General features: G+C 58.1%; 57 protein-coding genes (2 of these 57 running past the window's edge). 29 read left to right on the forward strand and 28 right to left on the reverse strand.

Annotation, left to right across the window (positions count from 1 at the left end):
• Positions 1–401 carry the 3' portion of a tetratricopeptide repeat protein gene (locus G482_RS0113645; RefSeq protein WP_028450492.1) on the forward strand. 1,015 nt of this gene lie to the left of the window's left edge, so 401 of the gene's 1,416 nt are visible here — the last part of the coding sequence; its start codon lies off the left edge, out of view; the stop codon is at positions 399–401.
• Between the two features lie 27 nt (positions 402–428).
• Here the strand turns inward: G482_RS0113645 and G482_RS18780 are convergent, their stop codons facing one another.
• Both G482_RS18780 and G482_RS0113655 read right to left on the reverse strand, forming a co-directional pair.
• Positions 429–863, reverse strand: coding sequence for a CNP1-like family protein (locus G482_RS18780; RefSeq protein ID WP_084414703.1), 435 nt, complete (start codon positions 861–863; stop codon positions 429–431).
• Between the two features lie 184 nt (positions 864–1,047).
• Positions 1,048–2,064, reverse strand: coding sequence for a cation diffusion facilitator family transporter (locus tag G482_RS0113655; protein ID WP_081986712.1), 1,017 nt, complete (start codon positions 2,062–2,064; stop codon positions 1,048–1,050).
• 76 nt (positions 2,065–2,140) lie between these two features.
• Between G482_RS0113655 and G482_RS20860 the strand changes: the two genes are divergently transcribed.
• Positions 2,141–2,263, forward strand: coding sequence for a hypothetical protein (locus G482_RS20860; protein WP_276324780.1), 123 nt, complete (start codon positions 2,141–2,143; stop codon positions 2,261–2,263).
• A 15-nt stretch (positions 2,264–2,278) separates the two neighbouring features.
• Here G482_RS20860 and G482_RS0113665 read toward each other — a convergent pair whose 3' ends face one another.
• The gene (locus G482_RS0113665; RefSeq protein WP_028450494.1) at positions 2,279–2,977 is read right to left on the reverse strand and encodes a DsbA family protein; all 699 of its coding nucleotides are present in this window, start codon (positions 2,975–2,977) and stop codon (positions 2,279–2,281) included.
• A complete protein-coding gene (locus G482_RS0113670; protein ID WP_028450495.1) occupies positions 2,971–3,837 on the reverse strand; it encodes an MBL fold metallo-hydrolase in 867 nt (288 codons plus the stop codon). Before G482_RS0113670 ends, G482_RS0113665 begins: the two co-directional genes overlap by 7 nt.
• Positions 3,838–3,960: 123 nt before the next feature.
• On the opposite strand from G482_RS0113670, the gene G482_RS0113675 reads away from it, so the two are divergent.
• Positions 3,961–4,851 (forward strand): LysR family transcriptional regulator, encoded by an 891-nt coding sequence (locus G482_RS0113675; protein ID WP_028450496.1) that lies wholly within the window; start codon positions 3,961–3,963, stop codon positions 4,849–4,851.
• 177 nt (positions 4,852–5,028) lie between these two features.
• Entirely contained in the window at positions 5,029–7,350 is a 2,322-nt protein-coding gene (locus tag G482_RS19775; protein ID WP_051259034.1) for an extracellular solute-binding protein, read from the forward strand.
• Positions 7,351–7,410: 60 nt separating this feature from the next.
• Here G482_RS19775 and G482_RS0113685 read toward each other — a convergent pair whose 3' ends face one another.
• Positions 7,411–7,764, reverse strand: coding sequence for a hypothetical protein (locus tag G482_RS0113685; RefSeq protein WP_028450498.1), 354 nt, complete (start codon positions 7,762–7,764; stop codon positions 7,411–7,413).
• A gap of 159 nt (positions 7,765–7,923) precedes the next feature.
• Here G482_RS0113685 and G482_RS18785 point away from each other — a divergent pair, with 159 nt between their 5' ends.
• Both G482_RS18785 and G482_RS19780 read left to right on the forward strand, forming a co-directional pair.
• Positions 7,924–8,790, forward strand: a complete 867-nt coding sequence (locus tag G482_RS18785) for a transporter substrate-binding domain-containing protein (RefSeq protein ID WP_051259035.1) — start codon at positions 7,924–7,926, stop codon at positions 8,788–8,790.
• On the forward strand, positions 8,777–10,552 hold the full coding sequence (locus tag G482_RS19780) for a sensor domain-containing diguanylate cyclase (RefSeq protein WP_051259036.1): 1,776 nt from the start codon (positions 8,777–8,779) through the stop codon (positions 10,550–10,552). Before G482_RS18785 ends, G482_RS19780 begins: the two co-directional genes overlap by 14 nt.
• 3 nt (positions 10,553–10,555) lie before the next feature.
• On the opposite strand, the gene G482_RS0113700 is transcribed toward G482_RS19780, so the two are convergent.
• The 5 genes from G482_RS0113700 to G482_RS0113720 all read right to left on the reverse strand — a co-directional run bounded on the left by G482_RS0113700 (position 10,556) and on the right by G482_RS0113720 (position 15,023).
• Positions 10,556–11,797 carry a TIGR03862 family flavoprotein gene (locus G482_RS0113700; protein ID WP_028450499.1) on the reverse strand — a complete coding sequence of 414 codons (1,242 nt, stop codon included), beginning with the start codon at positions 11,795–11,797 and terminating at the stop codon, positions 10,556–10,558.
• A 51-nt stretch (positions 11,798–11,848) separates the two neighbouring features.
• On the reverse strand, positions 11,849–12,292 hold the full coding sequence (locus G482_RS0113705; RefSeq protein WP_034619747.1) for a L,D-transpeptidase Cds6 family protein: 444 nt from the start codon (positions 12,290–12,292) through the stop codon (positions 11,849–11,851).
• A gap of 138 nt (positions 12,293–12,430) precedes the next feature.
• On the reverse strand, positions 12,431–12,631 hold the full coding sequence (locus G482_RS0113710; RefSeq protein WP_028450501.1) for a SlyX family protein: 201 nt from the start codon (positions 12,629–12,631) through the stop codon (positions 12,431–12,433).
• Positions 12,632–12,847: 216 nt separating this feature from the next.
• Positions 12,848–14,560 (reverse strand): bifunctional metallophosphatase/5'-nucleotidase, encoded by a 1,713-nt coding sequence (locus G482_RS0113715; protein WP_028450502.1) that lies wholly within the window; start codon positions 14,558–14,560, stop codon positions 12,848–12,850.
• A 166-nt stretch (positions 14,561–14,726) separates the two neighbouring features.
• Positions 14,727–15,023, reverse strand: coding sequence for a PQ-loop domain-containing transporter (locus tag G482_RS0113720; RefSeq protein ID WP_028450503.1), 297 nt, complete (start codon positions 15,021–15,023; stop codon positions 14,727–14,729).
• A gap of 210 nt (positions 15,024–15,233) precedes the next feature.
• On the opposite strand from G482_RS0113720, the gene G482_RS0113725 reads away from it, so the two are divergent.
• Complete coding sequence (locus G482_RS0113725) at positions 15,234–16,115, forward strand: HDOD domain-containing protein (RefSeq protein ID WP_028450504.1); 882 nt, start codon at positions 15,234–15,236, stop codon at positions 16,113–16,115.
• A gap of 81 nt (positions 16,116–16,196) precedes the next feature.
• Here the strand turns inward: G482_RS0113725 and G482_RS0113730 are convergent, their stop codons facing one another.
• A complete protein-coding gene (locus G482_RS0113730; RefSeq protein ID WP_028450505.1) occupies positions 16,197–16,403 on the reverse strand; it encodes a hypothetical protein in 207 nt (68 codons plus the stop codon).
• Positions 16,404–16,831: 428 nt separating this feature from the next.
• On the opposite strand from G482_RS0113730, the gene G482_RS18795 reads away from it, so the two are divergent.
• Together G482_RS18795 and G482_RS18800 are read left to right on the forward strand one after the other, a co-directional pair.
• A complete protein-coding gene (locus G482_RS18795; RefSeq protein WP_034619748.1) occupies positions 16,832–17,692 on the forward strand; it encodes an NAD(P)H-hydrate dehydratase in 861 nt (286 codons plus the stop codon).
• Between the two features lie 74 nt (positions 17,693–17,766).
• Positions 17,767–18,270: a hypothetical protein gene (locus G482_RS18800; RefSeq protein ID WP_051259037.1), complete on the forward strand. Its 504-nt coding sequence runs from the start codon at positions 17,767–17,769 to the stop codon at positions 18,268–18,270.
• An 88-nt stretch (positions 18,271–18,358) separates the two neighbouring features.
• Here G482_RS18800 and G482_RS0113745 read toward each other — a convergent pair whose 3' ends face one another.
• The 3 genes from G482_RS0113745 to G482_RS0113755 are packed head-to-tail and all read right to left on the reverse strand — an operon-like array spanning position 18,359 to position 20,212.
• Positions 18,359–19,342 carry a TerC family protein gene (locus G482_RS0113745; RefSeq protein ID WP_028450506.1) on the reverse strand — a complete coding sequence of 328 codons (984 nt, stop codon included), beginning with the start codon at positions 19,340–19,342 and terminating at the stop codon, positions 18,359–18,361.
• 39 nt (positions 19,343–19,381) lie between these two features.
• Positions 19,382–19,828, reverse strand: coding sequence for a tellurite resistance TerB family protein (locus tag G482_RS18805; RefSeq protein WP_051259038.1), 447 nt, complete (start codon positions 19,826–19,828; stop codon positions 19,382–19,384).
• Positions 19,829–19,870: 42 nt separating this feature from the next.
• Positions 19,871–20,212 carry an HPF/RaiA family ribosome-associated protein gene (locus G482_RS0113755; RefSeq protein WP_028450507.1) on the reverse strand — a complete coding sequence of 114 codons (342 nt, stop codon included), beginning with the start codon at positions 20,210–20,212 and terminating at the stop codon, positions 19,871–19,873.
• 121 nt (positions 20,213–20,333) lie between these two features.
• Between G482_RS0113755 and nhaR the strand changes: the two genes are divergently transcribed.
• The gene (gene nhaR / locus G482_RS0113760) at positions 20,334–21,233 is read left to right on the forward strand and encodes a transcriptional activator NhaR (RefSeq protein ID WP_028450508.1); all 900 of its coding nucleotides are present in this window, start codon (positions 20,334–20,336) and stop codon (positions 21,231–21,233) included.
• A gap of 50 nt (positions 21,234–21,283) precedes the next feature.
• Here nhaR and G482_RS0113765 read toward each other — a convergent pair whose 3' ends face one another.
• Entirely contained in the window at positions 21,284–22,762 is a 1,479-nt protein-coding gene (locus G482_RS0113765; protein ID WP_028450509.1) for a B12-binding domain-containing radical SAM protein, read from the reverse strand.
• 222 nt (positions 22,763–22,984) lie between these two features.
• On the opposite strand from G482_RS0113765, the gene G482_RS0113770 reads away from it, so the two are divergent.
• Positions 22,985–23,434, forward strand: coding sequence for a GNAT family N-acetyltransferase (locus tag G482_RS0113770; RefSeq protein ID WP_211227633.1), 450 nt, complete (start codon positions 22,985–22,987; stop codon positions 23,432–23,434).
• Positions 23,435–23,871: 437 nt separating this feature from the next.
• Here G482_RS0113770 and grxD read toward each other — a convergent pair whose 3' ends face one another.
• From grxD to G482_RS18815, 7 genes are all read right to left on the reverse strand, one after another.
• The gene (gene grxD / locus G482_RS0113780; RefSeq protein WP_028450512.1) at positions 23,872–24,198 is read right to left on the reverse strand and encodes a Grx4 family monothiol glutaredoxin; all 327 of its coding nucleotides are present in this window, start codon (positions 24,196–24,198) and stop codon (positions 23,872–23,874) included.
• A 50-nt stretch (positions 24,199–24,248) separates the two neighbouring features.
• Complete coding sequence (gene prmC, locus G482_RS18810) at positions 24,249–25,097, reverse strand: peptide chain release factor N(5)-glutamine methyltransferase (RefSeq protein ID WP_051259039.1); 849 nt, start codon at positions 25,095–25,097, stop codon at positions 24,249–24,251.
• Positions 25,098–25,439: an FKBP-type peptidyl-prolyl cis-trans isomerase gene (locus G482_RS0113790; RefSeq protein ID WP_028450513.1), complete on the reverse strand. Its 342-nt coding sequence runs from the start codon at positions 25,437–25,439 to the stop codon at positions 25,098–25,100.
• 49 nt (positions 25,440–25,488) lie between these two features.
• Positions 25,489–26,820 (reverse strand): ATP-binding protein, encoded by a 1,332-nt coding sequence (locus G482_RS0113795; protein ID WP_028450514.1) that lies wholly within the window; start codon positions 26,818–26,820, stop codon positions 25,489–25,491.
• Positions 26,817–27,494, reverse strand: coding sequence for a response regulator transcription factor (locus tag G482_RS0113800; RefSeq protein ID WP_028450515.1), 678 nt, complete (start codon positions 27,492–27,494; stop codon positions 26,817–26,819). The genes G482_RS0113795 and G482_RS0113800 overlap by 4 nt, the downstream gene beginning before the upstream one ends.
• Before the next feature lie 24 nt (positions 27,495–27,518).
• On the reverse strand, positions 27,519–27,761 hold the full coding sequence (locus G482_RS0113805) for a PepSY domain-containing protein (protein WP_051259040.1): 243 nt from the start codon (positions 27,759–27,761) through the stop codon (positions 27,519–27,521).
• A gap of 85 nt (positions 27,762–27,846) precedes the next feature.
• Positions 27,847–28,416 (reverse strand): glycine zipper 2TM domain-containing protein, encoded by a 570-nt coding sequence (locus tag G482_RS18815; RefSeq protein WP_051259041.1) that lies wholly within the window; start codon positions 28,414–28,416, stop codon positions 27,847–27,849.
• A 150-nt stretch (positions 28,417–28,566) separates the two neighbouring features.
• Between G482_RS18815 and G482_RS0113815 the strand changes: the two genes are divergently transcribed.
• Positions 28,567–29,214, forward strand: a complete 648-nt coding sequence (locus G482_RS0113815) for an Ivy family c-type lysozyme inhibitor (RefSeq protein ID WP_028450517.1) — start codon at positions 28,567–28,569, stop codon at positions 29,212–29,214.
• Positions 29,215–29,269: 55 nt separating this feature from the next.
• Here G482_RS0113815 and G482_RS0113820 read toward each other — a convergent pair whose 3' ends face one another.
• Positions 29,270–29,989: an EAL domain-containing protein gene (locus G482_RS0113820; protein WP_028450518.1), complete on the reverse strand. Its 720-nt coding sequence runs from the start codon at positions 29,987–29,989 to the stop codon at positions 29,270–29,272.
• 126 nt (positions 29,990–30,115) lie between these two features.
• The gene (locus G482_RS0113825) at positions 30,116–31,279 is read right to left on the reverse strand and encodes an AAA family ATPase (protein WP_028450519.1); all 1,164 of its coding nucleotides are present in this window, start codon (positions 31,277–31,279) and stop codon (positions 30,116–30,118) included.
• A gap of 213 nt (positions 31,280–31,492) precedes the next feature.
• Here G482_RS0113825 and G482_RS19785 point away from each other — a divergent pair, with 213 nt between their 5' ends.
• Entirely contained in the window at positions 31,493–34,006 is a 2,514-nt protein-coding gene (locus G482_RS19785; RefSeq protein ID WP_051259042.1) for a carbohydrate-binding protein, read from the forward strand.
• 11 nt (positions 34,007–34,017) lie between these two features.
• Complete coding sequence (locus G482_RS0113835) at positions 34,018–34,608, forward strand: hypothetical protein (protein ID WP_028450520.1); 591 nt, start codon at positions 34,018–34,020, stop codon at positions 34,606–34,608.
• Between the two features lie 70 nt (positions 34,609–34,678).
• Here G482_RS0113835 and mgtE read toward each other — a convergent pair whose 3' ends face one another.
• Positions 34,679–36,115: a magnesium transporter gene (gene mgtE, locus G482_RS0113840; protein ID WP_028450521.1), complete on the reverse strand. Its 1,437-nt coding sequence runs from the start codon at positions 36,113–36,115 to the stop codon at positions 34,679–34,681.
• Positions 36,116–36,290: 175 nt separating this feature from the next.
• Between mgtE and corA the strand changes: the two genes are divergently transcribed.
• The 13 genes from corA to G482_RS0113905 all read left to right on the forward strand — a co-directional run bounded on the left by corA (position 36,291) and on the right by G482_RS0113905 (position 52,236).
• Positions 36,291–37,253 carry a magnesium/cobalt transporter CorA gene (gene corA / locus G482_RS0113845; protein ID WP_028450522.1) on the forward strand — a complete coding sequence of 321 codons (963 nt, stop codon included), beginning with the start codon at positions 36,291–36,293 and terminating at the stop codon, positions 37,251–37,253.
• Between the two features lie 130 nt (positions 37,254–37,383).
• Positions 37,384–38,415, forward strand: coding sequence for a tetratricopeptide repeat protein (locus tag G482_RS0113850; RefSeq protein WP_028450523.1), 1,032 nt, complete (start codon positions 37,384–37,386; stop codon positions 38,413–38,415).
• A 140-nt stretch (positions 38,416–38,555) separates the two neighbouring features.
• Positions 38,556–39,830, forward strand: coding sequence for a glutamate--cysteine ligase (gene gshA / locus G482_RS0113855; protein WP_028450524.1), 1,275 nt, complete (start codon positions 38,556–38,558; stop codon positions 39,828–39,830).
• A gap of 21 nt (positions 39,831–39,851) precedes the next feature.
• Positions 39,852–40,799 (forward strand): glutathione synthase, encoded by a 948-nt coding sequence (gshB, locus tag G482_RS0113860; protein ID WP_028450525.1) that lies wholly within the window; start codon positions 39,852–39,854, stop codon positions 40,797–40,799.
• A complete protein-coding gene (locus tag G482_RS0113865; protein ID WP_245575293.1) occupies positions 40,790–41,848 on the forward strand; it encodes an FAD:protein FMN transferase in 1,059 nt (352 codons plus the stop codon). The genes gshB and G482_RS0113865 overlap by 10 nt, the downstream gene beginning before the upstream one ends.
• A 195-nt stretch (positions 41,849–42,043) precedes the next feature.
• Positions 42,044–42,442 (forward strand): PTS sugar transporter subunit IIA, encoded by a 399-nt coding sequence (locus G482_RS0113870; protein ID WP_028450527.1) that lies wholly within the window; start codon positions 42,044–42,046, stop codon positions 42,440–42,442.
• A gap of 13 nt (positions 42,443–42,455) precedes the next feature.
• Positions 42,456–42,725 carry an HPr family phosphocarrier protein gene (locus G482_RS0113875; RefSeq protein ID WP_028450528.1) on the forward strand — a complete coding sequence of 90 codons (270 nt, stop codon included), beginning with the start codon at positions 42,456–42,458 and terminating at the stop codon, positions 42,723–42,725.
• A gap of 98 nt (positions 42,726–42,823) precedes the next feature.
• Positions 42,824–44,551, forward strand: coding sequence for a phosphoenolpyruvate--protein phosphotransferase (ptsP, locus tag G482_RS0113880; RefSeq protein WP_028450529.1), 1,728 nt, complete (start codon positions 42,824–42,826; stop codon positions 44,549–44,551).
• 14 nt (positions 44,552–44,565) lie between these two features.
• Complete coding sequence (locus tag G482_RS19790) at positions 44,566–46,197, forward strand: tetratricopeptide repeat-containing diguanylate cyclase (RefSeq protein WP_156905410.1); 1,632 nt, start codon at positions 44,566–44,568, stop codon at positions 46,195–46,197.
• The gene (locus tag G482_RS0113890) at positions 46,194–47,282 is read left to right on the forward strand and encodes a tetratricopeptide repeat protein (protein WP_028450531.1); all 1,089 of its coding nucleotides are present in this window, start codon (positions 46,194–46,196) and stop codon (positions 47,280–47,282) included. Before G482_RS19790 ends, G482_RS0113890 begins: the two co-directional genes overlap by 4 nt.
• Positions 47,283–47,348: 66 nt before the next feature.
• Positions 47,349–48,014, forward strand: a complete 666-nt coding sequence (locus G482_RS0113895) for an O-methyltransferase (protein WP_028450532.1) — start codon at positions 47,349–47,351, stop codon at positions 48,012–48,014.
• Positions 48,015–48,196: 182 nt separating this feature from the next.
• On the forward strand, positions 48,197–49,708 hold the full coding sequence (locus G482_RS0113900; protein ID WP_028450533.1) for a GAF domain-containing protein: 1,512 nt from the start codon (positions 48,197–48,199) through the stop codon (positions 49,706–49,708).
• A gap of 176 nt (positions 49,709–49,884) precedes the next feature.
• Positions 49,885–52,236 carry a YgiQ family radical SAM protein gene (locus G482_RS0113905; RefSeq protein ID WP_028450534.1) on the forward strand — a complete coding sequence of 784 codons (2,352 nt, stop codon included), beginning with the start codon at positions 49,885–49,887 and terminating at the stop codon, positions 52,234–52,236.
• A gap of 94 nt (positions 52,237–52,330) precedes the next feature.
• Here G482_RS0113905 and G482_RS0113910 read toward each other — a convergent pair whose 3' ends face one another.
• From G482_RS0113910 to G482_RS0113920, 3 genes are all read right to left on the reverse strand, one after another.
• On the reverse strand, positions 52,331–53,140 hold the full coding sequence (locus G482_RS0113910; protein WP_028450535.1) for a transporter substrate-binding domain-containing protein: 810 nt from the start codon (positions 53,138–53,140) through the stop codon (positions 52,331–52,333).
• A gap of 174 nt (positions 53,141–53,314) precedes the next feature.
• Positions 53,315–53,905, reverse strand: a complete 591-nt coding sequence (locus tag G482_RS0113915) for an NAD(P)H-dependent oxidoreductase (protein WP_028450536.1) — start codon at positions 53,903–53,905, stop codon at positions 53,315–53,317.
• Positions 53,906–54,110: 205 nt separating this feature from the next.
• Positions 54,111–54,926, reverse strand: coding sequence for an AraC family transcriptional regulator (locus G482_RS0113920; RefSeq protein WP_051259043.1), 816 nt, complete (start codon positions 54,924–54,926; stop codon positions 54,111–54,113).
• A gap of 73 nt (positions 54,927–54,999) precedes the next feature.
• On the opposite strand from G482_RS0113920, the gene G482_RS0113925 reads away from it, so the two are divergent.
• Entirely contained in the window at positions 55,000–56,196 is a 1,197-nt protein-coding gene (locus tag G482_RS0113925) for an MFS transporter (RefSeq protein WP_034619749.1), read from the forward strand.
• 180 nt (positions 56,197–56,376) lie between these two features.
• Positions 56,377–56,494: the beginning of a hypothetical protein gene (locus G482_RS0113930; RefSeq protein WP_028450539.1), read on the forward strand. 926 nt of this gene lie beyond the right edge of the window; the window shows 118 of its 1,044 coding nt (coding positions 1–118); its start codon is at positions 56,377–56,379; its stop codon lies off the right edge, out of view.

The following is a 56,494-nucleotide window of genomic DNA, read 5'->3' on the forward strand; positions in this document are numbered from 1 at the left end:
ACCCCCAGCAAGTGGATAACGGCTGGCGCAGCATTGCGCTGAGCCAGCTCGCCCCCTTGCTGGCCCAGCCCGGTATTCAGTGGTGCAGCCTGCAACATGGCCAAGCGGCACCAGCGCCACTGCGGAACGACGTGCAACACTGCCCCGATTTCGCCGCCACCGCGGCCTATCTGCAGCAGCTGGATCTGGTGATTACCGTCTGCACCTCGGTTGCCCACCTCGCCGGCGCCCTTGGCCGCCCTACGCTGCTGCTCTCGCGTTTTGACGCCGACTGGCGCTGGCAAGTACAGCGCAGCGATAGCCCCTGGTATCGCTCGATGCAGATTATCCGCCAGCCGCAATTGGGGGACTGGGCGGCGGTGGTCGAACAAGTGAGGCAAGGGCTAGCAGCAAAGGCATAAAAAACGCCGCTGAGTGCGGCGTGGTATTTAATCTAGGGTCTCTAGAGTGCGCTCAGGCACCGGGAAATCAAAGCGGCGTTTGATCAGATCTGGGTTGTACGACTCTAGGAAAAAGCAAAAACGATCCGTCAGCGCATACTGCCACTGATTAAATCCACGCGTAATCTGCTTCCAGTTCACGGTTTTACCTACCGTCCAGGTTTGGTCAGGTTTGCCCCAAGCATAGGCACGGTACTGCCCAGAATTGCAGTGCATCCCCTCGTAAATAACGCTTTTACTAGCGCCACTACCCGGCACAACCGCCACCACATACCGCACCACCTCATCGGCGCCGGGGGTCACTGAATCGAGCGCCAGATAGTATTTGCTGGATTTATTGCGCTCAGGAAAGCTAAATTCCTGCCATTTCTTCAGCTCGTTTAACTTAGGCGGCTGAATCAGGGCATTATCTTCTGCGGGAATTTCGGGTGGTTGATCAGAAAACCAATCCCAGAAATCGGCTTTACCACCTGTCCGTGGATCACGATTCGCGCCATTGGGGCTATTGGGCCCAGCTCAGCTGAGCGACGAGATACTAAAAATAATCGCCAGAGTGAATACTGAACGCATCAAGATGATCCTTGTGTGGGCGACCGCTAGCCGCCGATTAATGCTCGATCCGCACAATGCGCACCGCTTCTCCTTCGTGTTCGCTATACCAAGCCGGCTGTAGCGTCACGTGGTCGATATGATATTGGCTCTCCAGCATCTCGTTCAACTGTAAAATCATCCGCGGCCAGTCGGCGGGCTCGGCGATGATCAGATGGGCTGAGAGTGCATTGCGCTTACCGCCAATATTCCAGACATGCAAATCATGGACTTCGCTGATGCCCGGCGTAGCTAGGATGGTGCGGGCCACAGCTTCTAAATCAACGCCATCCGGTACGCCATCCATCAACAAATGCGTCGATTTACTGAGCAAGGCCCAGGTCGAGCGCAGAATGAGCAACGACACCGCAATCGAGAGGATCGGGTCGATCGGCTGCCAGTTGGTAAAATAAATCACCGCCCCGGCCGCAATCGCCGCTACCGAGCCCAGCAAATCACCCAAAACGTGTATCAGCGCGGCGCGGCTATTGAGATTGTCGTGGTCATGCGAAAGCTGCCAGGCGGAAATCACATTCACCAGCAAGCCGATCACCGCGATCACCATGACCCCCATGCCATTCACCGGCGCCGGATGCAGTAAGCGCTGCACCGCCTCGACCATAATCCACACCACCAGCGCAATCATGGTCAGGCTATTGATCAGTGCGCCAATCAGCTCGGCGCGCGCATAACCATATGATTTGGCCTGATTGGCCGGGCGCTGGCCAATCAGATTGGCGATCAGCGCCAACAGCAGCGCGGCGCTGTCGGTCATCATATGGCCGGCGTCGGAAATCAGCGCCAATGAATGCGCCCACCAGCCGCCAATCAGCTCGACAAAGGCAAAGCCGAACGTCACCACCAGCGCAATCAGTAGGCGTTTTTGCGAGCTGGGCACGCCATGATCATGATGATGATGGCTGTGATCGTGATGATGATCGTGGCAGGCATTGTGACCACCGGGGCGATCGTGTGGATGCTGATGCAAAACACCATCGGGATATTTCTTCGCCGTATGAGGGGTATAGTTCGCCATGCGCTGTTCCATAAATCATTTAACGACATACCCATGCAGGTATATCTAAACAGGCCACCCGCAATGGTGCGAGGGTTTGGCTACAGTAGCACAGCTGGGTGTGCACCGGGCTGCGCCAGCGCAATGCGCCACCAATTACTGGCTGGCGCCCAAGAAAAACGGCATCAAGCTGCGCTTGATGCCGCTGGTGTATCGCTAGGTCAATCAGCCTGACTTAGCAGGTTTCTGGCGTACAAAATGCTGCGCTCGGTGCAACCGCCGCAGGCGTCAGCATGGCAAAAGCGCTCAAGGCCTGAGCAAAGGCCGCCGGCTGCCCCAAGAACGGCCCGATATCGAGGACTTGGAATCGCCCTTCCCGCTCCAGCAATAGCGAAGGAAAACCGCGCAAGCCATGCTGCTTCATCAGCTGTTGCGTAGCGCGATAATGCGCCTCCACATCGCCAGCCAGCTCAGTCATGGCCGCGCTAAAGCCCACACTATCCAGGCCCAGCGCCGTTGCGTGTTGCAACAAGACCGTGCCTTCGGCGATCCGCTCGCCTGCGGCATAGTGGGCACTTTGCAAGCGGGCCAGCATCGCTCGCCCCAAGCCGGCCAGCTGCTCGGCCGCCAATATCGCCAAGGTCGGCGGAGTGGAATCAAACACCGCACTGCTATCGCACAGCAAGCCATCAAAATACGCCGCGCCAAAGGGCTGACCGGTCAGCTCGGCAATCCGCTGATCATGCGGAATCACATAATCGCGCAAGGCCGGGCTCACGCTTTGCCGATTTGCACCAGCCATCATGCCGCCCGGGTGCAGCACGAGCTGCACTGTAGGCAAAGCGGCCGCGGCTTCGATCAGCGGGGCGGCGGCATAACACCAGCCACACAGCGGATCAAACACATAATGCAGCGTGAGTTGCGGGCTTACCATTGCATTTCACCTTTGTTTACTTTGGCGCCGATCTCCAGCGCGATCCCCAAGCCGGCATCTGGATAAGCTTTTTTCATTGCCTCAATCAGTGCGGCGCCGTTGGCAGCTTGCGGCAATTGTTGCTCGAATGTTTGCAGGTAAGCCTTGGTGTAATCGATGGCGCTGATATCCATTTTCGCACCCGCCTGCATATGCCCAGGCACGACCACGGCCGGTTTCAGTGCGGCCATTTCATCCAATTGGGCAACCCAAGCTTTGCGCTCGGCAGCCGATTGAGTGTCGGCAGTCCATACGTGCAGGCCATTGAGCACACCCACATTGCCAGCAATGGCTTTAATCGCCGGAATCCACACATACGGCCGATGCGCCAGCGCGCCAGTAGTACCGCGAATCTCGACCGCTTGGCCATCTACGCGCAAAGTGGTGGTGTTTAGCGCTTCAGGCACCACCGGTTGTACCGGGGCATTGGCCCCCATTTTCGGTCCCCAGAAAGCCACTTTGGCGGGCAATTTGGCCTTGATCTTGGCCAACACGGCTGGCGTCGCCACCACTTTGGCCTGTGGGAAGAATTGTTTTAGCGTTTCCACGCCGAAGTAGTAATCCGGGTCAGCCTGGCTAACCAGAATGGTGGTCAGGGTTTTGCCGCTATCGAGCACATTGGCGGCGATTCGCAGTGCATCGGCCTTGGTAAAACCGGCATCGATCACCAGCGCTTCTTTCTGGCCGTAGACGAGAGTGGAATTCACATGAAAGCTCGCGCCATCAGCGTTATACACTTTCAATTGCAACGGCGCCGTTTCGGCTTGGGCCGCGCCAAAGGCCAAGAGAAAAGAAGCGGCGAGTAAAGTTTGACGTACCATGGTGCAATCTCCTTGCATGTCGTTCGTGATTGAATGGACGCCAGTTTAGTTGCATGAGCTGCGCAGATAAATCGGCTAAACTGCGCAATATTGTTGCAAAAATCGAGCAGATAGCGAGCCAAGATGGACCGACTCACCGCAATGAAAGTGTTCTGCGAAGTAGCCGCCAGCGGCAGCTTTAGCGCCACGGCCGACAAGCTGGATATGTCGCGCGCCATGGTGACCCGCTATATCGCCGAGCTGGAAGACTGGCTCGATGCGCGCTTATTGCAACGCACGACCCGCAAAGTCACCCTCACCGATGCGGGCGAGAGCTGCCTGCGCCGCAGCCAGCAAATGCTGGCACTGATGGGGGATATCGAAGAAGAAACCACCCGCCATGACGGCGAATTGCGCGGCCAGCTGCGACTAACCAGCAGTATGTCGTTTGGCTTTGCGCACCTAGCCGCCGCCCTCAGTGATTTTCTGCAGCAACACCCGCAACTGAAAATCGATTTGAATGTCAGCGACCGCACCGTCAATCTGGTTGAAGAGCGCATCGATCTGGCGATCCGCATTAGCAGCGAGCCCGATCCATTGCTGATCGCCAAACCCCTCGCTAGCTGTCCATCTGTCTTGGTCGCCGCACCGGGGTATCTGCTTGCACACGGCACTCCTACTGAGCCTGCAGCCCTTACCCACCACCGGTGTCTGAGCTACGCCAATTTTGGCAAAAGCCGCTGGCAGTTCCAGCGCGGCGAGGAGCAGCAAAGCGTGAACGTCAGTAGCCGCCTCAGCGCCAACGAAGCCACAGTGCTGCTGCATGCGGCCCTGGCCGGTGGCGGTATTGCCTTGCAGCCCACGTATCTGGCGCAGCCCTATCTGGCCGCGGGCCAACTGCAAGCGGTGTTACCCGATTGGGGCGTGCCGGCAATGACGATTTACGCGCTCTACCCTTCCCGCCGACATTTATCGCCCGCAGTACGGGCTTTACTGGATTTTTTGCATGCGCGTTTTCAGGCGCAACCGTGGTAAATGACAAATGGGTCAATTAGCTTGCCCATACAGCGAATCCGCAATCGCCGCCCGCGCAAAATTGCCACAAGCTAGCAATCAGACCCGCCGACCAGCCTAATCCTGGTCTATGCTGTGAGGTAGATTCTCTGCACCTGCCGCGCTCAAAAATGCGGCCTACTCGGGAGTGTGTCAGCAATGCCGATCAAGTCCAAACTTCTCCTCGCCTCGCTGTCTGTCAGTGTTCTGGGCATTATCCTGGCCTGCTGGGCCGTTGCCGGCTGGAGCTGGTCAGGCTGGAGCGCGGTGGCAGTCTTTGGCTTGGCGGTCGTGGTGCTGCAAGGGGCGCTGGCCCATTGGGTGCTCAAACCGATGCAAGTGCTGCTCGATTCGATGGCTCATCTCTCGGAGGGCGGTGGCGATCTGAATAAACGCATTCCGGTACACAGCGAAGATGAGCTCGGCGAAGCCGCCCGCGGCTTTAATGAATTTGCTACTGCTTTGCAAAACACCTTCCGCGAAGTGCAGCGCGATATGGAAGGCTTGTCACTGGGCTTAAAAGAGATTACTGCGGTCACCGGCCAACTGGTGAAAGACAGCCACACGCAGGCTGATTTTGTCGCCGCTTCGGCTGCCGCGGTAGAAGAAATCACCGTTAGCATTACCCATATTGCCGATAGCGCGAACGAAGTGGATGAAGTAGTCGCCGAAACCCAGATGATTTCGGTCGATGGCGCACACACCGTACACAGTGTCTCAGATGAAGTCGCCAAAATGCAGTCGTCAATCAGCTCGCTGAGCACCGCCATGGCCGATCTGGGGCAGCGCTCAAAAGAAATCGGCGGCATCGTGAGCGTGATTAAAGACATCGCGGAGCAAACCAATCTGCTCGCGCTGAACGCCGCCATCGAAGCGGCCCGCGCCGGCGAACAAGGCCGCGGTTTTGCCGTTGTGGCTGACGAAGTCCGCAAACTGGCCGAGCGCAGCGCCAAAGCCACCGTAGAGATCACCGAACGAATCAGCTCGGTGGCCAAGGATACCGATGCTGCACTGAAAAACATGGATCAGGCCGCCAGCGGTGTACGAAATAGCGTTGATCGCGCACAGGAAGCCAGTAATCTGATGCACGACATTGGCAACCGGATGCAAAACGTTGTGGAAGTCGTGCGCAGTATTGCCGACGCCACCCGCGAGCAAACGGCCGCCAGCACCACCATGGCGCAGTCATCCGAACAAATCAACGCCATGACCCAGTCTTCCGACTCGGCGCTGCAGCAAACCAAACGTGCGCTGGAAACCTTGGATAATCGCGCCCGCGAATTAATGGCGTCGGTGGGCAAATTCAAACTGGAAGACATCTCGGTACTACACGGCTGGTTTGCTGCCAGCGGCTTTCGGGCGGTCGCCGATATCAAAGCGCGGCTGAATAAAATTGGCCATCACTGGAGTGACAACCACAGCGGGAAAGATGTCCCCGGCATGCTGAAAAAAGCCGTCGAGGAGGGAAAACTCCCTACCGCGGCCGCGATTGGCGGGGTAAAAATCCAAGCGTGGGCAGGTAAAGGCATTCTGGCCAATCTGGACGAACTGGCCGCGCGTCAGCGCTGGAATCAAATTTTACCGCGGGTGCTGGATGATCAGATGCACGGCGATGGCCATTATTGTGCCGTGCCACTGGGGGTCGCCCGGGTCAACGTGATTTGGGCCAATGTCGGCTTGCTGCGGCGGGTGGGCGTAAGCCAACCACCACGCAGCTGGGAAGAATTCATCAGCCTGTGTGAAAAACTACAGGCGGCCGGCATCACTCCGATCGCGCACAGTGAGGTGAAATGGCAAGTTGCGACGCTGTTTGAAGCCGTAGCACTGGGGATGGGCGGAGCTAAATACTATAACGATGCCTTTAGCCGGCTCGACCCGGCCACCTTGAGTGGCCAGCAAACGATTCAGGCGCTGGAATTATTCCGGCGGATCAAACCCTTCTGTAGCGAAGACCCGGTGGGTCGCGACTGGAATCTGGTTTCTGCCGACATCATCAATGCTCGCGCCGCAATGCAGCTGATGGGGGATTGGGTCAAAGGTGAATTCGACACCGCCGGCAAGCAGGCGGGCACCGATTATTATTTCTGGCCCGCGCCCAACCAGGCTGGTGAGTACAGCTTTGCCGCGGATACCCTGACCATGTTCCGGCAAGATGATCCGGCCCGCGCAATTGCCCAGCGTGACTTTGCCGAGCTGTTGATGAGCCCGGAATGCCAGATCGCATACAACCATCACAAAGGCTCTATCCCCGCCCGTACCGACATCGATCGCAATCAGCTCGATGCCTACGGCAAAGCCTCGGCGAACGACTTTGCCGATGCGGCACAGAAAAATACGCTAGTGCCATCATGGGCCCACAATATGGCAGTACAAGATGATCTGAAAAAGGCCTGGATCGAAGTGGTGTACGAATTCTGGAATTCGCCCACCATGACCGCCGCGGCCGCGGCCAGCAAACTGGTGGCTGTTGTACGCCGCTAAACGCTGATTGCAGAAATTAGCCACCCAACCAAGCCACAGCTACTGCTGTGGCTTGGTTATTTAGGGCTTTTTGGGTAGCCACTGGATAACGCTGATGGCGTCTTCCAGCTGGCGCAGCCGACTCTGGCGGCGCGTCAATTCGGCTTGCAGCGCAGCCAACAGCGCAACTGCGCGAAAAGGTTTACCTGCCTGGCTCGCCAACGCCCGTGCCACCATCTGGGCATCTACTTCCAGTAGGCGAGTAGCCTCGGGCAAGCTCACCGCCTTGGCCGAGGTGGGGCGGCGACTCACAAAGCTAATCGCGTAGGCCTGCTCATTCAGCAATACGACAAATTGCTCGTTGTGCGGGCCTAACTCCCTACGCAGGGTTTCTAGCTCGGTAATCTCGGTACGGATCTGGGCGGCCAATGGCATGGGGCACTCCTATGTTGCCGCGATTAAAGTCAATTCGCCCCGCTGGGTCAAGACGGCGGTACGGCTTTGGGGGGCAACCGCGGCGAGCAACGCTGCCCTTTATCTCACGCCAGCATAATTTTACTTTTTGCATCAGCAGCTTGTAACTATAAACAAGGCATGCCAAATCCATATTCACGCCTACTGCTCAGTTGCTTGCTGTGCGGCCTCTGCTGGGGTTCGTCGGTCTATGCCGAACAACCGCTCGTGGTGCGCTTTGCGCCCGAAAAAGACTACGGGCCATTTATCTATGCGGATCAACATGGCGCCATTCGGGGTTTATCCGCCGAAATGCTCAATGCCCTGCTCCCGTATGCCGGCCTGGAGATTCAGTATTTACCGGCCCAACCGCTGGCCAGTATTTTGCAGCAAGTACAGCAGCAACAAGCTGACCTGGTTTCATCATTACGCCCCACCCCCGAACGCGGCCGTTATCTTGGCTTTACCAGCCCGTATGTGGCAGTTCCCGCTGTACTCGTAACGCCCTCCAGCCATAGCGACGCCAATTTGCAGGCATTAGCTGGCCAGATTGTGGCCGTGGGTCAAGGCTATGCAGTGGAAGAATATGTCCGTCGCCTCTATCCACAGGTAATCTGGCATAGCGTAGAAAATGACCAACAGGCGCTGCAGCTCCTCAACGAAAGGAAAGTCAGTGGCGTGGTTGCAGATCTGGCCAGTGTGCTGTTTATCCAGCGCCAATTTGGTCAAACGGCGTGGCATATCGGTGGCTCGATTGGTTTTCAATATGAGTTAGCTTTTGCCTATCGGAAAGACCGACCTGAAATCGGCGAGCGCCTTAATCACGCGCTGCGGCAATTACCCAACACCGAGCGCGAGGTCATCTTGCAGCGCTGGCTCACCGCCCATGATTTAAGCGCCCCCACCCCTTTGCAAGAGCGTCTGTTATTGCTGGGGGTCATGCTCCTTGCGGCGGCGGGCCTGATCATCACCATTTTGCTGCTCAGGCCGCGCCATGCCCAACTCTAAACGCACCCCAGCGCAGTTGTGGTCAGCACAAGCCAAGCTGATGCTCGGCTATTTTTTACTGGCCTATCTGTCCATCCAGCTATTTCGGCATGGCACTAGTATTGCGGTGATCTGGTTTGCCAATGGATGGGCAATTATCAGTCTGGCTGACCTGCCCTATCGCAATTGGCCACGCATGCTGGCCGCCATCTTAATCAGCCTCTTGGCCGCCAATCTCGCCTCGGGCGATCAGCTCGCCACCGCCATTCAGTATGTGCCCGGCAATCTGGCCGAGATTTTGCTTGGGGCGTGGCTTGTGCGGCGGCAACGGCTGCGAACCGGGTTTTATTACTCGGTAACGGGTGTGCTGCGCTTAATGTATCAGGCGGTATTTCTACCGGTGCTGTGCGGTGCCTTGGTGTCTGCGCTGGTGTTCTGGCTGCAAGGTCAATCGGTCGGGCATCTGCTGCTGCATTGGGTGGAGGGTAGCATCATTGGCGGCGTAGCCATGGTGCCGCTCTGGTACTGGATCAGCCAGCATGGCCTGCTCGCCCTGATTGCCCGCGTGTGGCGCCTTGAGTATTTTGCCCATCTGCTGCTAACGATCGGCATCGCGATACTCGCGCCGTTGAGCATTCCGTTTCCATTTATTTATGTCAGCTTACCGCTGTTTCTGATTGCCTATCGGCACGGGCTGGCTGGCAGTGTGTTGGCCAATGCACTGGTAGCGCTAACGATCAGCACCGAAATCAGTTTTGGCCTGCTACTACCGCCGGCAACTGTCTACAACTGGGGCTTATCGCTGCTCTACATCCCGGTATTGGCCACGCTGATTCCGCCGCTGCTACTGGCCATTGCCCTGGATATGCACAAGGCTGCGGGTGATGCCCTGCAGCTGAGCGAACAGCGCTATCGCTCGCTGTACCAAAACACCCCGGCCATGCTGTTTTCGTGCAGCGCAGAAGGCGAGATCAGCAGCGTGAATCAGCTCTGGCTGGAGCGTATGCATTACACCGCGGAAGAAACCATCGGCCGCCCGGCCACCGATTTTCTTACCCCGCTCGCGCTCAGTATCTGGCGCCAAAATCTGTGGCCGCGCTTGCTGGAAACCGGCCAGTGCCAGAATGAACATCTGCAACTATTGAGCCGGCAAGGCGAAGTCATCGAAGTGCTGATGTCCGCCGCACTAGAGCGCAATCGCCGGCATGAAATCACCCGGGTGTTAGTGGTGCAGCTCGACATCACCGCCAAGCTCAAAGCCGAACACCTGGCTTATCACGACACCCTCACCAATCTGCCCAATCGGCAATTGTTTAATGATCGCCTCAGCCAAGCTTGCCAGCAGGGCTTGCGCCATCACACCCCATTTGCGGTGGCCTTTGTTGATCTGGATCGCTTTAAAGCCGTGAATGATCAACATGGCCATAAAGTCGGTGACTTGCTGCTGATCGAAGTGGCCAAACGTCTGCAGCTGGCCACTCGCAGCACCGACACGGTGAGCCGGCTGGGTGGCGATGAATTTGTACTGCTGCTCAGCGGGGTAACGCAAGGTGAAGAAGCCCAGCAACTGGCCGAGAAAATCGTCACCTCGCTGGCCGAGCCCTATCATTTGGCCGGCCACACCTTAGCAATCTCGGCAAGCTTGGGGCTGAGCTTTTTTCCGCATCATGGGCAAGACCCAGCAACCCTATTGCGCCTTGCTGATGAGGCGATGTATATCGCCAAAGGCAACGGTAAAAATGGCTTTCACTGCCATACCCAGCATGGGTATGGCCCGAGCTAGCTTTTAGGCCTGCGCCGCGGTGGCCAACCAGGCCAAGATCCCTTTGGCGGCCTGTCGCCCAGTGGCGAAACACGCAGTGAGCAAATACCCCCCGGTCGGGGCTTCCCAATCGATCATTTCCCCAGCCACAAACACCCCAGGGCAGGCTTGCAGCATCAGCCCGGCATCCAGCGCCGCCCAGCGTACGCCACCGGCGGAGCTAATCGCCTCATCCAATGGCCGTGGCGTGCGAATCGGAATCGGCAACGATTTAATCGCAGCGGCCAGTGCGGGCCAGTCTTGTAGCTGGGGCTTACTCAACAGCTCATGCAAGAGCGCGGTTTTTACGCCTTCCAGTTTCAATTTGCGTCGCAAATGATTGGCCAGCGAATCGGCACCGCGTGGCTGCTGCAAGGCCGCCAAAATCTGCGCCTCGCTGCGCTGCGGCAACAAATCCACATACAAATGCACCGGCTGGCTAGGCTCCGCCACGAGCTGCTCGCGCAACTCGCGCGATAGCGCATACACCAGACTGCCCTCAACGCCACCAGCAGTCAGTACAAATTCGCCGGCTTTTTTTACCGCGCTGGGGCTTGCGGCCGCCGCCACGGCTTTCAATGGCGCGCCGGCATATTTGTCGGCCAGATAGCTGGACCAGCCCACATCAAAGCCACAGTTGGCCGGCTGTAATGGCGCCACCGCGACACCCTCTGCCGCTAATAGCGGCACCCAGCGGCCATCCGAGCCCAGTTTGGCCCAGCTACCGCCGCCTAGCGCCAGCAGCACCGCGCTAAAGCGCCGGGTGATTTCACCCTCAGGCGTAGCCAGCCGCAATTCGCCCGCCGGCGTCCAGCCCAGCCAGCGATGGCGTACATGCAAGCGCACCCCTTGTGCTTTCAGGCGACTTAGCCAAGCGCGCAGCAACGGCGCGGCTTTCATTTCGGTCGGGAACACCCGCCCCGAGCTCCCCACAAAGGTGTCGATGCCCAGCCCATGCACCCATTCGCGGACGGCCTGGCCATCAAATTGCCGCACCATCTCAGCCAATGGTGCCGACCCCGCGCCATAGCGCTGGATAAACTCGGCACACGGCTCGGCATGGGTGATATTCATCCCGCCCACGCCGGCCAGCAAAAATTTCCGCCCCACCGAAGGCATGGCATCAAAGACTTCGACCGCGACCCCGGCTTGCGCCAAAACCTCGGCGGCCATCAGCCCCGCTGGGCCGCCACCGATAATGCCCACCACGGGCGCTGCTGTTTGCATAGATTGTGCTGGCCTGCGGCCAGCCCTGTGAATTGAAGTTCGAGAAACCGATTATGGCGCGGGCGCGGCCAATTCGCGCTGAATTTTCCACTGGCCATGCTCACGCACCAGCCAAAGGGTTTTGCGATTGCGCTCACGCAGCAAATTAGAGCGATAGTCCTGCACAAAGCGCACTTCGGCGGTATCCAGCTGCTGCGCCACAATCTCAACGTCGCGCAGGCGGATCTGCACAAACTCGCCCGCTAACACGCGCTGCTCGCGCTGGGTGCGCCATTGCGCCAGCGTTAAGCCGCCCTCCGGGGTGAAGGTATCCGCATAGCTGGCCAGATAAGGTTTAAGCAGTTGTTGCTGCCAAGCGCTAGACCACTGCTCCAGCAGCGCATCAATGGCTTTGGCCGATTGCGAGCGCAGCAAAGTGGGGCTCTCCGCCGCCCATACGGCCGGCTGCAGACTGATCAGCAGCGCGCTGCTGTAGGCTAGGAAAATCTTACCCATGTGGGGACCTTTCACGCGTACGGCCTGCGTGTTTGCACCACCAACACCGGTACGACAATCTAATTGACTCATTGTGCAGTCTTGCCACGACGGCCAGAGCACACCCTACTTTTGCAGCTCGCTACGCAGAAATTCCGCTTAGTAATGCGGCGGAATCTCGTCGAATAAGCTGCGCGGCGCGGCGGCTTCCGCCGGGGCCTGGTTTTCCTGCAACAGGCGCACGGCCGCCACCAGCTGATCAATCTGCCGCTGCTGCTGGGCCACCAGCTTGTTCAGCTCATCCAGTAAATCGTCTTGCAAGGCGAGACGGATTTCCAACTCGGTGAGGCGTTCTTCCATCTTGGATTCTCCTGCATTGCATCGATTAGGCGCCTGTGCACAGGCAGGCGCATTGTAAGCCAAGTCGCGGGGCGGCGACTACCGCCGGGCATCTTGGCACATTACTCTGCCAGGGTATCTTCCCAGAAGCATTACTAATTAACACATACCGAGCAATACCCATAGAAAAACCCCGACCAATGGTCGGGGTTGCTCGGCCCAGACTCAACTACCCGCTTATTGTGGCAGTGAGATTGTCACGCGATCCAGCGCCGGCACCGGCAGATTCGGGTTGGCTTTGAGGTAGCTTTCCATTGCATCGATGTCTTGCGCGCCGCCCAAGATATTGGTGCCCTTGGTTAACACAGTGAAGTTATCACCGCCACCCGCGAGGAAGTTATTCACCGTAATCCGGTAGCTGGCAGCAGTATCGATCTGCACCCCATTAAGCTTCACGCTATTGCGCAGCACGCGCTGACCAGCGGCGCGGCCTTTATCGTAGCTGTAGCTAAAGCCATTCGATACGAGCAAAACACGGTCAAACGGCTGGTTGTTGGTGTAACCCACAAACTGCTGCTCCAGCAATTCGATCAGATCAGCCCCAGTCACCGTCATCGACACCAAGGTATTGCCAAACGGTTGCACGGTAAACAGCTGCCCATAAGTCACCGAGCCATCCTTCGCTGGCGTCAGATCGGCACGCACACCACCCGGATTCATAAAGGCGATTTGCGCGGCGCCCAGCTTAGCATCTTTGGTCGCGGCCAATTGCGAATCGGCAATCACATTGCCCAGTGCGCTTTCGCCTGCTTTATTGGCAGATTTGCTCAGTGGGCCGGCCACGGTACCGGTGATGCGGTCTTCCAGCGGTTTAATCAGCGCTTCGTACTTGCTCACCAAGGTGCTCAAGATGCCGTCTTTCGCCACATCATTGGTCACCCACAGGTTTTTCGCGCCAGATTTCACCACATCGCGGGTTTTCGGATCGAGCTGCAGATCAATCTCGGACACCACACGGCCATATTGGCTGGCACTGGTCACCAGTTTGCCATTGATCTGGCAGTTATAGGCTTGGTGGGTATGGCCCGAAATCACCGCATCCACAGCTGGGTCAAGCCGCTTGACGATATCAACAATCGCGCCCGACACGCCTTTACATTCATTCAGGCCGCCGGTTTGCGTACCGCCTTCATGCACCAGCACCACAATCGCTTCGATACCGTCTTTTTTCAGCGTTGGCACCAGCGCATTGACGGTATCGGCTTCGTCTTTAAAGCTCAGCCCTTGCACGCCAGTTGGGGTCACGATGGCCGGGGTGTTTTTAAGCGTCATACCAATGAAGGCCACTTTCACACCACCAAAGCTCTTCACCTGAAACGCCGGGAACAATGACTTACCGCTGGCATCGTCAATCACATTGGCGGCCAGGAATTTAAACTTAGCGCCTTTAAATGCACCAGCAGCGCTACAACCATCTTTCGGATGGCAGCCACCGTTTTGCATCCGCAGCAACTCTTCACGGCCATCATCAAACTCATGATTGCCGACGGCATTCAATTCCAGGCCAATTTCATTCATGGCCTCGATGGTCGGTTCATCATGGAATAGCGCCGAAATCAGCGGGCTAGCCCCGATCAGATCGCCGGCCGACACCACGATATTGTTCGGGTTTTTGGCTTTCAGGGTTTTGATCCAGGTACCTAGATATTCCACCCCGCCCACGGCCACGGCTTTGCTGGCATCCGAGGCATCTACGCCTTTGGCAGTGCCCGGCTTGAGGTTGCCGTGGAAATCGTTAATCGCCAGGATTTTGACGTCGATCGGGCCCGAAGCCACGGCCGCTGGCGTGGCAGTTGGGGCAGGTGTGGCCACTGGGTTGTCGGTCGCACCACCGCAGGCAGCGATGGCGACAGGTAATGCAGCTAAAGTCAGCATTTTGTGTAGTTGCATGCTGTTGTCTCCCTATGATGAGGCGACCACAATATGCGATTAGCATGACAAAAATGGGGCGATTCGATGAACTTAAAACGACCGTTTCATGACAAGGCCGAGACTTGCTAATACAGGGTATACGGCTACACCTCATGTATTAGCTAGGCCTAATGAAGATACACCACTAGGTATGCCGAAAACGCGCAATCAGCCATAGGGTAATCAACACAAACAGCAAATTACTACTGGCCGAAAACACCAGCGCCCAGCCCCGGCCATGCGCCAACACCTGCACCAGCGCATAAAAAGTGGCGATCAGCGAAGACAAAGTCCATACCGCCCATGAGCTCAGCGCAATATTGGCACTGGAACGCGAGCGCCAGAGCGTGCGCCATTGCGGCAAATAGGCCAGCAAAGACAGTACGCCCACGCCAGCTTGCAGCACCGTGGCCCCTTCAAGAATTAATTTATTGATGGCCATGCGCCAGCCTAGTTATCCGTTTCATTCTCGAATGACTGCCCTTGGAGCGCGAAGTTCGCCCCTGCTTGCCAATTTCTGGCAATAAGACAAAGACATAGCGTGCTACCAAGCAAGCCATCGGGTGTTTCACCATCACCACAGCCATTCAGCTCAGGCTTAACCCTGCCGATAAATCAGCTAAGCTAAAGCAAGCCCACGACGAGTCCGGCCATGAATCAAGCGATTACCGACCGCGCGCAATGGATCAGCTATCTGGCCAACCAGCCTACGCCCATCCTTGCCCACACCCAGCAAGAGATTCGCCATTTTCAGAGCGAGATCGACCAGATCGGTTTGCATGAGATCAGCCAGCTGATCCGCCATGATCCGCTGCTCACGCTGCATATCTTGCGCTATCAGGAAGAACACCGGCACACCCGCCAAACCACCGATGTCACCACCATCGACCGGGTGCTTCTGATGATTGGCGTCGTGGGCTTTTTCCGCGTATTTGGCACTCTGCCCACGCTGGAAAACGATGTGCACGCCCAAAAAGCCATGATTTATGGTGCGCACCGTACTTGTGCCCGCGCCTATCTGGCCTCGCGCATTGCCGAAACCTTCAGCCACTATCGGCGCGATATTGAGCCCAAAGAAGTCATTACCGCCGCCCTCTTGCACGACACAGCCGAAATCCTGCTGTGGATGGCCTCGCCCCGCCAGATGATGATGGTGAGCGAGATCATGCGCTCCAACCCCGGTATGCGCAGCGTGGACGCCCAGCACAAAATCCTCGGCTGCCAGATTAATGAAATCCAGCAAGGCTTAGTCGAACTGTGGCACCTGCCCCACACGCTGCTGCACCTGATCGACGACCACTATGCCGACGAACCCCGCGTGCGCTTGGTCCACCTCGCCGTCGGCATGGCCCGCCACTTGGAAAAAGGCTGGGACAACCCCTATTTCCAGGCCGACCTGCAAAACTGCGGCCAATGGTTTCACCTCGAGCCGGCTTTGATCTACAACCACATCCGCGATGTGGCGCTCGATTGCGCCCGCAGCTGGCACTGGTATGAAGAACAACCCGTCGCCGCCATGTTGATCCGCGCCTAAGCGCGTTTAGCCTGAATAATAAAAAAGCCACCTCACGGTGGCTTTTTTATTGTAGCGGTCACAACTGACCGCACTGCACGCTTAGCCGCACTGCACGGCCAGCTGTTGGCTGGCGATGGCGGCGGTTTGGCGCAGCACGCGATGCAAGGCGCGATCGCGTGATTGAGGAACGGGTTGCCAGTCAGTCACCGGTTTGCGGCGGCCGCCGCGACAGATCACGATTTGAAACCAGCCTTCCATTTCCTCGGCCCGGGCTGCCGGGCGTGCTTCAATATTAAAATCAAACATGTATAAACGCTCCAAGTGGGCGCTTGCACGGGTTTTCTGGTTGGAAAAATACTGTGTTAGCGCCGTCAGCCATCCACGCCGGATGGCATAGCACCAATCGAAGAGCACCAGGTTCGGTTCGAACCCAACCCGGGTTGGTCCGGGTAGGCCATGGCTGACAGTAGAGGGAGCTGTCACCAGCGGGCGTTTTAGGTAGATCGGCAGGGCCGATTTGCGAAGATAAACTTGCTTAACACATCATGCCTTTAGCGGCACTTTGCAGGATGTGCTCGATCAATTGAGTGCCACGAGTATGCCCGATCTAAAAAACACTGTCAAATCATTACTTTGGCTTTTATAAGCCACCCCGAACTACCCTGCCTGCCATGCACTCGCCCACCCGGCTTGCGGTATAGTGAAATGATTGCGACTCTGTGATCGGGCTACCGATGAATGAATCTGATCCGATAGCCGGCGCCTTGGCCCGCCTGCAGCGCGCGGCCGATAGCCATAAAGGCAGCTTTGGCAGTGTAGCCATTCTGGGTGGCGCGCCGGGCATGGTGGGTGCGGCGCTCCTGGCCGGCCGTGCGGCTTTGCACATGGGCGCCGGTAAAGTGTGGCTGGGCTTGCTGGACCCGCGCCCCTACTGCGATTGGCAACAACCCGAGCTGATGCTGGGTAGCACCGCGCATGCTTTGGCCCAACCCTACACCCATCTCGCCTGCGGCATGGGCATGGGTATTAGCCCGCAAAGCGCTGAATTGTTAGGCTTGGCACTCAATACCCCCACCCCCTTATTGCTGGATGCAGATGCACTGAATCTGCTGGCCACCCAAGCCCATTTGCGGGCGCAATTACAAGCCCGCTGGGCGCAGGCCACGGTGCTCACCCCGCATCCGGCGGAGGCGGCACGACTACTGGCTTGCACCACTGCCGAAGTACAGGCTGATCGCATGCAGGCGGTGCAGACTTTAGCGCGTGAATTAGGTTGCACCGTGTTGCTCAAAGGCCATGGCACCTTAATCGCCGACCCAGATGGCCAAATCAGCCGCAACCTCACCGGCAACCCCGCCCTGAGTAGCGCTGGCCAAGGCGATACGCTGGCCGGCATGATCATCGCGCTGGCCGCGCAAGGGCTGACCCTGGCCGAAGCGGCGCGGGCGGGCGCTTATCTGCATGGCGCGGCGGCTGATCGCTGGCGCGAACAGCATCCAGCCGGCATTGGTCTCACCGCCAGCGAAACCAGCCTAATCGCCCGGCAAATTCTGAATGAAGATGTCATAAAAAATTCATCAAACGGCAACACATGAAGGGGATAAGGAAAGGGAAAATCAGGTCATAAACAATTTATACCGTTTTACCTTTTCTTTTTTGGAGTCGTGCCATGACGAAAGCAGCCCCAGCCAATACCGCGTCAACAGCCCCAAGCACTACCACCACCCGCCGCCGCCCTGCCGCCCGTGGCGCGGCCAAACCGCGCGCCACCGCCGCCAATACCCAGCCAGAAGCACTGCCAGCCGCCGCCGCTGAAGTGGTCGCCGAAGTAGCTGCGCCAGCCGTGGCAGCTCCGGTAGCCGCAGAGGCTGCGCCTGCCCAGCCTACGGCCGCTGAAGCCAGCAGCAAAGACAGCAAGGCCGGCAAAGCCGCTCGTGGCAAAAAGGCCGAGAAAAAAGAAAAACTGGTACGCGATAGCTTCACCTTCCCTGCCAGCGACTACGCCCTGATTGCCAGCAGCAAACAGCGGGTGATCGCCGCCGGAGTGGAAGTGAAAAAAAGCGAAATCGTGCGCGCCGGCCTGTATGCGCTCAGCCAGCTGGATGACGCCGCCCTGCTCGCCTTGGTAGGCCAGCTGGAAAAAATCAAAACCGGTCGCCCAAGCAAGAAATAAGCGCCCAAGCAACACGCCGCCCGGCTGGCAAACACCAGACGGGCGGCGTGGATAAGCGCGAGCTTAGCTCACCCGCGCACCGCAGCGCTTAGTACTTCGGTAAAGCCGGTTGACGGGTTTTCCACAACGAATACAACACCCCCGCCGCCAAGAGGCCAAAGGTCACCGCCAGCGATAGGGCGGCCGGCACTTTGCCATCAAAGACGAAATCCCCCAGGAAGATTTTCGAACCAATAAACACCAGCACCAGCGCCAAGGCGTATTTCAGGTAATGGAAGCGATGGATCACCGCCGCCAGCGCAAAATACAGCGCCCGCAAACCTAAAATCGCAAAGATGTTGGAGGTGTAAACGATAAACGGATCGGTGGTGATGGCAAAAATCGCCGGCACACTATCCACCGCAAACACCAGATCAACCAGCTCCACCATACACAGCGCCAGAAACAGCGGCGTTGCCCACCACACCTGCTTATCGCTGCCTACCGCTGCCGGGGCGCGCACAAAAAAGCGCTGGCCGTGTAGCTCATTGGTTACCCGCATATGCCGGCGCAGGAAACCCAGCAGCGGGTTCTGGGCCAGATCGGTATTTTGCTCACCGGCAAACAGCATTTTCAGGCCGGTGAAGATCAGGAACACCGCAAACACATACAGCGTCCAGTAATACTGCGCCACCAGCGTAGCCCCCAGGCCAATCATGATGGCCCGCAGTACAATCACGCCCAAAATACCCCAGAACAACACCCGGTGCTGATACATCCGTGGCACGGCAAAATAGGTGAAGATCAGCGAGATCACAAACACATTATCCAGCGACAGGCTTTTTTCGATCAAAAAGCCGGTGAAATACTGCATGCCGGATACGGCCCCCAGATACCACCACACCCAGGCCCCGAACAGCAGGCCGGCGGCAATATAAAACGCCGACAGCTGCAGGCTTTCACGCACGCCGATCTCGTGGTCTTCCTTATGCAAGACCCCCAAATCAAACGCCAGCAGCCCCAGAACAATGGTGACAAAAGTTAACCACAACCAGAGTGGCTGACCCAGCCATACCCCCAGTAGTATCTCCATGATCTTCACTCCACAATTAGCTTAAAAGGATATACCCCATCAACTTCGTAACACGCTGCGTGCAGTGCGCGGCTGGCTTGGAATCGGCTGCACCGCATACCAGTCGTATTGCCAGCAGGCCATGGCCCGCGAAATCAACACTGCCTCGCCATCGGCCAGCCAGCCATCGGCATCCACCACCCCGAGCATGGCGCGCAAGAGTTTCACCTGCAGCGCCGGGTCATCCACCTCGGCCAGTAGGCGATCCAGCAAGGGGGTATCCAGCTCGAGGTGCCCCACCGCTTGGCCGGGCAGGTATTGCAGCAGGTCATCGCACAGGTCTTGCAACACCTGCTGCAATAAAGGCTCACTGATGCCTAATTGGGCCAGCAGCCGGCTTTCGCGCACGGCGGCCAGTTCGGCGGGGTCTAGCCCCCCATCCGACAACAGGGACAGGGCCAGCAAACGACAAACTGCTTCATGACTATTCACAGCATAACGACGCATGGTGGTAACTCCTGAGCTGGGGAAAAACCGGTTGGGTCAGATTTAGTAACCCAGCCCAAGCGGGCTGGCTACCGGGGCAAAGCCACGGCTTTGCCGCACGCGGCGGCTTACCGTGCGGCTGGCCCGATCGGTGGCGCGATTAATCGCAAACAGCTGATCGGTGGCCACATCTTCGATAATCACATCGGGAATCTGATGCAGGCTAATCACTAGCTGGCAATGCTGGTCCACCCCGCCGCGCGGGCCATTCACATCAGACAGGCGCACGGTCACTTTACGGATATGGCTAGCCAAGCGCCCAAGGCCAAACTCGATCTGGCGGGCGATATGCCGCTGCAGTTTTTCGTCCAATGCAACGCCCTGGCTACTGATTTCGATTTTCATGGCATGACTCCTTTGCAGAAACAATCCAAGCTGGATATGGGTCAAATTTAATGCCGCACGCCAATAAATAAAAATCGTATATTCTTGTTTCTAACTTCAGTTTTTTGGAATAATCGCCGCCATGAACCAATTAAACTACAAGCACTTGTATTACTTCTGGGTGGTGGCCCGCTCGGGCGGGGTGATCCGCGCCAGCGAACGCCTACACCTCACCCCGCAGGCCATCAGTGGCCAGCTGCGCGCATTAGAAGAGCAAATCGGCCAGCCGCTGCTGCGCCGCGATGGTCGCCAGCTGGCGCTGACCGAAACTGGTCGGCTGGTGCAAAGCTATGCGGATGAGATGTTTAGCCTTGGCGAAGAGCTGCAAACCGCGCTAGCCGGCGGGCCGCAAGCCTCGGTACAGCGTTTGCGGGTAGGGATTGGCGATATGGTGCCCAAAACGGTGGCCTTTGAGCTCTTGCAGCCGGCGCTGCAGCTGGATGAGCCGCTGCGGCTCATCTGCCGTGAAGGCCAGCTGCTGCCGCTGCTGGCGGAGCTGGCGACGCACAAACTCGATCTGGTGATTGCCGATCGGCCCGTACCGCCCGAAACCAATATCCGCGCGTTTAATCATTTGCTGGGCGAAAGCACGCTCACATTGATGGGCACCCCCGCGCTTTGTGCGCGCTGGCAAGGGCCGCTGCCGCAGGCGCTGCAGGGCGCGCCGCTGTTATTGCCGGGGCCAGATGCCGTGATACGCCCGCGGCTAGAAGCCTGGCTCGAACGCGCACAACTGCGGCCGCAGATTGTGGCCGAATGTGATGATGGCGCTTTGCTCAAGGCCTTTGGCAAAGCCGGCGCCGGCTTTTTTGCCGTGCCCACCGTGCTGGCCGCCAGCATCGGGCAGGAATACGGCGTGCAAGCACTGGGGGTGATTAGCGAACTGAAAGAGCAGTTTTATGCCATCAGCGCGCAGCGCCATCTGCGCCACCCGGCCGTGGTGGCCGTGACCGAAACGGCCCGCCAACATTTGTTTGCCTAAGCAACATTTGTTTGCCTAAGCAACGGTTGACGACGCGTGGCCGGGGCGCTTTAGTGCGCCAAGTGCATTTGCTGGCGCTGTGGCGCGCTGCTTTTTTTCTCGCTGCTTTTGCCCTGCTTGCCGGCATAATCGCTGGCCAGCAGCGCCTCGGCCGCCTCTGCCGACATACCCCCCTCCTGTAACCACACGCCAACCAGCTTAGCCAAGCGGTCCAGGGCAATACGGTGGGTGGCATCGGTATGCTGATACAGCCAATCGCTCAGCGCCATAAAGCGCTCGAACGGCTCCAGGCCCAAAATCACCGGCAGCGTATTGGCAAAGCGGCCCGAATTGGCCACCAGATCCCAATAGCGGGCAAAGCGCACCAGCCGCTGCATAGTCGGGAAATCAATATCGCGGTTGGCCATGATGGTGTACGGCGGATACGGGTCGTACACCATCGCAAATTCAGCGGTATGGCGAATAATCGGCGTGCCGCGCAGGCGTTTCAAAATCCCGAACTGAATCTCATGCGGACCAATGCCCACCAGCTGATTAAAGCCGGCAGCAAAGCTCTCTACTGTTTCGCCCGGCAAGCCGGCGATCAAATCCACATGCAAATGCGCGTGTGATTCCTGCATCAGCCAGCGGATATTTTCCGCCGCCTTGGCGTTATTCTGCTTGCGGCTTACCAGCGTTTGCACCGCCGGATTCAGGCTTTGTATCCCGATCTCGAATTGCAAAGTGCCCGCTGGAAACCGCCGAATGCTGTCTTTGAGCCCATCGGGCAAATGATCGGGCACCACCTCAAAATGCGCAAACACCGGATCAGCCGGGTTGGCCGCCAGCTTATCGAGGAAAAACTGCATAATCCGCTGGCTGGTTTTGATATTCAGATTAAAAGTGCGATCCACAAATTTAAACAGCCGCGCACCGCGCTGATACAGCGTTTCCATCTCGGCCAGAAACGCATCCAGATCAAACGGCCAGGCGGTTTTATCCAAGGCCGACAGACAAAATTCGCACTTAAACGGACACCCGCGTGAGGCCTCGACATACAAGGTACGGTGGCGAATATCTTCATCGCTATACAGCTGATACGGCATCACCAAGTCGCTGAGCTGCGCCTGCACGCCGGCGTGAATTTTCATCAGCGGCTGAGGCCCCTGCAAAATCTCGCGGCATAACTTGGGCAGCGTCACCTCGCCCCAGCCGGTGATCACATAATCGGCGTCTTTCACGATCTGCTGCTCGGCGCTCTCATACGATACCTCAGGGCCGCCGAGGATAATCTTCACCTCTGGCGCAATGCGCTTAAGCAGCGCCACCAGCCGCGCGGTTTCTTCCACATTCCAGATATACACGCCAAAGCCGATGATCTTGGGCTGCCGCGCCAGCAGCCGCTCGGCAAACTCGGTGGTTTTGCCGCCGATCACAAATTCCACAATCTCGGTCTGCGCCTGCAAATCGCCCATATTGGCCAGCAAATAGCGCAAACCCAGCGAAGCATGGGTGTAGCGGGCGTTGAGCGTACAAAGCAGGATAGACATGGGGGTAGATCGCGAAGCAAAAGCGGTATTTTACGGTGTTACGGCCAGCTCGTGGCTGGGGATTGCTCAAAGGCGAGCAGATCCGTGACTAAAGTAATTTCAACACTTACACACAAACCGTGATGCCACCAAAGAAATTGTCAGTTAAACTCAATAAAAGCCATTTCTTCCAATAGCCGATCTATCGTCTGGCTCACTAAATTCAAGCATATGAGAACAACTTTGCATCAAGCTAATCCAGAGGATTTTGAATCCCTCGTTAGCCTCCGAATCGTCGCGATGCGTGAAAGCCTTGAGCGAATTGGTCGTTTTGATATTCATCGTGCAAGAGAAAGATTTCGTTCTAGCTTCTCCGCATGTGACACTTACCACATTAAATTAAATCATGAGAAGATTGGTTTCGTTGCATTCAAAGTTTTAGACAATCAACTCTTGTTAGAACATCTGTACATCCACCCAGACCACCAAGGAGAAGGGGTTGGCTCAGAAGTACTGAATTATGTTATTACCGAGTCTGAAAAAATAAGGCGCCCCATCCACGTTGGCGCCTTACGTGAAAGCGATTCAAATAGGTTTTACGTGCGGCACGGCTTTATTTTGCACAGGCAAGAAGAGCACGACAACTATTACATTCGACCAATTTCCACCCAAACTGGCAACACCAACCCATGAAAGAAACAATAAAATCACTAAGAATTTATATTCTTTTCTCTGGAACTTGGTCCACCATTAGCGGATTGTCTATTTTGAAATCATTCGAGGGCAATCCGTTCACATTGTTTTTTGCTCTCGTGCAACTAACCCTCGCGGCCAGTTATATTTACGCCGGACTAAATCTAGACAAACTAATTCAGAACTCTTTGCGCCCTCTCAAATTGGCACTACTCGCTGGCGTTTCGATTTCTGCACTCAAATTCTTATTGAAAACAATAGTTGGCTTTGATGTCTATGCATTCCTAGAACCCATATTGGTTATGTCAATCGCATGGTACTTATGGAAGAATGCAACCAGACTTCAAAATGAATCGAAGCTACTACAAGCAGAAAACACGGAATAAAAAACGCCGCAGGTGACCCCCTGCGGCGTTTTTTATTAGCGAAGGCCCTGCTTATTCGCCTTGGGCGGCCTTGATGTCGGCAACCATCTCGGCCAGCTCACCACTGGCGTACAGCTCTTTCATGATGTCGCTGCCGCCTACGAATTCGCCCTTGATATACAGCTGCGGAATCGTCGGCCAGTTGGCAAATTCTTTGATGCCTTGGCGAATTTCTGGGTCGGCCAGTACGTTCACCGCCGCAAAATTCACGCCCAGATTTTTCAGAACCTGTACCGCACCTGCTGAAAAGCCGCATTGTGGGAAAGTCGGGGTGCCTTTCATGTACAGGATGACCGGATTTTCGTTCACTTGTTGGCGGATGGTGTCTTGAATGCTCATGATGATTCGCTCGCAAAGCCTGAATAAATTAGTCGGGAATTGTAAAGCCGCTACCCGCCGCTCGCAAGGTGTGGCGACGGAGAGTCGGTCGCCGGCCACCAGCGGCCGCCGCTCACCCGGTCATTGTCGCCCAGATCGCGCCAGGTGTGTACTTCGGCAAAGCCGGCCGCCTGCAATAATTCGCGGCAAGCCGCGCCCTGATCCCAGCCATGCTCCAGCAGCAGCCACGCCCCAGCATGCAGGTGGGCCGGCGCAGTAGCAATGATGGACTGCAAATGCCGCAGCCCATCGTAGCCATCGGTGAGCGCGCCACTGGGCTCAAAGCGTAAATCGCCCTGATGCAGATGCTCATCTTCGGCATGGATATACGGCGGGTTGGACACAATTAGCGCAAATTGCTCCGCCCCCAGCGCGCTAAACCAGTTTGACTCTAGCCAGCGCACCTGGGCACCCAGCGTTTGGCCATTCTGCCGCGCGATCGCCAAAGCATCCGGCGATAGGTCAACCGCGCTGACGGTTAAATCGGAGCGCTCTAGCTGCAATGTAATCGGGATACAGCCCGAGCCCGTGCCCAGATCGAGCACCGCACCGCCCTGCGGCGCGCGGGCCAGCGCCAGCTCTACCAGCAATTCGGTATCCGGGCGGGGAATCAGCACCGCCGGGCTCACGGCAAATTCGCGTCCATAAAACTCGCGGCTACCCAGCAAATACGCCACCGGCTCGCCATCGCGGCGCCGCTGCGCCAGCGTGGCAAAGGCCTGCGCCTCGGCTTCGCTGGCCGGCTCATCATCATGCGCTATCAGCCAGGCGCGATTTTTTTGCAGCACGTGCAGCAGCAATACTTGCGCATCGAAACGCGCTAGGCCGCTGCCTTGCAGTAGTTCTCGCCAGCTTGCCACTTAGTCGTCCCGCGTGAGCACTTCGAGCAATTCAATCTCGAATAGCAAATTGGAATTCGGTTTGATGTGAGCGCCGATCTGGCGCTCGCCGTAGGCCAGATGCGCGGGGACGAAGAGTTTGCGTTTGCCGCCGACTTTCATGCCCATCATGCCCTGATCCCAGCCTTTGATCACCCGGCCGGTACCGATCACGCATTGAAATGGCTGGCCTTTGGCGACGGATGAGTCAAACACCGTGCCGTCTTCCAGCGTGCCGGTGTAGTGGGCGGTGATTAGCGCGCCGCGCACGCAGGTTTTGCCCTCGCCCACAACGAGGTCTTCGATGATTAATTCGGTGCTCATGCTCTACTCTGCGAAATAGCGTTAAGCCGCCGATTTTAGCATGCCGCCGCTAGCCCACCGGCGCGGGAAAGACCAGCGTAACACTGGCGCCACCCAGCCCGCTGCGGCCCAGCTCGATGCGCCCGCCATAGGCCTGCACAATATCGGCCACCACTGCCAGACCAATGCCATGGCCCGCCACACGCTCATCCAGCCGCACGCCGCGCTGCAGCGGGGCGCTGGTATCGACAAAACCACGCCCATCGTCGCTCACCACGATAGTGAGCTGCTCGCGGGCAGCAAAAAGCCGCAGCTCGACTTGGCTCTGCGCCCATTTGCCGGCGTTATCCAGCACATTGCCGATCACTTCAAACGCATCGCCTTCATCCAGCGGCCATTGCAATTCGCCGGCGCAGCTGAGCGAAAATTGCAGCGCGCGCGCGGCGTGGACTTTTTCCATGCTGGCGATCAGCCGCTCGGCAATCGGGCGCAGCGCCAGCGGCGCGGCCAGCGCGGCTTGCCCACGCAGGGCGGCGCGACCCAGCTGATGCTGCACAATATGATCCATCCGCGCTACCTGCTCGCGCACATGGCGCGCCAGCTCGGCCGATTGCTGCTCGGCGCGCAAGATGGCCAGCGGGGTTTTCAGGCTGTGCGCCAGATCGCCCAGCGCCTCGCGATAGCGTTGCTGGCGCGCGTGTTCTTGCTCCACCAGCTGATTCAATTGCCGACTCAGCGGCGCAATTTCGGCCGGGTAGACACCGCTCACCTGCCGCTGCCGGCCGGCCTCGATCTCCCGCAATTCGCCCGCCAGCTGGCGCAGCGGGCGCAGCCCCCAACGCAGAAGCAAGGCTTGCGCGAGCAATAAGCCTAGCGCAGCGGCGGCCAGCCAGCCCCACAAGGCTTGCTGAAATTGTCGGTATTGCTGCTGCAGATTGCGGGTATCTTCATACACGATAAAGCGCACCACCTGCGGGGTATCGGCCGCCACCCAGCGTACTTGATAGGCCGCCAACAGATACTCCCTACCCGCCAATTGCAAAGGCTGTTGCAGCCACTGGCCGGTGGCGAGATTGAGCTTGGGCAGTGAGGGCAATTGCGCGGCCGAGGGGGTGCGCCAGCTCGGCTGCGGCTGCTGGGGAAATTCGATCTGCCCATACAGGCCCGAATCGGGCGTCACCCATTGCGGCTCGGTCAGATTATTGGGCATTTGCAGCCGGCCGCTGCGATCAAGCTCGCTGACCGCCAGCAGCGTATACACGCCGCTGCGCAGGCGCTCGAAATGGCTGAGCTGCAAATGGCTGAGATAAATGCGCTGTACCGTCCAGCCAGCCAGGCAGAAAAAGGTCAGCATCACCACGCTGGCGCCGATGTGCAGGCGGGTGCGGATGGCGCTGCTCATGCGTCTTCCAGCGCCAGCCGGTAGCCACGGCCGCGCACGGTTTCGATCACTACCAGACTGCCATCGGGGCTGAGCTTGCGCCGCACCCGGCCCAGCAGCACTTCGATCACATTGCTATCGCGGTCTTCATCATGCGGGTAGAGATAATCGCTGATTGCCTGCTTGCTGACAATATTGGGCCGCGCGCCGACCAGGTATTCCAGCAGGCGAAACTCATAGGCAGTCAGCTCGATGGGTTGGTCAAACATCTTGACCTGCTGCCGCGTAATGTCGATTTTGAGCGGCCCTAGCTGCAAGCCATCGGGCTGGGCTTTCAGCGCGCGGCGCAACAGCGCCATCACCCGCGCGGCCAGCTCTGGGTATTCAAAGGGTTTGGTGAGGTAATCATCGGCGCCGGCTTCCAGCCCGGCCACTTTATCTTGCCAGGCCGCGCGAGCGGTCAGTACCAAAATCGGCATGTCTTTACCCGCAGCGCGCAGGCGGCGAATCAGCTCAACCCCGCCGAGCTTGGGCAGGCCCAGATCGACAATCAGCAAATCAAACGGGTATTCCTGCGCCTGATACAGGCCATCGGCGCCATCAGCGGCGGTATCCACGCGATAGCCGGCGGCGGTGAGCTCGCGGGCCAGCGCTTCGCGCAGGCGGGTTTCGTCTTCGATCAGCAAAATGCGCATGGCGCACTCCTTGTGCCGGGCAGCTTAGCGCACGGCTCCGGTGGCTTCATCGACAAACACGGCGCGCACATCGCCCGCCGAGGTCAGCACTTTCACGCGCCAGACCGATTTATTGCCATCGACGAATTTTTCCACGTTCAGCACTTTGCCGCCGTTGGTTTTCTGTTGCGCCAGAGCGGCGGCTTCATCACGGCCAACCGCCGCTTGCACCAAGGCACTGGCACTCAGACACACCACCAGAATCGCTGTTTTCCAGGCTGTTTTCATCGGTTTATCCTCCAAGATCAGCACATTGTAACCGCAAGCACCATTGGCCTACTGAGATAATTTACACACGCCCAAGCAGGCTTATTTACTGCTCTAGCTCCACCAGCACCCGCACCGGAATCCGCGAGCCGGGCCGGCCCGGATCATAGGCCAGATTGGTGGTATAAATTTGCGAGCGGTATTCATAGCTGACCCGATAATCGCGAATACGTTGCGTGGTATCGCTCACCGGGCGGCAGCGCTGCACCTCGCGGCTGACCGTGTCGTAGCGCGGGCTGGGGTTGTACTGGCTGGCCACATGATCGCCCAGCATGGCACCAATCAGTGTGCCAGCCACGGTGGCCACATCTTTGCCACGGCCTTTGCCGATCTGGTGGCCGATCACCCCGCCGGCGACGCCGCCTAAAATCGTACCGGCGCTGTTATCCAGCGTATTGCGCGGCACTTGTTCGGTGATCCATTCGCTGCGGCACTCCTGCCGCTCTTGGCGAACTGATTCATACTGCGGCTCGACGCTGCGCACGATGGCGTAATCGCGCTGCTGCCAGCGTGGAGTGCTGTTGTTAGTTCTTTCGCTATGCCAGCCATCGCTGGCCATGGCGGTGGTGGTCATCAGTGCCAGCAGGCTGGCGCCAAGCAAGGTGGTGGTGCGCATGATGGTGACTCCTGTGCGTGGGTACAGCTGCACTATGCCTCTGACCAGCTGAATCTGCGCTGAACCGCAAATGTGCGCCCGCACTCGGAACTTCACCGCCACCCCACCGCTCAAAGTGGGCAATCAATGTATTTCGATAGGATGCCCATCATGCCTGAACACCGGCCCCGCTTTGCTGCTCGCCATGCCCTACTCCCGCTCTTGCTGCTGGGATTGCTTACCGGCTGCGAGCAAGCCACCCAGCTCACTCAGCAAGCCGCCTCGTCCGTGGTGGGGATTGTGGGTGAAGAAGTCAAACGCCAGACCGATGGCGTGATCGAGCAAGTGGCCAGCGATGCCAATGAAGTGCTACAGCCACTGGGCGTGGATACCAATCAGCTAGCCAGCGCGGTCAAACAAAAAACCGGGCAACTGGTGCAACAAGTATTAAGCCCGCAAGCCGACTGGAGCACGTTGCTGCAATTTAAAGGCAAATTCCCGCAAGATATCGGCCTATTTACCGCCGTTAGCCCCATCATGCCGGGGCTGGAGCAGATTTTGGGTGATCAGCTGCCCGCTTGGCTCGCCGCGATGAGCGCGCCCAGCCCGCTGCATTACGACAAGGTGCTTTACCTGATTGGCAATAAGCCCACCGCCGGCAAGCCGGATACCGCTTGGCTGATCATCGATCCAGAAAACCGCAAGCTACAAGCTGGGCTGATTCAGCAAGGGCAAGTCAAAACCTTCAGCAGCGCCGGCGAAGCCCTGCACCAGCCGGCTGAAGTACAGCAACACATTCAGCAATACAGCAAGAAATAGCCGGCAAAGGGTATAGGCCGCCAAGTAATATCCAGCAAGGCTCGCAACCCAATACCTAAGGCTGGATATGAATAAAGCCCGGCCGATATAAAAAGCCCTGCACCAAATCCACGCCCAGCGTGCAGGCCATCTCGCGCTGGGCTTCGGTTTCGATGCCTTCCAGCACGGTTTGTTTGCCGGTGGCCTGGGCATAGGCAATCAGGCTGGAGATGGCGGCGCGGTGAAAGGGGCAATGCAAGAGGCTAAGCCAGCTGCGATCAAACTTTAGGCAATCCACCTTGATCAGCAGCGGCAAAGACAGCATCGATTGCGGCGCGCCAATGTCATCCAGCGCCAGCGGAATACCTTGGCGGGCAAAATCATCGGCCATTTTGATGCTGCGGCCGGCGGCGCTGATGTCGCTGTTTTCAATGATTTCCAGCACCACATCGCCCCGGCGCGATAAGAGCTGCAACAGCGGATGCATTTGCTCGCCTTCATCGGCCACCTGATACACATCGGGGTCGAGATTGACAAACAGCGGCAGCGGCGGCGCGTAATCGAGCTGCAGCTGCTTCATCTGGTATTCGGCCTGAAACATCGTCAGCGGGCTATCGTGCAGCGCATGAAAGACCTGATCGGTACGCAAAATCTGGCCCTGGGCATCGTAAAAACGCGCCAAAGCTTCATAGGCGGCGATTTCGCCGCTGTGCGGATTGATCAGCGGCTGATATTCAACGCCGAAACGCTGCTGCCCAAGCACATCGAGCAACAGGCTGACCGGAAAGGCAGACATAACAGACAAACACTACAGCAAGGGGGCTAGCAGCTTAACCTTAATTGTGTGACCCGCGCCACCTTTATTGCACCGTATAGCCTGCTAATGCAATCTGGATATTGCTTGCAGGGCAATACCCCAGCACTAGCGTACCGGCCAATACCAGGCGGGCCGCTCCAGCGCACTTTGCCCTTCGATCTGCGTTTCGCCCAGTTCCTTCACCAAGGTAATCACCTGTGTTTCACGCTGACGGCTTAAAGCGGTTACCAATCGGGCGGCATGGCTCACCACAATGATCTGCGCCTGGGCGCTGGCGGCCACAATCAGCCGCCCCAGCGCGGGTAGCAAATCAGGATGCAGGCTGGTCTCCGGCTCGTTCAGCACCAGCAATTCCGGCGGGCGCGGGCTGAGCAAAGCCGCGCAAAGCAATAGATAACGCAAGGTGCCATCCGATAATTCGGCCGCCGCCAAAGGCCGCAGCAGGCCGTGCTGCCACATGCGCAGCGCAAAACGGCCATGCTCGACCTCAATGTCCAGCCGTGAGCCGGGAAAAGCATCTTCAATCGCCGCCGCCAGCTCATCCCCACGCCCCAGCTCGCGGATGGTCTGGATCGCCGCGGCCAAATCGGCGCCATCATGCGCCAATATCGGCGTATAAGTGCCCACTTGGCTCTGCCGGGCGGGCGCCTGCGCATCGCTACGCAAATGATCATAAAAGCGCCAGCCGCGCATCCGCTCGCGCAAGAGCAGCACTTCGGGTGCGCGCAACGGGTCGGCACACTGCGCAAACAAACTATCGAAGGCCGGCAAATGCCGGCTAAGCACTTGCCACTCGCGGCCGCTGCGCACCCGGCACAAGGCATTGCGCCGATCGGCCAGCACCGCCGCTTCGCGCAGCACCGGGCCGGCCCAGATACATTCGCGCTTGATCTGCGGATCTTGCCCAAACAAGGTCGTGCTATCTGGTGCGGGCAAGCCTAGGTCAATCAGATAGCCATAATCGTCGGCGGCAAAGCCCAAGCGCAAGGCGATAGTGTCTTGCCGGGTCGTGCCCTGAATCGGTACTTCGCCGGCCTTCATCGCCCGGCTAATGGTTTCGGGCCCAGCCCATAACGTGGCCGCAAAGCCGCCTTCCTGCGCCAGATTGGCCACCAGCCGCCCCTGCGCGCTCTCGGCCAGCAGGCGCAAAGCGCGATAGAGGCTGGATTTGCCGCTGCCATTGGCGCCGGTAATGACATTCACCTGCGCCAGCGGCACGATCAGCTCGCGCAAAGAACGGTAATTGGCAATCGCCAAGGTTTGCAGCATGGTCAGCCCGGCCAGAATAAGCAGCCTTCAAGCATACCGAAAGCCCGCCCACAGCGCAGCCCGCGCAGGCCAACTTATCCACACAAAAACAGCAAAAGGTAATTTTTATGAAAGCTATGAAATAACTCACACACATAGCCTCCAGTTATCGGTGCAGAAAAATTCGCGCAGCATATTTGGTGTAGGATGCCCTGCTTATAACAAGGAGATGACATGCGCAAACCGATCACCCCGCTGCGTGCAAGCGGCCTATTGTTATTCAGTTTAATTAGCGGCTCGCTCTGGGCCGCCAGCCCCTGGCAAGAAGGCCGGCAATATCAGGCCGGCGAAGAAGTCAGCTATCAGGGTCAGGTGTATCGCGCGCGCGTAGCCCATGAGGCTATTAGCGGCGCGAACTGGAATCCACAACAAGCCGCCTCGCTGTGGTTGGCACTCAAAGCCAGCCCCGCCCGCGCCACCAGCACGCCCGCTGCGCCCGCCAATAATGGCGCCGCCGCCGGCAGCTGCACTAGCGTCTGGAGCAGCAGCGCCACCTATGTGGGTGGCAATCAGGTGAGCTACAACGGTCGTCTCTATCAAGCCAAATGGTGGACGCGAGGCGAAATCCCCGGCACCACCGGGCAGTGGGGCGTGTGGCAAGATCTAGGGGTATGCGCAGCCAACCCAGCTGCAACAAGCACGCCAGGCAATACCCCCACCCCAGTTATCACAAGCAAACCAACAGCAACCCCGACCCTCGCGCCCACCGCGACGCCGAAACCCAGCAGCTCGCCGAGCACCGCGCCAAGCGCCAGCCCCAAACCGAGCGCGAGTCCAAGCACCAAACCAACAGCAACGCCCACCGTCGCCCCGACAGCCACGCCCAAACCAACAGCCGTGCCTACCGTTGCCCCGACCGCAACACCCAAACCAACTGCCACACCAACCGTAGCACCAACGGCTACTCCTAAACCGACGGCAACGCCAACTGCTGTCCCCACCGCAGCACCAACGGCCAGCCCAACGCCAGCCCCAAGCGCAACGCCCGCACCTAGTAGTGGCTTGGGTTTAGTGATTAATGAAATCGCCAGCGACCCATACGGTAGCGGCAGCTGGCTGGAAATCCGCAACGACAGTGCCGCCAGCATTAATCTGGCCGAGCTGAGCCTGCGCACCCGCAATAACAGCGGCACGCTCACCACCTTTGCCCTTGGCAGCGGCACGCTGCCCGCCCAAGGCATCTTGGTGCTGGCCGCCAGCACCGGCGCCGCCGGACAAGTGAATACCAACCAGATCCGCTATCTGGGCAGCAGCAGCAACTATCCGCGCTGGAGCAGCGCCGGCGGCGCACTGGAGCTGCTGCGCAATGGCCAAATCGCCGACTTTGTCCGCTTTGGTAGCAATAACGATGCCGCCAGCAGCGCCAATAGCTGGAATGGCAGCAACGCGCCAGCGATCAGCAATCAGTTTGGCCATGCCTTAGTACGCTATTTCACCCAAAGCAAAAACACCCGCAGCAGCGCTGACTGGACCAATGTGGCCTTCTCGACCCCAGCCGGGCGCAATGATGTGCCTGCCAATGCCAACGACGACGATGGAGATGGCATCCCCAGCAGCGCCAAAGTCGCGGGCGGCACTTATGCCGGGCTGGATTTATACAGCATGGGCGCCCGCGCGGGCCGTCGCACAATCCTGATTCAGGTCGACTACATGCAAAGCAGCGACGAAGGCGTAAAACCGCAACGCGAAGCCCTGCAAGCGGTGGTAGACGCCTTTGCGCGGCGCAATATCGACGTGCTATTTGATACCGGCAATCTGTACGCGGCTGGCTTTAGCCCGGTGAATTTCAATCTGGGTGGCGGGAAAGCGGTACCGTTTGCGGCCTGCGTGGATTTGAGCCCACCCGCTGGCTGCAGCCGGCTGGCCGATTACAAAGCTGACAGCATGGATTTACGCCGCCGGCAGATTTTCCACTATCTGTTGATGGCCAGCAGCCGCAATGCCGATGGCAGCGCCGGCTCATCGGGCGTGGCGGAAATCAATGGCAATGATCTGGTCGTGTCGCTGGGCAAATGGGGCCTTAATAGCAGCACGGCCAGCAATCGCTACCGACTGATCAATTTCCAGGCCGGCACCATCATGCACGAGCTGGGCCATAATCTGGGCCTGCGCCATGGCGGCTTTGAAAATACCAATGACAAGCCCAACTACTACAGCATCATGAATTACCTGTATCAGCTACAGGGCTTGGGCCAGAGTGCCACCAGCGCCGGCGCGCTGCAGCGGTATTATCTCAAGCGCGGTTATTACAGCCTCAATAGCTGCAGTATCGAAGGCGGCCCGTGCGGCAATACCTTCCGCATTGATTATTCCGATGGCAGCGGCGAGCGCCTGAACGAAAGCGCCCTGCTCGAAAGCGCGCTAATCGGCCGCGGCAGCAGTGCGGGCCTGTATGCCGACTGGAATAACAGCCGCACGCAAGATGGCGCGAGCTATGCTCTCGATCTGAATGCCGATGGCAGCCTAGGCTATCTGCAAGATTACGATGACTGGGGTAATATCAATCTGCGCTTTGCGCGTACTAGCTCGGGGAATGCCGGCGTAGCCATGCTGCGCAGCTTCAGTGCAGTGAGTGAAGTACCGGCCTCGAAAGCCTTTATGCATGACGAATTTGAAGCGGCCGAAGAGCATGCGCCCGATGCCAGCTTCTTTGCCGAGCTGCAGCAGGCTTCCCCTTATCGCCCATAACTGGATCTCGAATGACCAAGTCAATCAACTTGACGTGTGCCCTGGCCAGCCTGCTGGCTGGGGCGTGGCTGGCCAGCCCGGCCAGCGCCGCGCCCTTGCAAGTACACAGCACGCTGCAAGTGGGCGAGCAGCTCAGCGGCCCTTTGCGGCAGTTCAAACAACGCCAGGGCCGCCTGCAGGTGCAGGTGGATGAGCAACGCATGGAAGTCAGTCCTCTGCCCGTCCGCTGGGCCGTGGCCCCGCAAGGCCTCACCGCCACGCTGGCGCGCCGAGCACATCCGGCGGGCCCGCAAGACTGGCTCACGCTGGAAGGCCAAGCCCGCGATGGCCAGCCGCAACGCTGGCTGCTGGGCCGCAATCTCACCAGCGGCGTGGCGCTCAACCCACAGCAGCAGCTGGTGTGGCGCGATGGCGCGCTGCAACTGAGTGACGGCCAAGGCGGCCTGCAAGCGCTGCCGGCAGATGGCGTGATTGGGCGGCAGGGCCAATGGCGACAATGCCTGCAGATTGTTGATCTGCGCGTACCCGCCGCCGAGACTAGCGACAGCGAAGTCACGTTTGATCTGCTCTCGTGGCCCACCAAGCAGGCCCGCTGCCGCTAAGCGCGATCGTCACGCCAACAAAAAAGCCAATGGTATTTACCCATTGGCTTTTTTTATTGCTAGCGCCGCTTTACATCAGGAAAATCGTCGCCAAACCCAAGAAGATAAAGAAGCCCAGGCTGTCCGTCATGGCGGTAATCAACACTGATGAGCCATAAGCCGGATCGCGACCCAGTTTTTGCATGGTCAGCGGCACAAACAAGCCCACCAACGCCGCCACCTGCAGATTCAGCATCATCGCGCCCATCATCACCAGGCCCAGCGAGAGCTGGCCGTACAGCGCCCAGGCCATCACGCCGAGCACCCCGCCCCACACCAAGCCATTGATCACGGCAATACCCAGCTCTTTGGCCACCAGCAGCCGCGAATTGCTGGTGGTAATTTGCCCCAGCGCCAGGCCGCGGATAATCAGCGTGGTGGTTTGCGTGCCGGTATTGCCGCCAATGCCGGACACAATCGGCATCAGCGCGGCCAGCGCCACCAGATGGGCAATGGTGTCTTCAAAGGCGCCAATCACCCGGCTAGCCACAAAGGCGGTACAAATATTGATCGCCAGCCATGGCCAGCGGTTTTTCACCGCTTTGCCCACGCTGGAAAAGAGGTCTTCTTCTTTCAAGCCCGCCAGCGACAGCACTTCGGCTTCGGATTCTTCCCGGATCACATCCACCATCTGGTCGACGGTGATCCGGCCAATCACTTTGTGATTGCTATCCACCACCGGCGCGGAAACGAGGTCATAGCGCTCGAAGGCCTGCGCCGCGGCGCCCACATCATCAAACGGCTGGAAGATCACCACATCGCTGGCCATTACCCCGGCTACGTATGCGTCCGGATCGCTCACCAGGAGTTTATTCAGGGGTAATACCCCCTTGATGATTTCATCATCATCCACCACGAACAGCTTATCGGTATGGGTGGGTAGCTCATCAAAGCGGCGCAAATAGCGCAGCACCACTTCCAGCTTTACATCGGCACGGATGGTGACCATGTCGAAATCCATCAGCGCCCCGACCTGATCGTCGGTGTAGGACATCGCCGATTGCACTTCCGCGCGATCGTCGGCATCCAGCGTTTGCAGTACTTCGCTTTGCACCGCCTGCGGCAGATCGGGCACCAGATCGGCCAGCTCATCGGTATCGAGCTGCCCGGCGGCGGCGATGATCTCGTGCGGGGCCATGCTGGCCAGCAGCTGCTCGCGCACCGCATCCGAGACTTCCAGCAGAATATCGCCATCGTCGTCGGCATCAACGAGGCTCCACACCGTTAAACGGTCGGCCGGCGGCAGAGCTTCCAGAATGTGGGCAATGTCGGCCGGGTGCAGATGCGCCAGCTTCATTTTCAGCTCGGCTTCGTTTTGCCGATGCACCAGTTGCTCGACCAGATCGTGCTTGGCCATGGCCTGCTTGTGCACCATGCTCTCGACGATTTTGTGCCGTTCGAGTAGATGAATCACCTGCTGCAGACTTTCTTGCAGGCTTTCCTGGGCTTTGCGGGTGGTCACATTCATAAGCAAACTCGGGCAAGGTGAACTGGCGCCAATCTGGCGCGCGCAGTGTAGCACGCGCAAAAGCACAAAATGATGGCGATAATTAGGATTACCGGTTTAAGCAATGTCGCAGCGGAGCAAGCGGCGTATAATCGCCGCCGCTGATTGATTGCATCTTCATTACGGGGCGCTTCTTATGCTCAATGCCTTTGTCCTTTCTGCAGGCCGCCTGATTCAAGTGCCGGCGCTGGTGCCAGAAGACCTCTCACGCCCCGAAGTGCTGTGGGTGGATATGGTTGACCCGACGGATGATGAACGTCAGCTGGTGCAGAGCGTATTTCATCTGGAGCTGCCAGAAGATGAAGAGCTGAAAGACTTGGAAGAATCCGCTCGCTGTTATGTCGACGACAATGGCGTGCACATCAGCTCGTTTTTCCTCACCCACGCGGAAGACGAACACCAGAACGTCACCGTCTCTTTCCTGCTCAATGAAGGCCGTCTGCTCACCATCCGGCAGGAAGAACTGGCGGTATTTCGTTTATTCCGCCTGCGCGCGCGGGTGCAGCCCGGCTTTGTGGCCAGCGCGCAGGAAATTTTGCTGGCGATTTACGATGCCGCGGTGGAATACGATGCCGACGTGCTGGAAGAAATCTATACCAAACTCGACGATGTCAGCCGCCGCGTGCTGGACCATAGCGCCGAGATGACGGACGAGCTGATGGGCCAGGCGCTGGCCGAGCTGGCCGGCCACGAAGACATCAACGGTAAAGTGCGGCTGGACTTGATGGACACGCGCCGCGCACTGTCTTTCCTCTTGCGCTCACGCCAGCTGGCGGCCGCACAGGAAAACGATCTGCGCGAGATTTTGCGCGATCTGGAATCACTAAATAACCACAGCGCCTTCCTGTTCGACAAGATTAACTTCTTGATGGATGCGGTGATGGGTCTGATTAATCTGGCCCAGAATAAAATTATTAAAATCTTCTCGATCGCCAGCGTGGTGTTTCTGCCCCCAACGCTGGTGGCCTCGATTTACGGGATGAATTTCCAGCATATGCCCGAGCTGCAATACGATTGGGCCTATCCGCTGGCGCTGCTGCTGATGGTGATGTCGGGTATCGCACCCTACGTCTTCTTCAAGCGCAAAGGCTGGCTCTAAGCCACTTATCTTGATGGGCGCACTGGGCGTGTGCGCCGTCTTACCGCCAATCGTGTCAATGTAAGTATTCTACTGGCATTGCCCGCGCGGCTTGCGTAGGCTCAATCGTTATCCGCAGCGCCACACGCCCATGACCCGCACAGTCCAGAATGCTGACCAACGTTTGCGCGATATTCAGCGCCTGCTGCACAGCGCGCCCGAACAGGCGCTGCAGCTGAGCGAGCAATTACTGCGCGAAAGTCAGCAGATCGGCGACATGGCCAGTCTGGTGCAGGCCACCGTGTTTATTGCCAACACCCACAATCAGCTGGGCGTGCGCTGCGACGATCAACAACGTCTGCTTGAAGCTCTGATGATTTGCCAGCACCACGATTTACCCCATCTCGCGATGGACGTCCTTGAGCGGCTCGGCCGCGATTACTACACCGGTGGCCTGTACGCCGAATCGCTGGCGGCATGGAAGCAATGCATTGAGGTGTGCCGCACCCTGCGCCACTGCGGCCCCACCCACGCCGATGCGCTGATCGGGCTGGGCCATGTCTGCAGCGCTTACAACGCCTACGAACAAGCGGTGGAATTTCATCGCGCCGCGCTGCAATTATTGCGCTTAAATCCACAGCTGCAGCAGCAAGCCAAAGCGCAGCTGAGCCTGGGCTGGGATCTCTATCACGCGGGCCAGATGGGTGAGGCCATCAATACCCTGCAAGCTTGTGCCGATTTCAGCCAGGCTAATGGGCTGCAACATTTTGTTTCGGAATGCCTGCTGCATCTGGGCACCATTGCCCTGAAAAGCTACCACCTGGATCAAGCCGAGCTGTATCTGACTCAGGCGCTGGAATCCATCGAGCAAACTCCGGCCCACTGGACCGAATGCAATGTACTGGGCCAATTGGCCGAAGTGCATTTTTTGCTCGGCAATCCGCGCATGTCACTGGACATCATCGAGCGGGCCCTGCGGCTAGCGCGCCAAGATGGCATGCGGCATATCGAAGCCCGCTTTCATGCCCAAGCCAGCGGCTATTGCGCCGCGCTGAAAGACCACGATGGCGTGGGCTTTTATGCCCAGCAACTGGATCAGATTCACCTAGAAAACAGCAAATCCTGGCATATTCCAGCGATCGACCTGAGCGACATTCGCCAGTACTTACCGAAAAAAGCCTAGGTATCTTAAGCAAAATCAATGACAACAAGCCTCGCCAGCCTATACCCTCAAGCCAAACTGCCGCGCCTAGACCGGTCGGCTTGTAATTGGCCGCTTGGCCCCCATATGCTGACGAATCATCACTGCCGCTGGAGCCGCCCATGAGCGTGCCACACCTCACCACCGCCCTGACTGGCCCCCTCTTGGAGCTGGAACGCAAAATCCTCGATGCCCAACCGGAAATCGAACATTGGTTCCGCAATCAATGGCAAGAGCACACGCCGCCGTTTTATGGCTCGGTGGATTTGCGCAATGCCGGCTACAAGCTGGCGCCCGTGGATATGAATCTGTTTCCCGGCGGCTTTAATAATCTGAACCCGGAATTTCACCCGCTAGCCGTACAAGCGGCGATGATGGCGCTGGAAGGCTATTGCCCAGATGCGCGGCGCATTTTGCTGATTCCTGAAAACCACACCCGTAATGCCTTTTACCTGCAAAACGTAGCGGCACTGGTGAAAATCTTGCGCCAGGCCGGCATGGTGGTACGCGTAGGCAGCCTCAGCCCCGAAATCAGCGCCCCAACTGAATTAGCCCTGCCTGATGGCAGCACCCTGCTGCAAGAACCGGTGGTGCGCCAAGGCAATCGCATCGGTCTGGCGGATTTTGATCCGTGCGTGGTGCTGCTGAATAACGATTTGTCCGGCGGCATCCCGGCCATCTTGGAAAACATTGAACAAACCCTGCTGCCACCGCTGCACGCAGGCTGGGCGGTGCGGCGCAAAACCGGCCACTTCAGTGCTTATGACAAGGTGGTTGACGAATTTGCCAAGCTGATTGATATCGATCCGTGGTTTATTAACCCGTATTTCGAACATGTGGATGGGCTGGATTTCCACGCCCGCGAAGGCGAAGAGCAGCTCGCCGCCACGGTGGACGCGATGATCGAAAAAATCGCCGCCAAATACGCCCAGCATGGCATCGACCAAACCCCGTTTGTGATCGTGAAGGCCAATGCCGGCACCTACGGCATGGGCATTATGAGCGTGAAATCCGGCGCCGAGCTGGTGAATCTGAATCGCAAGCAGCGCAATAAAATGTCGGTGATTAAAGAAGGCCTCACCGTGCACGATGTGATCGTGCAAGAAGGGGTGCCGACTTTTGAAACCATCGACGAAGGCGTAGCCGAGCCCGTGATCTATATGCTGGATCGCTTTGTGATTGGTGGTTTTTACCGCGTACACACCGGCCGCGGCATTGATGAAAATCTGAACGCCCCGGGCATGCATTTCCAGCCACTGGCTTTTGCCACCCCGCTGACCACCCCCGATTGCGATGGCTCGCCCGATTGCGAAGCCAACCGCTTCTACGCCTACGGCGTGGTGGCGCGACTGGCCCTGCTGGCTGGCGCGCTGGAACTGGAAGCCGAACCCAACTAAGCGGAGCACCCGATGGCCCAGCTGCATATCCTGTTTGTTGCCGATCCGCTGGATGGCTTCAAAATCTACAAAGACAGCACCTACGCCATGATGCGCGAGGCGGCGCAGCGCGGCCATCAGGTGTTTGCTTGCCTGAGTGATGATCTGCGCCTCAGCCAAGGTCGGGTGCGCGCACGGGCGCAGGGGCTGCAACTGCAGAGCGAGGCAGACGCTGGCGCTTGGTATAAGGTTACCGACACAGTCGATCGCGAGCTGGCGGATTTCTCGGCGGTGATCATGCGTAAAGATCCGCCCTTTGATCAGGCCTATCTGTATGCCACCCAGCTGTTTAGCCTGGCGGAAGCGCACGGCGCAAAGGTATTCAACCGCGGGCAGGCGCTGCGCGATCTGAACGAAAAGCTGGCGATCTTTCAATACCCAGAGCTGATTGCCCCCACGCTGGTCAGTCAGGATATGGCCGATATTCGCGCCTTTGTGGCCGAGCATAGCGATGTGATCGTTAAGCCGCTGGATGGTATGGGGGGGGCGGGTATCTTCCGCCTGACCAATCAGGATAAGAACTTGGGCAGCATACTGGAGATGCTTAGCCACAATGGCAGTCGCCTTGTCATGGCCCAGCAATACCTGCCGGCCATCAAAGACGGCGACAAACGCATTTTGCTGATTGATGGTGTGCCTGTGGATTGGTGTCTGGCGCGAATTCCGGCGGCGGGCGAAACCCGCGGTAATCTGGCCGCCGGTGGCACCGGTGTTGCCCGCCCACTAAGCCCGCGTGATCGCGCGATTGCCGAACAGCTGGGCCCCGAGCTCGTCGCACAAGGCCTGCTGCTGGTGGGGCTCGATGTGATTGGCGAGCATCTGACGGAAATTAATGTCACCAGCCCGACCTGCTTTCAGGAAATCACCGCGCAATCAGGCATCAATGTGGCGGGTTTATTCATTGATGCACTGGAGCGCCGGTGCGCCTAAGCGCAGCCCTGCCCCGCCTGCTGCGAGCTGGCTCGGTGCTATTGCTGTGCCTGTGGCTCAGTGCCTGCGGTAAAAACGAGCTGTATCAGCAGGAAAGCTATGTGTTTGGCACCCGCGTGCAGATCAGTATTTACGGTCTGGATGAAGCCGTAGCCGCCAAACACGCCGGCGCCGTACTGGCCGAACTGGATCGGCTACACCGCAAACTGCACGCTTGGCAGCCTTCCGAGCTCACTAAGCTCAACACCGCCATTGCACGCGGAGAGAGCGTGCAGGCGGATGTCGAGCTCATCGAAATGCTGCGCAGTGCCCAGCAATATGCCCGCCAGAGTGATCAGCTGTTTAATCCAGCCGTGGGCGAGTTGGTGCGACTGTGGGGCTTTCACCAAGATACTTTTGCGCCAGTCACGCCTGACCCCGCGCAGTTACAAGCCGTACTGAGTGCGGCCCCCACGCTGGACGCGCTGCAAATTGAAGGCAGCAGCATCAGCAGTAGCAATCCGGCAGTGCAGATTGATCTAGGTGGTTTTGCCAAAGGCTGGGCCCTGGATCATGCCGCGCAATATTTGCGCCAGCAGCGGGTGCTCAATGCCCTGATCAATATTGGCGGCAATGTTTTGGCGCTGGGCAAAAAAGATCAGGAGCCGTGGAGCGTAGGCCTGCAACACCCACGCAAACCCTCAGCGATGGCGGTGTTGCAGCTCAAAAGCGGCGAAGCCATTGGCACCTCGGGCGATTATCAGCGGTACTTTATGCAAGGCAAAGAGCGGCACAGCCATCTGATTGACCCGCGCACCGGCCAGTCAGCCCACGGTATTCAGGCCGTCTCGATTATTGCCCCCCCAAGCCAGAGCGCAGGCACGATTTCCGATGTGGCCACCAAGCCGATGTTCATCGGTGGTTTGGCCACCAGCTGGCAGTATGCACAGCGCTTTGGTGTGCGCGATGTATTGGTGATTAACGAGCAAGGCGAAGCCTATCTGTCGCCGAGCATGCAGGCCCGCCTGAAATGGCTGGATGCCCCCAGCCGGATTTACCGCCTGCGCTAGGCTGACGGCAAATTGCAATTTGCCCTGCGTATACTACGGCCAGTCAGCTGGCCCACAGGTAGGCACAGTGTTGCAGCGCGGCTGTTTGTCATTTTTGCTACTGCTCGAATCAGGCAAACAGTTATATGATGCATTAATTGACTGAAAACCTAATGCCCATAAGGCTTTAGGGAACGAAGAAGGAAGTACTGGTTCATGGTAGGCATAATCATCGTTACCCACTATTCGATGGGTGAGGCATTGATGACCTGTGCGCAGCACATCATGGGTCGGCCATTGCCCAATTTGGGCCAGCTTGCCGTGAGCAAAGCCGACGACCCGGAGCAGGTATTGCAACGCGCCAAAGCACTGATTGCCGAGCTGGATGATGGCGACGGCATCTTGTTGCTAACCGATATTTACGGCGGCACGCCCTCCAATGTTGCCAACCGGCTGATCGAAGCCGGCAAAATCGAAGCCGTCGCCGGCGTTAATCTACCCATGCTGGTGCGGGCGCTGTCGTATAGCCATCAATCTCTCGAGATTGCCGTGAGTAAAGCCATCACCGGTGGCTTGGAAGGCGTGTTGTACATGCTCCCCGGCAACCCTTTGTAAGCAGGAACACACTATGCCGCAGCTTGAAGTCGAAATCGTCAACAAATTAGGCCTGCATGCGCGAGCCTCGAGCAAATTTACCCAGCTGGCCAGCCAGTTTCAAAGCGAAGTCTGGATCAGCCGCAATCAGAAACGTGTGAATGCCAAATCAATTATGGGCGTGATGATGTTAGCCGCCGGCAAAGGCAGCAAAATTCTGATCGACACCAGCGGCCCGGACGAAGACAAAGCCTTGGAAGCGCTTACCGCGCTGGTGGCAGATCGCTTCGGCGAAGGCGAATAAACGCAGACTTGCGCCGGATTGCCGCCTGCAGAGTGGCAACCGGCACGCCAGCCCGTGCGCTGGCCTAACCGGCGGCAACGCCAGCAGGAGGAACAGGGATGAGTATCAGCCTACACGGTTTGGGCGTGGGAGGTGGCATTGCCATCGGCCATGCTCATTTGGTATCGCACACCGATATCGAGATCGTGCATTACGTCATCCCGGCCGATGGCATCGCCGCCGAGCTGCAACGCTTTGACGAGGCCATCCGCAATACCCGCAAAGAATTGGAAATGCTGTGGGGCAGCATCCCGGACAATGCGCCAGCCGAGCTGGGCGCTTTCCTGAGCCTGCACATCATGCTGCTCAATGACCACACTCTGTCGAAAGAGCCGCGCCACATCATTGAAACCGAACGCTGCAATGCCGAATGGGCCGTTAAGCAGCAGCTGGATGTGCTACTCGCCCAATTTGACGAAATCGAAGAAGAATATTTGCGCGAACGGCGCACCGACGTCATTCAGGTCACGGAGCGAATTTTCAAAGCGCTGGCCGGCCATCAGCATGGCCCCCATGCCCTGCATTGCGGTGGCGATGACTGCATTTTGGTCGCACATGATTTGTCGCCGGCCGATATGGTGCTGTTCAAAGACACCAATTACCGGGCTTTTATCACCGATGTGGGTGGCCTGACTTCGCATACCGCCATTCTGGCGCGCTCGCTGGATCTGCCGTCCGTCTTGGCACTGCGCACCGCGCACCAGATTATCCGCGAGCAAGAGCTCATCATCGTCGATGGGATCAAAGGCTGCGTCATTATTGATCCTGATGACAAAACGCTGGCCGAATACCAATTCCGCCAGGCCGAATGGCTCATCAAACAGCAGCAGCTGCAAGATATCCGTACCAAGCCGGCCGTCACCTATGACGGCACCGAAGTGGATCTCTCGGCCAACATCGAGCTGCCTGAAGATTGCGAGCTAGCGCTAGAAAACAACGCCAGCGGCGTGGGTCTGTTCCGTTCCGAATTCTTGTTTCTAAAAGAAGACGATCTACCCACCGAAGAAGAGCAATTTGTCGCCTACAAAGCGGCCGCCGAAGCCATGGCAGGTAAGCCCGTCGTGATCCGCACGATTGACTTGGGTAAAGACAAAATCCCATCGTGGCAGGCCGAGCGTGAAGCCCCCAATCCGGCGCTGGGGCTTACCGGGATTCGCCTGTGCCTGGCCGAGCCGCAAATGTTTCGCACCCAGCTGCGCGCCCTGCTGCGCGCCTCGGCATTTGGCAAAATTAAATTGCTGATCCCGATGCTGTCGGCGCTGAGCGAGGCCAAACAAACGCGCCAGCATATCGAAGACATCAAGCAGCAACTGCGCGAAGAAGGCATTGCCTTTGATGAGCATATCGAGCTTGGCGGCATGATCGAAGTCCCCGCCGCGGCCATGGCGGTGGGCGTATTCCTGCAACACCTCGATTTTATTTCAATCGGCACCAATGACCTGATTCAGTATTCGCTAGCGGTCGATCGAAATGATGATTCAGTGAGCCATTTGTATGACCCGCTCAACCCAGGGGTCTTGCAGCTACTCAAACACATCATCAGCACCGCCGACAAACTCGGCAAACCTGTATCTATGTGCGGTGAAATGGCCGGCGACCCCAGCCTGACCCGACTGCTGCTGGGTTTGGGGCTGCGGCGCTTCTCGATGCTGCCGATTCAATTATTGAAAGTAAAACAGCAATTACTGGGCGCCGAGCTTGGCCGGATCAAACCCATCGTTAGCAAAATGCTGAAAGCCGACGATGAAGACACGCTGCGGCAATTGCTGCAGCAGCTCAATAGCTAGCAGGGAGCTCGCCCGTGGCTCAACCCATAGGCAGCGCGCCTCACCTCCTCTCACTGGCCTCGTTGCACGATATGCTGGCGCAGGCCAAGGCGGACTTCACCAGCTGTTGTGAGCATAGCCAGAGTCTGGCACTGCAAATCCTGCCACAGGCACGGCAGCATGCCGAGCCAAAGCTACTGAGCGAGACCCTGCATCTATTGGGCCGCTGCGAGCAGGTATTACAACAAACCAGCGAAGCGCTACTTCATTTGCAGGAAGCCAGCCAGCTGGCGGCGCCAGACACACTGGGCAACATCCTTGAGCTAATGGCCCGCTGCCACGCTGATCAACAAGACGCCAGTTTAGCCATGCAGTTTTGGGGCAAGGCACTGCAGGCGGCGCAGCCCTTTGATGACCGCGAATGCTTTGTGCAGTGCTTTCTTGGCGTGGGCAATCTGTATTTTCAGCACGAGCACTTTAACGAAGCGCTGTATTACCAAAGCCAGGCGGTCGATTGGGCCGAATTAAGCGCTGATGCCGACCTACAAGCCCAAAGCCAACTGCATCTAGCCGCCACATTGATTAAATGCCAGCAATTCGATTTCGCGGAGCAACTACTGTTTCGCACCGAAGATCAGCTGCAATTACCTGCGCGCTTAAGCTGGCTAGCGGAAGTAAACCATTATCTGGGGCAACTCTATCAAGCCCGCGGCGATGATTTGCGCGCCGAGGTATTTTTTCAGGCGGCCCATGATATTAACCAGCACACCGCCTACCACTGGGGACAAACCCAAAGCCTACTAAGCCTAGGACGCCTGAAAATCCAGCAAGGCGCAAGCGACGCCGCCGAACAGCTGTTAACGCAGGCACTGGCGCTGGCCGAAACGCACGAAAGTAATCAGCAGCGTTTGCAAATCCACCGTGAACTATCCGCCTTGTACGAGCAGCGCGGCGACTTTATCCGCGCCACGATGCATCACATTGGCTATCACGAGCATTATCAACAACAGATTCGGCAACATACCCGGCAAAACCTCGCGGCGCTGTCCAGCCGTCGCCTGCGGCAAGCCGAAATCAAACTACGGCTGCTGCGCAGCGAGCTGGAAATCCGCCAGCTACGTCAGCAAAGACATCAGGAACAAGAACGGCTAGAGCGGCTGGAAACCGCCGCTTACCGTGATGCCCTCACCGGTGTTTACAACCGGCGGGCGCTGGATGAACAGCTACCGCAATTGATCCAGCAACTCACCGAGCAAAACCTGCCTTTGTGTCTGTTGATGATCGATTTTGATCATTTCAAACAGGTTAACGACCACTATTCGCATCAGATTGGCGATGTAGTACTGCAAACCGGTATGCAGCTTCTACAAGGCATGATTCGCGATACCGATATTCTGGCGCGCTTTGGCGGGGAAGAATTTGTCCTCGCGCTACCCAAAATCCATGGGGGCCAGGCCATGCAAATCGCCGAAAGGATGCGGCGGAAAATTGCCGATTACCCTTGGAACGAAGTGGCCGCTGGGCTTAAGGTCACGATTAGTCTGGGATGCGCACAATGGCATCCGGGCATGCGCCCAGCCGAGCTCATTCAACACGCTGATCTGGGCCTCTATGCCGCGAAAAATGGCGGTCGCAACCGGGTCTGTCTGCATGAGGATCGCCCATGAGCGAGGCACAAGATCTGCTCCACACGCTGGCCGAGCTGGATTTACGCTTGGATAGCGATCCGGCGTATGTCAGAGCTGCCGCACCTGAGCTCCTGAAAGCCATCCGCCGCGCTAAGCAAAGCGAATGGCTGGGGCTCACGCACCTACTACAGGCGCGCGCCAGCTACCAGCTGGGCGAAGTCCCCCTCGCCTGCGAGCAAATGCAGCAAGCCATCCGCGCCTATCAGCGCCAGCAACAGCTGCATCCACAACTGCAGTGCCATGATGAACTGGCCAACTGGCTATATAGCCAGCTGGACTACTTCCGCGCGCTGGATGAATGGCTCAAAGCACTAGAAATCGCCACCCAGCTGCAAGCCACCGAAGGATGCATCCGTGCCTACATCGGCGTAGGCAAAGTGCATTTGGCGTTTGGTGATGATGCAAGGGCGATGGAATGTCAGCAAATTGCCCAGCAGCTTTGTCAGCCGCTGGCCGATGCGCAGCTCGATTGCGAAGTCAATCTGAATATCGCCACTTCGGCCTATCGGCTGGGCGATGATCATTTAGCCGCCAGTGCGCTACAGCAGGTTGAGCAAGCGCTGGCCAAACACAGCCTGCCGCCCGCCTGGGCGGCCGAAGCGCTCACGGTACGCGGCCTGTTGGCGCTGCGCCAAACCCAATACGAAGAGGCGCAAGAGTTACTTAGCCAAGCCTACCAGCGCTATCGCCAGCTACAACAGCTTGCTGGGCAAGGGCGGGTCATGCTGGCATTGGCCCGCAGTTTTCGCGCACTACAACAGCAAGATCTGGCCGAAGAATGCCTAGAGGAAGCGGCCCGCCTCGGGGCGGCCGGCCAGTGGCCAGAAATCAGCATCGAGGCACATAGCCAGCTGGCCGAGCTGTACATCGATGCCGGCCGCTACCAGCCAGCCCTCGTGCACCGCAAAGCGTTGCACGCCTTGATCGCTGCGCAACATCAAGAACAGGGGCAGCCATTGCAATTACCCCGGCAGGCCACCAGCCAGCTGCGCAAGCTGGAACGCGAGCTGGAAACCCATAAGTGCTGGTTGCGCCTGCGCCAAGCCGCGCCGATCCGCCACTAAGCTCCAGCCAGCCGGTCGCCTCGGCGGCTTGGGGTATAATCCGCTTTTTGCCTTACCCCTTGCCTCATGACTATTCAAACCACCTCGATGTCGGCCGAACTGCAGGATTACTTCCTGAATATGGCGCTGCGTGAACCGCCGATTCTGCGCGAATTACGCGAAAGCACCGCCAATCATCGGGTGGCCAAAATGTCGCTCGCACCCGAGCAAGGCGCCCTATTGATCTGGCTGTTGCGGCTGATCAATGCCAAGCGCTACCTGGAAGTCGGCACTTTTCTGGGCTACAGCTCAACTGCCGCCGCGCTGGCGATGGGGGAAGATGGGCACGTCGTCGCCTGCGATGTGTGCGAAGAATTCACCCAAGAAGCGCAGCAGTGGTGGCAAAAAGCTGGCATCACCGAGCGCACCACGCTGCACTTGGGCCGCGCGGTGGACACCTTAGAACGCTTATTGGCCGAGGGCCACGCCGGCCAATACGATTGCCTCCTGATCGATGCCGACAAGCCCAACTACCCCAATTACTTTGAATACGCGCTGCAGCTGGTGCGCCCACGCGGGCTGATTATTCTGGACAATATGTTCCTCAATGGCCGCGTCGCCACACCGGCGGAGCATCATCCGCGCAGCGTGGCGATCCTGCACGAATTCAATCGCCAACTGCGTGATGACCAGCGGGTGGAGCATTGCATGCTGCCCACCGGCGATGGCATGACGATTCTGTTTAAGCGCTAACAGCCCACACGTATAGACCTGTAGCTATTGATACATATACCCTAGCGAACCATACCCGCATGGGTATTTGATTCGGTGCCAAGCTTACCCCAATTTTGCGGCAATGCAACAAGCGCCGCATGCCAGTGGCAAGTTAGCGCTCAGGCGCTACACTGGGAAGCATTCCTTCCCCGGTGTTCGTCATGCAAGTGCTGCAGCAGCCCTTTAGCGCCACCCCCGAATTTAGCCAGCTGATCGCCCAGATCAATGGCCAGCTGCACAATCGCCGCACCCAGGCGCAGGCCCAGCTCGACAGCCTGCTGCTGCGCAGCCGGCAAGAGCACGACGCCGTCGGGCTGATCACCACTGTGGAGCTGATGTCGCAAATCAGCTATGGCGATCAACTGCTCAATCTGCAATACGAAGCCCTGCAAATGGCCGAAAGCCAGCATCTGCTGGCGGCGCAGGCGCGCTTACTGACCCTGATTGGTCGCGCCCTGTACGCCAGCGCCCGCTACCAAGAAGCGCTGCAGCACTGGGCTCGTTGTTTGGCGGTGGCCGAGTTGGCGCAAGAAGTGGTGCCGTGGATCAAGGCCAAAATGGGCTTGGGGCAAATCTACGATGTGCTGGGCGATCCGGCCCGCGCCATTGCCCTGCACAGCGAAGCCATCCAGCGTGCCGAGGCCGCGGCCGATGCATGGCTGCTATTGCAGGCCAAAATCAATCTGGGCGTTAATCTACAAAAATTGCAGCGACTGGATGAAGCACTGGCGGCGTTTAATCATGCGCTTGATCTCGCCCGCAGCCTGCAGCATGCCGATGATGAAGCCGAAGCCCTGCTGCGTGTAGGCGGGCTGTATCTGCATAAACAAGCCTATTCGCTGGCCTTAACCGCGCTGGAAGCCGCCTGCACGCTGGCCGAGCGCAGCAGCTATTGGTGGGCACTAGGGCAGGCGCGCCTACAACGCAGCGAGTGCCTGTTGCGGCTGCAACGCCCCAAAGAAGCGCTGCAAATGGGTTTTCAAGCGCTCGAAGCCGCCAAACAGGCCAATGCCAAACATCTGCAGCTCAAATGCCAATTGCTACTCGGCGAAATCAACGCCGAGCTCAATGAATTTGCCACCGCCTACTACACCCTGCACAGCGCCTGGCAGCTCGAGCAGCAAATCAGCCAGTCCACCCAGCGCGACCCCTTGGCCGCGCTGGCTGAGCTCACGGCCAGCACGCCAAGCCCAGATCAACTGCTGCTTGATCTGGCTTGCAGCCCCTTACTGGCCGGCCCCGCCAGTGCCGAAGCGCGGAGCCAGCTGTGCCAAGTGGCCTGCCAGGTGCTACAAGTGGGGCAAACCAGCTGGTGGCAGCTTGCTGCCGATGGGCAGCAATTGCAATGCAAACTCCGCCACAACCAAGCCGGGTTGCCGCTACCTTGCGGCCCCGATTTAGCCCGCCCACGGTTTACGCCGCTGCTTGAGCAGCTGGCCGCGGGGGAAACCATTATCGCTCACGCCGCCGAGCGGCATTTTTATACTTGGCAATGGAGCGAGCTGGCGCTGGCGGCACAAGGCATCGGGGCGCTGTTATTTTTCCCGATTAGGCAAGATGAGCGCTTAATTGCGGCCATCTGCTTTGAACATCTCGGCCCGCAACGTAACTGGCAACGCGCGGATGTCCTGCGCGCCGAGCGGCTGGCCCTGCTCGCAGCTCGCATGTTGTGATCCGCCCGGCAACTGGCTGATCTGCAAGCAAAAACTCGCCCAAGCGGCGAAACCCCTAAAAAATCTACGGTCTTTCTGCGCCAAAATACGCGCTATTCCAATAAAAAACAAGTATTTAGCTGCCGCAAGCGCCGCAAATCTGCGACAATACGCGATTAGTCTGTTTTGTTGTCGCCATGAGTTCTGTTCAAGCCCCCCTCACCCCGATTTACCAGTTGCCGGCCGGCATGCAAGCCCGCCAGCCCGCCCCATTCTTGCCGATGAGCCGCAAGGAAATGGATGCGCTGGGTTGGGATGAGTGCGACATCATCATCGTGACGGGCGACGCCTACATCGATCACCCCAGCTTTGGCATGGCGCTCTTGGGCCGTTTGCTTGAAGCGCAAGGCTTTCGTGTGGGGGTCATTAGCCAGCCGGATTGGACTTCCGCCGAAGATTTCAAACAGCTGGGCAAACCGCGGCTGTATTTCGGCGTCACCGCCGGCAATATGGATTCGATGATCAATCGCTACACGGCCGACAAAAAGCCGCGCTCGGACGACGCCTACACCGCGGGTGGCGTGGCCGGCAAACGCCCCGATCGCGCGCTCAACGTGTATTGCCAACGCTGCCGTGAGGCCTATCCGGGCGTGCAGATTATGGCCGGCGGCATCGAGGCCAGCCTGCGCCGGATTGCCCAATATGATTACTGGAGCGACAAAATCCGCCAATCGGCGCTGATTTACAGCAAGGCGGATCTACTGTTGTATGGCAATGCCGAACGCGCGCTGGTTGAAGTAACCCAGCGGGTTGCCGCCGGCGAGAAAATGAGCGAGATCCGCGATGTGCGGGGCACTGCCTTTCTGGTGCCGCAGGGCTGGCGCCCCGAAGGCTGGGTGGAGATGGACTCTTCCGTGGTCGACAATCCGGGCAAGATTGATCCATTAATCAACCCGTATGCCGATGAAAGCGAGCGCCAGCAAAGCGCGCAGAGCGATACCCCCAAAGATGGCGCACAGCCCATCCGTATTGTTTCACGTGAAGCACGGCTGGCCGCGCGGCGGGAAATCCGCGGCCGCACGGTAATCCGGATTCCGTCTTTCGAAACGGTAACCTACGATCCGGTCAGCTATGCCCACGCCAGCCGTACCCTGCATCTGGAATCCAACCCCGGCAATGCCCGCGCGCTGGTGCAGCAACATGGCGAGCGCGATGTCTGGATTAACCCGCCCCCGATTCCGCTAAAAACGGATGAAATGGATTACGTATTTGACCAGTATTTTGCTCGTAATCCGCACCCCAGCTATGGCCAGCAAGTGATTCCGGCCTGGGACATGATCCGCTTCTCGATCAATATCATGCGCGGCTGTTTTGGCGGCTGTACCTTCTGTTCGATCACCGAGCACGAAGGCCGCGTGATTCAAAGCCGCTCGGAAGATTCGATCTTGCGGGAGATCGAGGAAATTCGCGACAAAACTGCCGGCTTTACCGGTCATATCAGTGATTTGGGCGGCCCCACTGCCAATATGTACCGGCTGGCCTGTAAAGACCCGGCCATCGAGCGCTCCTGTCGCCGGCTGTCCTGTGTTTACCCGGGTATTTGTGAAAACCTGAATACCGACCACAGCAGCCTGATCCAGCTCTATCGCAAAGCGCGCAAGATTCCGGGCGTGAAGAAAATCACCATCGGCTCGGGCCTGCGCTACGATCTGGCGGTGGAATCGCCCGAATATGTGAAAGAGCTGGTCACCCACCATGTCTCGGGCTATCTGAAAATCGCACCGGAGCACACCGAAGAAGGCCCATTATCGAAGATGATGAAGCCGGGTATCGGCACCTTCGAGCGCTTTAAAGACATGTTCGACCACTACAGCAAGCTGGCCGGCAAAAAGCAGTATCTGATTCCGTATTTCATCGCTGCCCACCCGGGCACCAGCGATGAAGACATGCTTAATCTGGCATTGTGGCTAAAGAAAAATAATTTCCGCCCCGATCAGGTGCAGGCCTTTACGCCCACGCCGATGGCCATGGCCACCACCATGTGGCACACCAAGCGCAATCCACTCAAACGCATTGCGCGTAGCTCGGAAAAAGTGGACATCATTCGGGATGAAAAACGCCGTAAAGTCCACAAAGCCTTTTTGCGTTATCACGATCCGAAAAACTGGCCGCTGCTGCGCGAAGCGCTGATCAATATGGGCCGTGCCGATTTGATCGGCCCGGGGCAGCACCAGCTGATCCCGCCAGAAAGCGCCGCCGAGAAAACCATGAGCGCACCAAAAGGCAATGCCCGCGGTGGCGGTGGCCCAGGTTCTGTGGGCCGGATACCCAATCGGGGTAAGGCCAGCAGTGGCAATCAAAGAAATGCTGCTGGGGCAATACCTCGCAATGTCGCTGGCAAGCCCCTAGCCAAAGCCGGTGGCCCCGCCAGCTCTCACGCCAGAAATTACGCCGGCGGCAAACCGGCCAACAACAAGGCCGGCGCCAACCCCACCAGCCCACGCCCAGCCGCGGGCAAGCCCGCCGGTGGTACGAAAAAGCCACGCTGAGCGCGGCTTATACCACCAAGTCTGGCGACACCTGCCCACAAAAAAGCCCCGCACTGCGGGGCTTTTTATTCTGGCGATCAGTACTGGCTAAGGCTTAATTGCGGCTTGGGTTGATTTTGAAAATCCGCGCAATCGGCGCGCTGCTGGCCGGGCCAAACCAGCGGTTGAAAATCGTCAGCGCTTCGCCGCTGTTTTCTATATCCACCAGCGCATTATTAATCGCAGTTTGCAGGGTTTTCTCGTTTTTAGGGATACCGACCGAATACACTTCCAGCGCCAAGGCGAAATCGGTAATCGCGTAGCGATTGCGCTGGGCTTCCGGCAGTTTGTTCAGCGCCATGGCCAGCACTGGCGCATCATCCACCACGCCTTCCACGATATCGGCATTCAGCGCCTTGATGGTTTCCGGCACATCATCAAACTCGGCCAGCTTGGTTTTGCTGAAGTTTTGCCGCAATAGCTTGGCGCCGGTTGAGGCATTTACCGCCGCCAGATAAGCGCCGGCTAAGTCTTTATCGCTCTTGAAACGACCTTTTTTGGCCAGAATGCGCGTATCGGTCACAAAATAACCCACGCTGAAATCAATCTCTTTTTCCCGCTCAGGTGTGCGCGATAGCACAGCAATGACGATGTCAGCCTTGCCTTGTTTCAGCCACGGCAGGCGATCATTGGATTCCAAGGTTTTGAAGATTGGTTTGACATTCAGGCGCTTGGCAATGCCCAGGGCGAAATCAATGTCATAGCCGCGCAAGGCGCGGGTTTGCGGATCCATTTGCGAGAACGGCGGCGAAGAATCACGCACCCCGATCACGATGGTGCCGTTGCGCTGAATGCTTTCCAGCGATGTAGCCTGAACCCATTGGGTCATGGCCAGCAATACGATGGCCAATAAGGAACGAAACATACTGCTTCCCCTTGCGGTGCGATGGTCTTTTTAATGTAGCCGTTCTGCGGCGAACTGCAGCGCCTTTTCCATCCCGCGAAGGGAAAGCCAGACGATGCAAGTCGCGCAGTGTAGGCCAATTTATGACAGCAGCCTGTTAGGGAAACAACTAAGCCCGACAGCGCGGGCGGAGGATTAGCCAAGCTGGCGCAGTGCTGCGCGCAGATGGTCGCGATAGCGGGCAAAATCATTCTCGATTTGTGGGGCTTTGATCACGTCATTGCACATAAAGGTGGGTAGTGGCTGCAGGCCCAGAAACTGATTGGCTTTATGCAGCGGAAAATACACCGCATCCACCCCGCGCCCTTCAAAAAACTGCGCCGGGTCGCTAAAGGCCTCGGTAGGGGCATTCCAGGTGACCGAAAGCAAATAGCGCTTACCCGCCAACAGCCCGCCCGAGCCGTATTTTTTGCTCGCATCGTGGCGGCTGCGGCCATCGCTGGCATACAGCCGGCCGTGGCCGGCGGTAAAGACCTCATCGAGGTATTTTTTCAACGTCCATGGTGGGCCCATCCACCATGCTGGCATTTGGTAAATCAGCACATCCGCGGCCAAGATTTTCTCGACTTCGGTCTCGATCTCGTAGCCTGCTTCCAGCTCAGTGACGCTGACCTGATGCCCTAGCTGACCCAGCTCGTCTTGCGCCAGCGCCGTCAGCGCATTGTTGAGGCCACCCGCCGAATGCGCCATGGCTTTGGCCGCGTTGATGATGAGAACATGGGCCATAAGGCACCTCCTGAGCAGACAAAATAGAATGTCAAAAGCATATCGCGCGCTCGGGGTGGGCAATAGGCGACTTTTACCGGCTAGGGCTGGTAAAAATACATGCAGGCTGCAGAAGCTGAAGTTCAACCAAGGGTATATCTCCAAAGGCATTTTCCAGCAATGGCCACAAGGCAATACCCATACCATACCAGTCAAGTCGACTGACCTAAGCAAAAAAGTCGCTGGGCGAGCAGGCAAATTGGCGCTTAAACATCGCACTAAAGGCGCTGGGGCTGTTGTAGCCACAATCAAGCGCCACATCCAGCACCCGCTCGCCTTGCGCCAGCCGCTCCAGCGCATTCAGTAGCCGCGCCTGCCGGCGCCAATCGCCCAACGTCATGCCGGTGGCTTTGCGAAACCGTCGCTGTAGAGTGCGCACTTCCAGCCCGGCGTGGTTCGCCCAATCTTCGCTACTGCGCGCGTCATCCGGCTCGGCCAGCAGCGCACGGCAAATCGGGGCCAACAGCGGGTCAGCCGGCATGGGCAGCTGCAAACTCAGGGTGGGCAACGATTTCACTTCATTCAGCAGTAATTCGGCGATCAGCCGCTGCCGCGGCGGCATAGGCTGCACTTCATAATCAATACTGATCGCGGCCAAAATCAGCTCGCGCATTAGCGGCGTGATTTCCAGTACGCAACATTCCTCAGGCAAGCCCGGCACCGCATCCGGCCGCACATACAGCGAGCGCACTTCCACATGCCCAATCATCAGCACCTCATGCCACACCCCGGGCGGCACCCAGATCCCGCGATTGGGCGGCACGATCCATTGCCCGTGCGGGGTAATCACCCGCATCACCCCGCTAATGGCATACAGCAGCTGGGTCACCTCATGCCAATGCCGCGGGGTGCTAGAGCCGGGCGGATGATCGGCGGCCTTGCCATGCAATAAGGCGCCCTGCATCGCCCGCAGGGGGCCAACTCGCTCAACCAGCATGTCGTTTTCTCGATGGTGTTTGTCATATTTGCGTGCGACAGACATAGCTTAGCGCCCTAAGATGGCTTTGTCTTGCGCAAGACGCTTGTCGTTTTCATTCACCCGCAGGAGTACAACCATGACCACCGCCGCCACCGTGCGTGCCGCCGTTAGCGATGCGGCGCAGCGCACCCAATACCGCGTACTGGGGGCCATCAGCAGCGCGCATTTTTTAAATGACATGATGCAATCGCTGATTCTGGCGCTTTACCCCATGCTGAAAGGCACTTACCACCTCAGTTTTACCCAGCTGGGGCTGCTCACGCTCACCTACCAGCTCGCGGCCTCGATATTGCAACCGCTGGTGGGGCAAATCACCGACCGCCGTCCTCAGCAACACGCCCTAGTCGTCGGCATGGGCTTTACGCTGGCGGGCTTGCTGCTGCTGTCACAAGCGCACACCTTTGCGCTGTTGTTGCTGGCCGCGGCGCTGGTGGGCACCGGCTCGTCGATTTTTCACCCGGAAGCCTCGCGCATTGCCCGTTTGGCCTCGGGCGGGCAGCATGGCTTGGCGCAGTCGCTGTTTCAGGTGGGCGGCAATGCCGGCAGTGCCTGCGGCCCTTTGTTGGCGGCGCTGATCGTAATTCCGCTCGGGCAGCCCAGCTTGGCGTGGTTTTCTGGCGCCGCCTTGCTGGCCATGGCCGTCTTGCACTGGATTAGCCGCTGGTTTACCACCCAGCACCGGGCGCAAACCCGCCATGCCACAGCCAAAGCCATGCCCTTTAGCCGCGGGAAAACCATCTGGATTATGGGCGTGTTGCTCACGCTGCTGCTGACCAAATTTGTGTATATGGCCAGCTTTCAGAGCTACTACACCTTTTATCTGATCGAACGCTTTGCCCTCGCGCCGCAACAGGCGCAGCTGCTGCTGTTCGTGTTTTTGTTTGCCGTGGCGCTGGGCACTTTGGCCGGTGGGCCGATTGGTGACCGGCTGGGGCGCAAAGTGGTGATCTGGTTTTCGATTCTGGGCGCCGCGCCCTTTGCACTGTGGCTGCCGCAGGCGGGGCTAGTCGGCACCGTGCTGCTGAGCTTCGTGGTGGGGCTGATTATGTCGTCGGCGTTCTCCGCCATGCTGGTGTACGCGCAAGAATTAATGCCGGGCAAGGTGGGTACAGTGGCTGGTTTATTCTTTGGCCTGGCGTTTGGCATCGCCGGCCTTGGCGCGGCGCTGGTGGGCCGGCTGGCCGATCACTATGGCATTGTGGCGGTGTATCAGGCGCTGGCCTATTTGCCGCTACTGGGGATTGTGGCCGGTTTGCTGCCCAAGCTGAAATAAGCACCGCCTGCTCGGCATCGGTCATGGCGGCGCAGCCACCATGACCGTTCTGCGCCAAGGCAAACATCGCTGCACAAGCCCATGCGATAATGGATTTTTGCAGCGATCTAGCATTGCCAAATACCCAACCAGGGTATAAGTCTGTAGGCAATGATTTAAATAAAGAAGCAGGCTATACCCATGAGCGGCACACCTTATTATTGCGAACTGAGCACGGAACATCGTCAACAAGCCCAGCACCATGTGGCGCAAATTGTGGAACAAGCGATTGAACATCCGCCCGGCGCGCCCGCCCTGA

Source organism: Chitinibacter tainanensis DSM 15459, from assembly GCF_000429785.1.
Lineage (GTDB): Bacteria > Pseudomonadota > Gammaproteobacteria > Burkholderiales > Chitinibacteraceae > Chitinibacter > Chitinibacter tainanensis.

What these genes read in the sequence shown, in the direction of transcription:
- G482_RS0113655 (WP_081986712.1), bottom strand. Translation starts at nt 2,064, where the DNA reads ATGGCGAACTATACCCCTCATACGGCGAAGAAATATCCCGATGGTGTT.
- G482_RS0113665 (WP_028450494.1), bottom strand. Translation starts at nt 2,977, where the DNA reads ATGGTAAGCCCGCAACTCACGCTGCATTATGTGTTTGATCCGCTGTGT.
- G482_RS0113670 (WP_028450495.1), bottom strand. Translation starts at nt 3,837, where the DNA reads ATGGTACGTCAAACTTTACTCGCCGCTTCTTTTCTCTTGGCCTTTGGC.
- G482_RS0113675 (WP_028450496.1), top strand. Translation starts at nt 3,961, where the DNA reads ATGGACCGACTCACCGCAATGAAAGTGTTCTGCGAAGTAGCCGCCAGC.
- G482_RS19775 (WP_051259034.1), top strand. Translation starts at nt 5,029, where the DNA reads ATGCCGATCAAGTCCAAACTTCTCCTCGCCTCGCTGTCTGTCAGTGTT.
- G482_RS0113685 (WP_028450498.1), bottom strand. Translation starts at nt 7,764, where the DNA reads ATGCCATTGGCCGCCCAGATCCGTACCGAGATTACCGAGCTAGAAACC.
- G482_RS18785 (WP_051259035.1), top strand. Translation starts at nt 7,924, where the DNA reads ATGCCAAATCCATATTCACGCCTACTGCTCAGTTGCTTGCTGTGCGGC.
- G482_RS19780 (WP_051259036.1), top strand. Translation starts at nt 8,777, where the DNA reads ATGCCCAACTCTAAACGCACCCCAGCGCAGTTGTGGTCAGCACAAGCC.
- G482_RS0113700 (WP_028450499.1), bottom strand. Translation starts at nt 11,797, where the DNA reads ATGCAAACAGCAGCGCCCGTGGTGGGCATTATCGGTGGCGGCCCAGCG.
- G482_RS0113705 (WP_034619747.1), bottom strand. Translation starts at nt 12,292, where the DNA reads ATGGGTAAGATTTTCCTAGCCTACAGCAGCGCGCTGCTGATCAGTCTG.
- G482_RS0113710 (WP_028450501.1), bottom strand. Translation starts at nt 12,631, where the DNA reads ATGGAAGAACGCCTCACCGAGTTGGAAATCCGTCTCGCCTTGCAAGAC.
- G482_RS0113715 (WP_028450502.1), bottom strand. Translation starts at nt 14,560, where the DNA reads ATGCAACTACACAAAATGCTGACTTTAGCTGCATTACCTGTCGCCATC.
- G482_RS0113720 (WP_028450503.1), bottom strand. Translation starts at nt 15,023, where the DNA reads ATGGCCATCAATAAATTAATTCTTGAAGGGGCCACGGTGCTGCAAGCT.
- G482_RS0113725 (WP_028450504.1), top strand. Translation starts at nt 15,234, where the DNA reads ATGAATCAAGCGATTACCGACCGCGCGCAATGGATCAGCTATCTGGCC.
- G482_RS0113730 (WP_028450505.1), bottom strand. Translation starts at nt 16,403, where the DNA reads ATGTTTGATTTTAATATTGAAGCACGCCCGGCAGCCCGGGCCGAGGAA.
- G482_RS18795 (WP_034619748.1), top strand. Translation starts at nt 16,832, where the DNA reads ATGAATGAATCTGATCCGATAGCCGGCGCCTTGGCCCGCCTGCAGCGC.
- G482_RS18800 (WP_051259037.1), top strand. Translation starts at nt 17,767, where the DNA reads ATGACGAAAGCAGCCCCAGCCAATACCGCGTCAACAGCCCCAAGCACT.
- G482_RS0113745 (WP_028450506.1), bottom strand. Translation starts at nt 19,342, where the DNA reads ATGGAGATACTACTGGGGGTATGGCTGGGTCAGCCACTCTGGTTGTGG.
- G482_RS18805 (WP_051259038.1), bottom strand. Translation starts at nt 19,828, where the DNA reads ATGCGTCGTTATGCTGTGAATAGTCATGAAGCAGTTTGTCGTTTGCTG.
- G482_RS0113755 (WP_028450507.1), bottom strand. Translation starts at nt 20,212, where the DNA reads ATGAAAATCGAAATCAGTAGCCAGGGCGTTGCATTGGACGAAAAACTG.
- nhaR (WP_028450508.1), top strand. Translation starts at nt 20,334, where the DNA reads ATGAACCAATTAAACTACAAGCACTTGTATTACTTCTGGGTGGTGGCC.
- G482_RS0113765 (WP_028450509.1), bottom strand. Translation starts at nt 22,762, where the DNA reads ATGTCTATCCTGCTTTGTACGCTCAACGCCCGCTACACCCATGCTTCG.
- grxD (WP_028450512.1), bottom strand. Translation starts at nt 24,198, where the DNA reads ATGAGCATTCAAGACACCATCCGCCAACAAGTGAACGAAAATCCGGTC.
- G482_RS0113790 (WP_028450513.1), bottom strand. Translation starts at nt 25,439, where the DNA reads ATGAGCACCGAATTAATCATCGAAGACCTCGTTGTGGGCGAGGGCAAA.
- G482_RS0113795 (WP_028450514.1), bottom strand. Translation starts at nt 26,820, where the DNA reads ATGAGCAGCGCCATCCGCACCCGCCTGCACATCGGCGCCAGCGTGGTG.
- G482_RS0113800 (WP_028450515.1), bottom strand. Translation starts at nt 27,494, where the DNA reads ATGCGCATTTTGCTGATCGAAGACGAAACCCGCCTGCGCGAAGCGCTG.
- G482_RS0113805 (WP_051259040.1), bottom strand. Translation starts at nt 27,761, where the DNA reads ATGAAAACAGCCTGGAAAACAGCGATTCTGGTGGTGTGTCTGAGTGCC.
- G482_RS18815 (WP_051259041.1), bottom strand. Translation starts at nt 28,416, where the DNA reads ATGCGCACCACCACCTTGCTTGGCGCCAGCCTGCTGGCACTGATGACC.
- G482_RS0113815 (WP_028450517.1), top strand. Translation starts at nt 28,567, where the DNA reads ATGCCTGAACACCGGCCCCGCTTTGCTGCTCGCCATGCCCTACTCCCG.
- G482_RS0113820 (WP_028450518.1), bottom strand. Translation starts at nt 29,989, where the DNA reads ATGTCTGCCTTTCCGGTCAGCCTGTTGCTCGATGTGCTTGGGCAGCAG.
- G482_RS0113825 (WP_028450519.1), bottom strand. Translation starts at nt 31,279, where the DNA reads ATGCTGCAAACCTTGGCGATTGCCAATTACCGTTCTTTGCGCGAGCTG.
- G482_RS19785 (WP_051259042.1), top strand. Translation starts at nt 31,493, where the DNA reads ATGCGCAAACCGATCACCCCGCTGCGTGCAAGCGGCCTATTGTTATTC.
- G482_RS0113835 (WP_028450520.1), top strand. Translation starts at nt 34,018, where the DNA reads ATGACCAAGTCAATCAACTTGACGTGTGCCCTGGCCAGCCTGCTGGCT.
- mgtE (WP_028450521.1), bottom strand. Translation starts at nt 36,115, where the DNA reads ATGAATGTGACCACCCGCAAAGCCCAGGAAAGCCTGCAAGAAAGTCTG.
- corA (WP_028450522.1), top strand. Translation starts at nt 36,291, where the DNA reads ATGCTCAATGCCTTTGTCCTTTCTGCAGGCCGCCTGATTCAAGTGCCG.
- G482_RS0113850 (WP_028450523.1), top strand. Translation starts at nt 37,384, where the DNA reads ATGACCCGCACAGTCCAGAATGCTGACCAACGTTTGCGCGATATTCAG.
- gshA (WP_028450524.1), top strand. Translation starts at nt 38,556, where the DNA reads ATGAGCGTGCCACACCTCACCACCGCCCTGACTGGCCCCCTCTTGGAG.
- G482_RS0113870 (WP_028450527.1), top strand. Translation starts at nt 42,044, where the DNA reads ATGGTAGGCATAATCATCGTTACCCACTATTCGATGGGTGAGGCATTG.
- G482_RS0113875 (WP_028450528.1), top strand. Translation starts at nt 42,456, where the DNA reads ATGCCGCAGCTTGAAGTCGAAATCGTCAACAAATTAGGCCTGCATGCG.
- ptsP (WP_028450529.1), top strand. Translation starts at nt 42,824, where the DNA reads ATGAGTATCAGCCTACACGGTTTGGGCGTGGGAGGTGGCATTGCCATC.
- G482_RS0113890 (WP_028450531.1), top strand. Translation starts at nt 46,194, where the DNA reads ATGAGCGAGGCACAAGATCTGCTCCACACGCTGGCCGAGCTGGATTTA.
- G482_RS0113895 (WP_028450532.1), top strand. Translation starts at nt 47,349, where the DNA reads ATGACTATTCAAACCACCTCGATGTCGGCCGAACTGCAGGATTACTTC.
- G482_RS0113900 (WP_028450533.1), top strand. Translation starts at nt 48,197, where the DNA reads ATGCAAGTGCTGCAGCAGCCCTTTAGCGCCACCCCCGAATTTAGCCAG.
- G482_RS0113905 (WP_028450534.1), top strand. Translation starts at nt 49,885, where the DNA reads ATGAGTTCTGTTCAAGCCCCCCTCACCCCGATTTACCAGTTGCCGGCC.
- G482_RS0113910 (WP_028450535.1), bottom strand. Translation starts at nt 53,140, where the DNA reads ATGTTTCGTTCCTTATTGGCCATCGTATTGCTGGCCATGACCCAATGG.
- G482_RS0113915 (WP_028450536.1), bottom strand. Translation starts at nt 53,905, where the DNA reads ATGGCCCATGTTCTCATCATCAACGCGGCCAAAGCCATGGCGCATTCG.
- G482_RS0113920 (WP_051259043.1), bottom strand. Translation starts at nt 54,926, where the DNA reads ATGTCTGTCGCACGCAAATATGACAAACACCATCGAGAAAACGACATG.
- G482_RS0113925 (WP_034619749.1), top strand. Translation starts at nt 55,000, where the DNA reads ATGACCACCGCCGCCACCGTGCGTGCCGCCGTTAGCGATGCGGCGCAG.